Genomic DNA, 56,358 nt, shown 5'->3' on the forward strand with positions numbered 1-56,358 from the left:
CGACATGTAGGTGTTCCGCATCAGATTTTAAGCCCTTCTGCCTAGCTGACAATACGGCCATGCGGCCAATGTTGCCTGAAGTCGCAAAATCCCTAACAGCTTGACTCCACAAAGCATGAAAAACCCGGCTGCGCGGACGCAGCCGGGTTCCGTTGCCGGCAAAAAGCCGGCATCAACATTTTGTGCGAAGGATTACTTCGCCTTGGCGACGACCGATTCGAACGGCTTGTAGGCGTCCTTGGCCAGCTCGGCGTAAAGGTCGCTGATCTTGGTGACCTCTGCCACGAACGATTCGTAGGACTGCTTCGCGTAGTCGCTCTGGATTTCGATAACCTTCTCGAACGACTTTGCCGAAAGCAGCTTCTCGACTGCGGCGCTGCCTGCCTCGAAGCTCTTCTTCGTATAGTCCGTCGCCTCGACTGCGATTGCCTGCGCGCCCTTGGAGAGCGAGGCGAAGCTCTTGAGGCCGGAATCCGCGAATTCCTTGCCGTATTTGCTGAAATCTTCGTAGGTCTGTTCGGACATCGATCATGCTCCTGTCGACGATGGGAGAAATTGTGCGATGCCAAATATGTATTGTGCGACGCACAAAAAGTCAACGATCCCGACCGCCATCCGCACTGCCGCCTACCCGTAAAACTCGAATAAACATCGTTTCAATGCCGATAAAAATGGTGAACGCGCCGGTTACCATAAACGGATTGGTAACGGTGCCCCCGTAGTTTGGCAAAAAATGAGGCCGGACCTTTGCCGCCTCGACCGCAACAAAAATCCAAAGGAAAAAGCAGTGCGTCAGGCGTTGTCAGGCATCGTTTCCAAATCCGCATGGTCATTTCGAACCTTGGCGACGGTCACCATGGCCGTCTCCTTCGTGCTGGCGGCGGCCAGCGCTTCGCAGGCTGCGCGCGACGCGGCCATCGTCATCGATGCCAACACGGGCAAGACGCTCTACGCGTCGAACGCCAATGCCCGCCGCTATCCTGCCTCGCTGACGAAGATGATGACGCTTTATCTGACCTTCGAGGCGCTGGCGAAGGGCAAGATCACCAAGTCGACCCAGGTTCGGTTTTCGGCCAACGCCGCCGCCGAGCCGCCGACCAAGCTTGGCGTGCGCAAGGGCAGTTCCGTTTCCGTCGAGACCGCAATCCTGTCCATGGTGACCAAGTCCGCCAACGACTCCTCTACGGCACTGGCTGAATTGCTGGGCGGCAGCGAATCGAACTTCGCGCAGATGATGACTGCCAAGGCGCGTTCGCTCGGCATGAACGGCACCGTGTTCCGCAATGCGAACGGCCTGCCTAATCCGGGCCAGTTCACCACGGCGCGCGACATGGCCATGCTCGGCATCGCGCTCAGGGAGCATTATCCCCAGTATTACGGTTACTTCTCGCAGCGCTCGTTCATGTACGGGCGTCAGCGCATCAATGGCCACAACCGCCTGCTTGGCCGCATCAAGGGTGTTGACGGCATTAAGACCGGCTACACCCGCATGTCCGGCTTCAATCTCGTCTCGTCGGTCGCGGTCGACGGTCGCCGCATGGTTGCAGTGGTCATGGGCGGCAGCTCCGGCGCCAGCCGCGACAACCAGATGGCCAAGCTCATCACTGCCTATCTGCCCAAGGCTTCGCGGCGCGGCGGCGGTGACCTGATCGCCAAGGCGGACAACGATTCGCCGGTACAGGCTCTCGCCAAGGTCATGCTGCCGAAGCACGACGCACCGACACCGGATATCCGCCCGCAGGCGCAAGAAGTTGTCGTCGCAAGTGCCGCCCCTGCCCTGATAGAGGCGCCGACTCCCAAAAAGCCCGTCAAGGTCGTGGCAGCGGAGCCCGCCGCAATTCCATTTGAACAGGCCTATGCCGAGCCGGAACCAGCCCACGTTGACCCGGTGAACACCGCCTCTCTGCCTTCCGGCTGGGTCGTGCAGATCGCATCGTCGCCCAGCAAATCGGAAGCCGAAGCTGTCCTCGACAAGACATCCAGGCAGGCCCGTGCCGTTCTGGCCGACGCTTCGGGCTTTACCATGCCCTTCAGCAAGGGCGGCGTGACCTATTTCCGCGCGCGGTTCAGCGGCTTCGACAACCAGACAGCAGCCCAGAAGGCCTGCAAGGCCCTCAAGAAAAAGCGCATCGAGTGCTTCGCCATCGAGCAGTAGGCGACGCGTAGACCATCTCCCGGACTAGTTTCGGATCGAAGGAGAGTCAGTCGTGATTGGAGAGCAGGACGTTCTTGGCTTCGTTAAGCCTCGCCGCCAGGACAGACGTGCCGTCACCGACATCGGAGCCCAGGCCCTGCATCAAGCGGCGGTGCGCCTCAAGGATATCCGTCGCGGCGGCGCCCGCTTCAAGACCAAGGATCTTGTAGGCCTCCTGCTTAGTCATGGAGCCCGCACGTGGCGCAATACGCAACCGCTTACGACGGTTCGCTTGCGTGTCTTCGCGCCAGACGGGAAATCTGCCATCAAGATACGTCTCAAGTAGCTTCTGGCTTTCGCTGTCGGCAGCCAGTTCGTCATGGAGCCGCCTCAACTCGTCCAGATCCATCGAGCTGAGCGTTCTTCCTTCCTGACGGCCTGCAAGCACAAGCCCCTCGGCCTTGCCTGTCTTGTGCTCGGTTTCCATTTCAAGCGCCGCGGTCCGCACAAGCGCCCTGTTCGCAGGTTTTTCCCGGCGCTTTCTTGCCGCGAAGCTGTACCAGGCAATAGCCATGAAAAGGATCAGCCCACCCCAAAGCGGCTGCCTTGCGAAAAGCAGGGCCGTTCCCGCCAGGCCCGCAAACGCCGGTCCGCTCAGCTTGATGTTGCGGGCCAATGCCTGAGGATCGGCGCGAATGAACCCGCCGAGCGCGACCAGCAGAACCAAAACCACGGCAACAACTGCAGCCAGCAAAGCCATATCTTCCGACCATCCTGAATACCGCGCGCGATCACGCGCACTGGCGCGTTCGCTGCCAGAACGATGATACTATGCCTGTTTCGGGCGAAACTACAGAAGGCCGAGTTCAGCCAATTCCTGGCGCAGCTTTGGCGGCATTTCGGCAAAACCGCCCCTGCCCTTGCCAAGGTCGGCAGGTGCATCGGACTGCTTCAGATAGCGCCAGCCTTGGAAGGCCCTGCGTGGTTGCCAGTCGGTACGCACGATTTCGGGATCGAGCATCAACTGGCAGCGGCCAATGCCCTCGCCATCGGTAAATGGCCTGATCTCGGTGATCAGTTGCCGGCATTGCACATTTCCCTTGATGACCCAGTAGAGCGAACCGCCGTCGGTGATTTCCAAACCGCGCGTCGGCACCATGCGTGTGGTGTGCCAATGTTCTACCGGCTGATTGTTGCGGCGACGCTCTGCAAGGCAGGATTCGACCCATTCTTCGAGGTCTTCGACGCTATCGCAACCGACACATAATTTCAGGATGTTCAATGCCATGGCCGAAACCTAGACCCGGCGCGGTCGTCATTCAATGTTGTGGCGGTGTGCCAGGACCTCTATGCACAAGCAGAATCAGCACTCCACGACATTGACGGCAAGGCCGCCAAGGCTGGTTTCCTTGTAGCGCTCGCTCATGTCGAGACCCGTCTGGCGCATCGTTTCAATCGCCGCATCGAGGGGCACGAAATGTTTGCCATCGCCCTTGATCGCCAATGAAGCAGCCGTCACCGCCTTGACCGCACCCAGCGCGTTGCGCTCGATGCACGGCACCTGCACCAGTCCGCCAACTGGATCGCACGTCATGCCGAGATGATGCTCCAAGGCAATTTCAGCGGCATTTTCGACCTGCTCCGGCGTACCGCCCATGACGGCACAAAGCCCGGCAGCGGCCATCGCGGACGCAGAGCCCACCTCGCCCTGACAGCCGACCTCGGCACCGGAAATCGAAGCGTTGCTCTTGATGATGCCACCCACCGCTGCTGCCGTGAGCAGGAAGTCGCGGATGCTTTGCTGATCGGCCTCGGGATGAAAATGCATCCAGTAACGCAATACGGCAGGCAGCGTGCCGGCCGCGCCGTTGGTCGGCGCCGTGACAACACGGCCACCGGCGGCGTTCTCCTCGTTCACCGCCATCGCATAGATCGACAGCCAATCGTTGGCGAGCAACGGATTGGGCCGGTTCTGGCTCCATTGTTCCTGGAGCTTGTCATGCAATTGTCGAGCCCGGCGGCGCACTTTCAGGCCTCCAGGCATGATGCCGTCCTGCGACAGGCCACGGTCGATGCACCCGCTCATCGCGCCCCAGATGCCATCAAGGCCCTCATCCAGCTTTTCGCGGCCCATCTGGGTTTCTTCGTTGGCCCGCTTCATCTCGGCGATGCTCAGACCGCTCTTGGCCGCCATTGCCAGCATCTCGGCTGCATTCTTGAATGGATGCGGCACCTTCTTGGCTTCCGTGGTCGCCGAGCCGCGCGCCTTCATGAGCTGCAATTCCTCCTCCGACACGACGAAACCGCCGCCGATCGAGTAGTAGATGCGCTTGAGGAGCAGCCGTCCGCCGGCATCGTAGGCATAGAACGCCATCCCGTTGGCGTGTCCCGTCAACGGTGTCTTCTTGTCGAGGACGAGATCGGTTGCCGGGTCGAAGCGGTAGGCAGGATGTCCGGGCGGCGAAATGCGCTTCTTCGCAGTGATTTCCGCAATGATCCCTTCAACCCGGTCGGGATCGACGGTGGTCGGGACAAGGCCGGTCAATCCGAGAATCACCGCCCTGTCGCTGCCATGACCGAGGCCGGTGTAGGCCAGCGACCCATGCAGGCTTGCGCCCAGGCGGTCCACCTGCGCGCCGGTCGGGCGCGGCCAGTCGTCGGAGATGACTTCTGCCAAAAAGCGCGCAGCAGCCGTCATCGGCCCCATCGTATGGGAACTCGATGGTCCGATGCCAATCTTGAACAGATCGAAAACCGAAAGGAACAAGGTACCTATATCTCCCAAACCCAAAGCAGGCGCACGTCAGGCACGTACATATAGCCTCTCTAGCTGCTTTTTCTGCTCTTTTCGATTCGGTCACATCGTTCAAGTCGACCTTTGCTGCTCCCGACGCGACATCCAAGCGGCGGCGCTGGCAGGCAACCCCGCCAACCGCCGGATTACCGGAAAACGCAGGCCGGTTCCGAACGCAAAATCAACACCCACGCCCCTCCAGTGACAAAGCATTAACCAATCTTGTTCATGGTTCGACGGAGTTCTTCCTCAGTCTTCCGTTGCCGGGTGCCATCGATGAAAAGTGTGATCGCGTCTTTCGTTCTGCCTTTGGCAATGGCTGCAACGGCGAGCACGACCTTGACTACGCCGGCGTCCGCCGGGGGACGCGACAAGGACTTCTTCCAGTCCGTCGAAGGCAAGTGGGTCGGCCCGGGCGAAATCATCGCCGGCAAATACAAGGGCACGAAGTTCACCTGCAATTTCACCGGCTCGTCTCCCGCCGAGAAAGTCGGGATGACGCTTGACGGCGCCTGCCGCGTCGGCGTCTTCACCCAGCAGATGTCGGCCACTGTCGAGAACAAAGGCCGCAACGGCTACAAGGGCACCTTCATGGGCGGTTCCTCTGGAGCCGGCCTGGACATCATCTCCGGCAGCGTCGTCGATGCCCGCAAGGTCGTCTTCAACATCAACCGCAACCAGCTGAACGGCCTGATGCAGGCCCGCATCCCCGACGACAACTCGATGGTCGTCACCGTTTCGGTGCGCGTCGACAAGCAGATCGTTCCCGTCATCGGCATGAACCTCAAGCGCGTGGATGCCGTTTCAGTCGGCTCGATCGCCAAGAACTAGCAGGACATCGCGCGGCCTCAGGCCGCGCTCGCTCCGGATTCCTTGTCCAGAACCATATAGTCCAGCGGCAGCTCGGACGTATACTTGATCTGCTCCATCGCGAAAGTCGATGACACGTCGCGGATCTCGATCTTCGAGATCAGCCGCTTGTAGAAGGCGTCGTAGGCCGCGATGTCCGGCACGACGACCCGCAGCAGGTAGTCGACATCGCCGCTCATGCGATAGAATTCCACAACCTCGGGAAATTCCTGGATCACTTCCGAGAAGCGCCGCAGCCATTCATGGCTGTGCGAATTGGTGCGGATCGACACGAACACGTTGACGCGGACGTTGATCTTCTCGGGGTTGAGCAGCGCCACGCGCCGCTTGATGACGCCCTCTTCCTCCAGCTTCTGGATGCGCCGCCAGCAGGGCGTGGTCGAAAGACCAACCTTCTTGGCGACGTCTGCAACCGCCAGCGTCGCATCTTCTTGCAAAAGGCGGAGAATTTTTCGGTCGAGGCGGTCCATAGGATCTCCTGAGGAAAGATGATCTATAATCCTCTGGATCAGGCCGCCTCACAAGAAAAAAATTCCGCAAAAAGCGGCATATACGGGTGATAACTTGCTGCAATATCACCCGATCCGACTGCGGATTTCTGTTCTTAGAAAAGGCAGCAATTCCATTTCGAACCACGGATTGCGCTTCAGCCAGCCCGTATTGCGCCACGAGGGGTGCGGCAGCGGCAGCACCTTGGTTGCCGTCGGCGCCTGCCAGATGGCGCGCCAGTTCATAACCGTCTCGGTCAGCGATGGCTGGCGGATGGAGCCCATGTGCCATGACTGCGCATAGATGCCGATGGTCAGCACGAGGTCGATCTGCGGCATCAACGCCATCAGCTTTTCGCGCCAGGCCGGCGCGCATTCGCGGCGCGGCGGCAGGTCGCCGCCCTTGGCGTCCTGCCCCGGAAAGCAGAACCCCATCGGCACGATGGCAAATTTTTCCGCGTCGTAGAATTCGTCGCTGGTTACACCCAGCCAACTGCGCAGCCGGTCGCCCGAAGCGTCGGTGAACGGCACCCCGCTCAAATGCACCTTGGTGCCCGGCGCCTGGCTGGCGATCAGGATGCGCGCCGTGGACGACGGCACGACCACCGGGCGCGGTTCGTGCGGCAGCGGTCTTCCCACCGGCTGCTCGACACAGATGCGGCAGGCCCGGACCTCCGCCGTCAGGCGCGCAAGTTCAGGACCCATGACTGAGATGGCGCATTTCGGCTCGCGTCATGCGGCAGCGCTCGGCCGGCTGGACACAGCCTGGTACCAGCGCAGCACGTTGGCGCAGTCTTCCGGCACCTTGATGCGCGCCGGCTTCATGAAATCGACGGCGATCAAGCCGGTGATGTCCGCAATCGAATAGGCATCCCCCGCAACGAACTCGCGCTCTGCCAGTTCCGTGTCGAGAAAGCGCAGGAACTCGACAGCCTTCGGCTTGTTCGCTTCGCCCCATTGCGGGATCTGCGGCACTTCCCACTCCTTCATCGCCGGATGCACGTGGCGAAAAGCGTGCGCCACGCTTGCCATGAAATTCAGCTCCATGCGCCGCTGCCACATCTCCACCCGTGCCTTGCCGAGCGCGCCTTGCCCGAACAGGGCCGGCTCGGGATGCAGCTCCTCGAAATAGCGGCAGATGGCGACGGATTCGGTCAGGATCGTGCCGTCGTCGAGCTCAAGCACCGGCAGGCGCTGCAAGGGGTTGCGCGCTCGCACCGCTTCGCCGCGATGCTCCATGGCACCCATGTCCACCGGCACCAGCGGCACGCTGATGCCCTTTTCCGCCAGAAACACGCGCACGCGGCGCGGGTTGGGTGCCCGCCCGCCGTCGAAAAGTTTCATTCATCTCTCCCCGGGAATGCATGTCACCGCGGACTATATGCCGCTCGCACATGCTGTTAAATAAGCCTCATGGAGCACTTCCAGCAAGAGTGCGCAGCGGTTTTGCGTCCGGAAATGCGGCTGAAAAAATGAGCTGGAGCGGCTCTACTGCCAGAGCCGCTCCAGCCAATCCCAAATCGCAGCCAGTAGATCATGTTTCGGCTCGGCGCGTCCGTTGCGCGCAGCACGCCAAATCTGCGGCCAGTCAAATGTTCCGGCCCAGATACCTGTCTTGGCGGCGCGGGCGCGTGCTTCCTCGCCCTCGAAATCGCCATAGGCGACGGCCCATCCGGCAGCGACCTGTGCGCTGTTGAGATCGACCTCACCCGCCTTGCAGTCGGCCAGCAAGCGGCCGTAGCGGTCGTTGCGCCAGCCGCTGCACGTCACCGCCCGGCCGGCAATCAGTTGCACCAAGGCCTCGCGCGCGGCGCGTCCACACGGATACTCCGAGCCGTTCCTGCTGCAGGTCTGGCGATATTCCGGCGCGTCGATGCCGCGCAGGCGGATGCGCTGTTCGCCAAGTTCGATGGAATCGCCGTCTACGATCACCGCCCTGCCCCCGGCGGTGCGCGTGTCCATCTCGTTCAACCGTGCGGTGAGAACTATCAGGGCGCCAAGCAGCGCGACCGTCACAGCATAGTCGAGCAGGCGGCGCGGCAAACTGCGCTTTTGCTGCTGAAAATAGCGGCGCCGGGGCCTTTGCGACCACTGACCCCTCATATGGCAAACAAGTTCTTAAGCATTCGATCGTAGCGTTAGCAATTGGATAGGCTACCCGCATAAGCTGAAGTTTTAATGCCCTTGCAACGCTCAAATTCGGCGGACAAGTTCATTGTGGATCGGCGCAGACCACATCGCAACAGCGATGTGGCGCGTGCCGTCCGCAAGACGCGCGACCGTCTTGCGCAGCAATCCGGCAGTCCCGATTTCGACCGCGAGATGCTGAAGCTGCATGCCCACGCCATGATTGGCAGCGTAGCGGTCATTCCGCTCCTTGTCGCGGCAATCGCCGCGGCTGGGATGCTGGCCGGCATGGGCAGCCAGATGCTGGTCTGGGCCGGGCTTACCGTGCTTTTCCACGCCGGCCTCGCTCTGGTTGCCAGGCGCACGGACAAGACCGAAGCATCCGACATCAGACCCACTTTGACGCAACGCTCTTTCCTCGGCGCACACTTCATCAGCGGCCTCGGCTGGGCCTATTTCGCGTCGCTTAGTTGCGGCGCCTGCGGCATCGACCAGTTCCCGGTCATCAAGGCGGTTGTGCTGTTGTTGGCCATGGCGGCGACCGCAATCATGACCTCTTCGCTAAGCGGCGCGCTGGTCGCGACCTTCGCGGTCCCGCTGCTCGTCTACGCCTATGTCATCACCAAACCGATGATGCCGATCGAAATGGTCATGCTGGGCCTGCTTGCGGTGGCCCTGCCCTTCTTCTCCTACGTGGCACATCACCTCAACCGCTCGTCGGTCATGCTGATGTCGTTCCGCTCCGAAAAGGATTCGCTGATCGCCGAACTCGAGACGGCCAACGCGATGTCCGACGAGGCGCGCCGGCGCGCCGAGGAAGCGAACCTGGCGAAATCGCGGTTCCTTGCCTCGATGAGCCATGAGTTGCGCACGCCGCTCAACGCGATACTCGGGTTTTCCGAAGTGATGGCCAACGAAGTGCTGGGGCCGATGGGCAATCCGACCTATCGGGACTATGCAGGCGATGTCCACGAGTCGGGCCAGCACCTGCTCAACCTCATCAATGAAATCCTCGACCTGTCGCGCATCGAGGCCGGCCGCTACCAGCTCAACGAAGAGCCGGTGACACTTCTGGCACTGGCCGAAGACAGTTGCCACATGATGGAGCTGAGGGCTCGCAACAAGGACATCAAGATCATCCAGGAATTCGAGCCGACGCTGCCGCGCCTGTTTGCGGACGAGCGCGCCGTGCGGCAGATCCTGCTCAACCTTCTGTCCAACGCCATCAAGTTCACGCCATCGGAAGGCGAAGTGCGGGTGCGTGTCGGCTGGACCGCCGGCGGCGGCCAGTATGTTTCCGTCAAGGACAACGGACCGGGTATCCCAGCGGACGAGATTCCCGTCGTGCTGTCTGCCTTCGGACAGGGCTCGATCGCCATCAAGAGCGCCGAACAGGGAACGGGGCTTGGCCTGCCCATCGTTCAGGGCCTGATTGCCATGCATGGCGGCGATTTCCAGCTCCATTCCAAGCTGCGTGAAGGAACCGAGGCAATCGTCATCTTCCCGCCCACGCGCGTGATGGAAGAACTGCCCGCACTGCCAACCAAGGAAGTGGTCAACGCAAGGCGGCGGTGATCTGCCCGCCTATACACCGGAAGCTACCCCTCTCCGCTTCGTCACCTGAAGTTGGGCGCAATCTCTCCGCTTCGTCATCCCGGAATTCTCTTTCGAGCGAAGCGAGAAAGGAATATCCGGGATCCATTCCGTGACATCACGGCAGCGCGAAGGCGGCGGAAACCTGCCGTTTCTGGCGCAAACGCTGGCATCCCCCTCTCCCCGTTTCTCACGGGGAGAGGGTAAGGGTGAGGGGCAGCGCTGAGCTAGCCGAGCGTGGACCAAACCCGGGCCGTCCTTACCCCAACCCCTTGTTCTCAATAAAATTCCGAAAAATCTTTCACCTCCCTTATCCACCCCTCTCACCCTTCCCCCATAATCTCCCCATCGCCCTTGCGGGAGACCTGGTGCGCACCGGGTATCAGGGAAGGGCGTCGGTGCCGGATTGGTCGCATAACGGTGTGCGGCTGGGTGATGAGCCGCGAAAATGCTGCTCCCCCGGTGAGGCAAGACCACCGGACGGGCGGCCGCAAGGCCGCACTAACTTACTAAACGAGCGTCCGAACGGCCGCCCGTCCTCCCGACCTCTCATCAGAGGTCAGTTCTTTGAAAATGGCCAGACGCGAAAGCGGGCGTGGCGATGAATAGACATACCCATCTCTTCGTCATCCTAGGGCGGAGCAGGCCGAAGGCCGTTGCGGAGACCCTAGGATCCATGCCGTGACATCGCGGCAGCGCGTAACGGGCGCAAAAGAAGGCTCCCCATTCTGAGCTGCCCTACATCCTCAATCCTCACGGCATGGATCCCCGGGTCGCGCCTTTCGCTCCGCTCAGGCTTGCCCGAGGATGACGAAGCGGAAAACACCTCGTCATCCCGGAAGCGAGCCGAGCAAAGCGATGGCGAGGCTGTCCGGAATCCATTCCGTGACTTTGCCCAAGTATTCTGGTTGCCAGCGCGCTGGCGATGCAAACGTCCCTACAAATACCGGGCGTGGCGATGAAAAAGTGTACCTTGCTACTTCAAGGCCAACGCCATGCCGGAAGCCGTCTGTGCTGCTGCCTTCACCAATCCGGCTGCAAGGGCAGCCCCTACCCCCTCGCCGTGACTGACACCGAGATCCAGCAGAGGCTTCATGCCCAGCAGTTCGGCAGCACGCCGATGCGCCGGTTCCGCTGACAGGCTGGCAAGCAGGCAATGATCAAGTGATGCGGGATTGGCCTTGTAAAGCACGGCGGCGGCGGCGGTGGCGGCAAAACCGTCAATCAGCACTGGAATGCGCTGGGTGCGGGCAGCAAGGATCGCGCCGACAATTGCCGCAAATTCGCGCCCACCCACGCGCGCCAGCGCTTCCAGCGGGTCCTTCAGATGAGAGCCATGAAATGCCAAGGCGGCATCGACGGCTTCGGCCTTGCGCGCCATCATGGCCCCATCCGCGCCTGATCCGGGACCGACCCAATCTGCGCCCTTGCCACCGAAAAGCGCAGTGAACAAGGCAGCCGCAACAGTGGAGTTGCCGACGCCGAGATCGCCAAGGCACAACAAATCGGAGCCGCCCGCGATGGCCTCCATGCCGAATGCCATGGTGGCAACGCAGCCACGCTCGTCCAGCGCTGCTTCCGTTGTGATGTCGCCCGTCGGAATATGCAGGGCGAGGTCGAATGCCTTGAGGCCAAGATCGAAGGCGAGGCACACCTGGTTTATCGCGGCCCCACCAGCCGCGCACATTTCAACCGCCTTGGCGGTCGCACTGACCGGTCGCGGCGAGACGTTGTGGCGCGCGACGCCGTGGTTGCCGGCAAATATCGCGACCAGCGGGCGATTGACCGAAGTGCGGGCTCGGCCGGTCCAGGCTGCAAGCCAGGCCGCGATGTCCTCGATGCGGCCCAAAGAGCCTTCCGGCTTGTCCGCTTTGGCGAACACCTCCCGCACGGTCGCTTCGGCATTGCCGTCGGCGGCAGGCAGCGTGGCGAGAAGATTGCGGAAATCGTCGAAAGGCAATGCGCTGGTCATGGATCGTCCCTGGGTTTGCCAGCGGCATAAACCCCGTGAAATGCCGAGACAATGCAGAATGGCGCGAAAACGGCGACATGCGACGAAATAGGAAGGACTTGCATCGCCCGTTCCGTTGCACCATGTGGAGAATAGTTCTGGACACAATGATGACTGCAATTGAATCGCCCTGCATTCTGGTCTGCTCGATAGACATGAAGACCGGATATTGTTTCGGCTGCGGGCGCACGCGCGATGAAATATCGGGCTGGATCACCATGGCGCCGGAAACGCGGCGCGAAATCATGGGCGAATTGCCGGCGAGACTTGAAACGGTGGAACGCAAGCCGCGCCGTGAAACCCGTCGCTCGCGCATGGCGCGCGAACGCAGCGAGACATCCTGAGCGATATGAGCCGCGGCCTCTGGATCATCCTCGGCATCATTGGCGTGGCGCTCGCCATGCTCATTCTCAACCATTCTTCGGGCAGTACACTGGGCTTTGCCAATGACGACTTCGGCCAGTTGATCTGGCTCGGCGTATTGGGTGCGGTGATCGGTGCGGGATTGTTGCGCTCGGGCCGCCGTTTCGGCGAGATGTTTGGTACACTAGGCGTCTGGGCGGTGATCGTCCTCGGGCTGATCGCCGGCTATCAATACCGCTACGAACTGCAGGATTTCGCCAGCCGCGTCACCGCCGGCCTCGTTCCGGGCAGCCCGCTGATGCTCAGCGTCGAGGACGGCCGCGCCACCGTGACCTTGGACAAGGCGCGCAGCGGCCATTTCGAAACGCTGATGACAATCAACGGCAAGCAGATAAGCGCCGTGGTCGATACCGGTGCGACATCGACCGTTCTGACCACGGAAGACGCCCGCGCCGTCGGCTTCGATCCGGAAACGCTGCGCTATACCGTGCAGGTTTCTACCGCCAATGGAACGGCAAGCGCCTCGGCGGTGCGCGCCGACGAGATCGCGATCGGCAATATCGTTCGCCACGACATGCCGATGCTGGTCGCGGCACCCGGCGCGTTGCAGCAGAGCCTGCTCGGCATGAACTTCATCGGCTCGCTGTCGGGTTTCGATGTACGCGGCGACCGGATGACGCTCAGGGATTGACGGTCAGCTTGCGGGTGCCGGAAACGGCGTGTCGATCCTGCCCGACAGCCAATAGGCGACCAAGCCGATCCACTCACGGATTGCCAGGGTGGTATTCTGCAACGAATCCGCCGTGTTGTCGGTAAAGAAGCCCACGCCCTCCTTGCCCGATGTACGATAGTCGACCGGCCAGGGAATGACGGCGAAGCCGGCCTTTTCGAATAGTGCCACGGAACGCGGCATATGGAAGGCGGAGGTCACGAGCAGCCATCTCTCGCCGGGCTTCGGCGCTACCAGTTCCTTGCTGAAGAGCGCGTTCTCGTAGGTATCGCGGGACTTGCCCTCGAGGACCAGGCGCTCCAGGGCAACGCCGAGCGCCGTCAGCAAGCGCGAAGCGGTGGTGGCGTCTTCCTCACCGTCGAGCAATACGGAACCCAGCCCACCGGATATGACGATCTTCGCATCAGGATAGCGCCGCGCAAGTACCGCAGCTTCCACGAAACGGTCACCGGCCTTGTTCAGCTCATAGCCGCCGCGTGCCAGATTGATCGCGCCCTCGAACCCGCCGCCCAGCACGACGATGCCGTCGATTGCGGCAGGCGGCTGCGGACGCTGGAAGCGCTCCTCCAGCGGGTTCAGCATCAGCGCACCCGCCGACGTCCAAGCGGACATTGCGAGGATCAGGCAAGCCAAGGCGCTGCCCGCAACCGAAAGCCGCCTCCGACCGATGAAAGCAGCCACAAGTGCTGCCAGCAACAGGACGATGGCCAGGTTGAGCGGTTGCGCGATGGCCCAGAAGAATTTGGAGAGGTAGAAGAACATGCCTCGACCTCATCCAATCAAGAAACTTACCACCACTTCTGCGGCTGGAAGGTTCCCGCCGCTTGCTCGATGACATGCGCGGTCTGGAACAAGGTTTCTTCCTCGAACGGCCGGCCAATTAGCTGCAAGCCAAGCGGCAGTCCCTTGGGATCGAGACCCGCCGGTACGGAAATGCCCGGCAGGCCGGCCATGTTCACGGTGACAGTGAAGATGTCGTTCAGGTACATCTTGACCGGATCGGAAGCCATATCCTCATCCGCGATGCCAAAAGCCGCAGAAGGCGTCGCCGGTGTCAGGATGACATCGACGCCAGCGGCGAAGACATTCTCGAAATCGCGCTTGATGAGGGTGCGCACCTTCTGCGCCTGCAGGTAGTAGGCGTCGTAATAGCCGGCCGACAGCACATAGGTGCCGATCATGATGCGGCGCTTGACCTCGTTGCCGAAGCCTGCCGCGCGCGTCTTCTCGTACATGTCGACGATGTCCTTGCCCGGCACGCGCAGGCCGTAGCGGACGCCGTCATAGCGCGCGAGATTGGACGAAGCCTCGGCGGGCGCCACGATGTAGTAAGCGGGCAAGGCATACTTGGTGTGCGGCAGGGAGATATCGACGATCTCGGCACCGGCCTCCTTCAACCAGGCAATGCCCTTCTGCCACAGTGTCTCGATTTCCTCCGGCATGCCGTCGACGCGGTATTCCTTCGGAATGCCAACCTTCATGCCCTTGATCGAACGTCCGATCGCCGCTTCGTAGTCCGGCACAGGTCTATCGACCGAGGTGGTGTCCTTGGCATCGACTGATGCCATCGACTTCAGCAGGATTGCCGCGTCGCGCACGTCACGCGCAATCGGCCCGGCCTGATCGAGCGAGGAGGCGAAAGCCGCGATGCCCCAGCGCGAGCAACGGCCGTAGGTCGGCTTTATGCCGACCGTACCGGTGAACGCGGCTGGCTGGCGGATCGATCCGCCGGTGTCGGTGGCAGTAGCCCCGGCGCACAGGAAGGCGGAAACGGCGGCGGCAGAACCGCCTGAGGAGCCGCCAGGCACCAGCTGGGCATTGTCCAGCGCGCGCTCGGTCTTGATGCCGCCCGGCGCCGTGAAGCCACCATCGCCTTCATGAGTGGTCGGAACAACCGAAGTGTCGATGCGAGAGCGCCGCCAAGGATTGATGACGGGACCATAATAGGAAGTCTCGTTTGACGACCCCATGGCAAATTCGTCCATGTTGAGCTTGCCCAGCATGACAGCGCCGTCAGCCCATAAATTGGCGCTGACAGTCGATTCGTAACGCGGCTTGAAACCATCAAGAACATGGCTGCACGCCTGGGTATGGATGCCCTCGGTGGCAAAAAGATCCTTGATGCCAAGCGGTATGCCTTCCAGCGCACCACCCTCACCTTTGCCCAGACGCGCATCCGAGGCCCTGGCCATGTCACAAGCCTTGTCGTGCGTGACGGTGACATAGGCATTGAGAACCGGATTGGCCTGGTCAATTGCCGCGAGATAGGCGTCGGTGATTTCCGCCGCCTTGATTTCCTTGCCACGCAGCTTCGCTCGGGCCTCGGCTATCGTCAATCTGGTCAGATCGGTCATCAGGAAAGCTTCTTTTCGTAAAATCGGGAATGGCCGGAATCGGGGTAGTCGAGCACCGCACCGCATTTCTCGAAGCCGCCGCGCTCATAGACGCGGTAGGCGGGTTCAAAGCCTGGCGCCTCTCCGGTTTCGAGTACGAGGCGGCCAATGCCCTTCTCGCGCGCAAGCGCCTCGATGCGTTGCAGGAGAAGCGAACCAACGCGCTGGCCGCGCACTTCCGGAAGTGTGAACATGCGCTTCACTTCGCCAAGACCGGCTCCGTGGTCTTTCAGCGCACCCATACCGGTAGCGCGACGTGATTGGTCACGCGCGACGAACAGCGTCACCGATGGCTCTGCCATTTGCTCGACCGTCAACTGAAATTGATACTCGCGAGGCGTCAGTGGAATAAGATAGGCGTTCAACGCCGCGACAAGCGCGCGCACGTCGTCCTGCAAAGGCGTCTCGACGGCGATCTCGACTTCCAAGGCCTACTCCACGACCTTCGGCACAAGGAAGAAATTCTCTTCGGTTGCCGGTGCGTTGGCAACGATATCAGCGGCCTTGTTGCCATCTGTGACGGCGTCCTGACGCTTGCGCATCTCCATCGGCGTAACCGAGGTCATCGGCTCTACACCCGACACATCGACCTCGCCCAATTGCTCGACGAAGCCGAGGATAGTGTTGAGTTCGCCGGTCATGCGCGAAGCCTCTTCATCGCTCACCGCGATGCGGGCAAGGCGCGCCACGCGCTTTACTGTCTGAAGATCAACGGACATCGGAAGCCTGCTTCAAGCCTTGGAAAAACCTGCTTGGGCTATAGCCGCGCGGCGGGCACTGCGCAACCTTGCATGTCCCGCCCCCGCACCGACGATCAGCCGATCAATCAAATTTCGATCGCCTGCCCGATCTTAGGCAAGGCAATCTTGACCCCGGAGCCTTCCATGCCGGCGACAAACTTGTCCGCCGTCTGGTCGATCATGGGGAAGGTGCCGAAATGGCAAGGCACGGCTGTTTCGAACTTGAAGAAGCGGCGACAGGCCAAAGCTGCCACTGCTCCGCCCATTGTGAAGCGGTCGCCAACCGGCACGATTCCGATCTTCGGTTCGTGCAACTCGTTGATGAGCGCCATGTCGGAAAAGATGTCGGTATCGCCCATGTGATAGAGCGTCTCTTCATCGGGAAAATGCAGCACCAGTCCACCCGGATTGCCGAGATAAATGTTCGAGCCCCCCGTTCCTTGTGACGATGAGGAATGCAATGCCTGAACGAAGGTCGTGGTAAAGGCACCGCAATCAACGGTGCCACCGATGTTGCCGGGATTGATCTTGTCGCCGCTGACACCCTTGCCAACCATAAACATGCATATCTCAAAATTGGCCACCAGCATGGCACCTGACTTCTGCAAGACTTCCAATGCGCCGCTGATGTGATCGTCATGACCATGTGTGAGCAGCACATGGGTAATGCCATGAGCCGGGCCTTCCCATCCGTCCGACCATGAGGGATTGCCGACCAGATAGGGGTCAATCAGCATCCTCGCATCCTTGGTGTCAATGCGGAATGCAGAATGGCCATACCAGGTCAGTTTCATAACAAGCGTCCTCGATTTTCTTTATTCTGAAGGATAGAAGTCTGACCACCCATGTCAAAGCAAGGCTGGCACGTCTTGAACGTAATTGAAGTGGAAGACCTTCCTGCGCATCTTGCATCGGGAAAGACCGTGGCCGGTCTCGATCTTGGTGACAAGACGATTGGCGTCGCCATATCCGACCAGCGGTTTTCCTTCGCTCATCCGCGTCCGGTCATTATACGCAGGAAGTTTTCGCTCGATGCGGCAGCGCTTCTCCAGATGCTTCAAAAAGAGAGCGTTGGCGCAGTCGTGATCGGCTTGCCGATCAATATGGACGGCTCGGAAGGCCCACGCGCGCAAAAATCACGCGCCTTCGTGCGCAACATGGCGCAGCTGACCGAACTGCCGTTTGCATTCTGGGACGAACGACTATCGACCGTGGCTGCCGAGCGCACCCTGATCGAGATGGACTTTTCGCGGAACAAAAGATCCGGCAAGATCGATTCGGCTGCTGCTGCTTTTATCCTGCAAGGCGTTCTCGACAGGCTCCGTCAATTGGGCGTCGACCGCTGACGGATCAACTCCCGCCCGCTTCGCCTTAACCCATGCCCAAATTAGCTTGCGGCGACGAAATGCCCAGAAAGCCACCAGCAATAGCGTGTCGATGATGCAGGCCTTGGCGACCATTCCGGGAATGATGGCAGGGTCGATGCCCAGGATGTTGCCGTAAATCTGAAACAGCAAGTCGTGGAATTGCCTGCTCAACATGACGTAGCCGAAGTTCATGTCGTTGAACGAGACGAAAAACCATCCCCAGAACAGAACGAGCGGCGCAGCCCAAAGCGCAAATATATACCGCATCAGAACGCCCCCTCCGCCCGCATGCTTGCGCACGGAATAACAAGCAATGAATTGTGTTCGGTCCGCATGGCCTTGTCCGTTCAGGTATCGTTAACTGTGGGCCTTGCGGACGAGCACCGCAAATGAAACCATTCATTAAGGTTAACGGATATGCACAGGGCGTCGGCGAACGGTGCAGCGTTGGCTGAAGTCAGTTGGTCTGCGGATAAAGCGTATCGATGATGAGGCGCGAATCGTGGCGCGAATCGAGCATTCCATACGTCGTACGCCACTGTCCGGCGAGACGCGTCTCGACGAAGGCATCGGCGATTCGCCCTGCCCCCAACCTGCGCAACTCGGCCGCAGCGGCAGCCAAGGCCAACTGCTCGGTTAGCAACCTCGCCGATCCTTCATCGGTCGACGCCACTTGCATGGCCGCCTTCAAGACACCAATGGTGCCTCGTCCGCTGGCACCGAGATCCCGGTCAATTCCCGACAACACTTCGTCAAACAGTCCGGGCGCCCGGTCCAGTACCCGCAGCACGTCCAGCGCCATGACGTTGCCCGAGCCTTCCCAGATCGCATTGACCGGTGCCTCGCGATAATAGCGAGCCAAGGGAGCTTCTTCGACGTAGCCATTGCCGCCAAGGCATTCCATGGCCTCGTAAAGCAAGGCAGGAGCAAGCTTGCAGACCCAGTATTTGACCACTGGTGTCATCACCCGGGCAAAGGCTGCTTCGCCGCGATCTCCTGCAGCTTCGTCGAACGAGCGGGCCAATCGAAACGACAGTGCCGTGGCTGCGGCAACGTCCAGCGCCATGTCGGCAAGTACACGCTGCATCAATGACTGGTCGATCAGTTTTGCGCCGAATACCTGCCGATAGCGCGCGTGATGGATCGCTTCGGCAAGCCCGGCACGCATAAGCGCGGAAGAAGCGACCGCGCAATCGAGCCGGGTGAGCGTGACCATATCCATGATCGTCTTTACGCCGGCCCCGGGCTCTCCAACCATTTCGCCAATGGCACCGTCGAACTCCACCTCGGAAGACGCATTCGACCGGTTGCCGAGTTTGTCCTTCAAACGCTGGAAGCGGAAGCCGTTGCCGGTTCCGTCCCCCAATATGCGAGGGACCAGAAAGCAAGACAGGCCCTCAGCTGCCTGGGCCAATACCAGGAAAGCATCCGACATCGGGGCGGACATGAACCATTTGTGGCCACTCAAACGATAGAAGCCCGTTGACCCGGCGCGTTCGGCACGTGTGAGATTCGCACGTACATCGGTGCCGCCCTGCTTTTCCGTCATGCCCATGCCAAGCGTCAGCCCCGTCTTTTCCACCGGTGGCTTTTGACCCTGATCGTATTTTCGCGTCGTAACGCGCGGCGCCCATTCGCGGAACAGCTTGGTGTTGGCCATGAGCGCTGCAAGCGAGGCGCTTGTCATGGTGATCGGGCAGAGATGACCCGTTTCGAGCTGCGCGGTAAGGAAAAAACGTGCGGCGCGCACCTGATGCCGCCGCCCTATTTCGGCATCCCCATTTTCCCAGATAGAGGAGTGCAAGCCACTGGCCACCGAGCGACGCATCAACGCGTGATATGCCGGATGATATTCCACCTGGTCGATACGGCGGCCCTGCCGATCATGCGTACGCAGCTTCGGCAGGTCCGTGTTGGCAAGTCGCGCCAGTTCCTGCGCTTCATGGGTCAGGACAAAGCGGCCAAGACCATCGAGATCCTTGCGTACCGACTCGGAGAACTGCTCGGCCAATTGAATAAGTAAAGGGTCGCCCCGCCAGGCGTTGGTGCCGGTCAGCGGCGGCGGCTGGTTCGTCACGTCGTCGGTCACGCCCTGTCCTTGTAATCTGCCCGCCGCGGTCGAATCCGCAGCAACAGCGGCTTTATAGACGATTGTCGCATGGGAGCGCGACGAAAATACCGGGGAGAATTAGCTCTATCCAAAGGCAGCGCTTGCGGGGCCAGTGCGCGCCCCCTATAGCACCGGCCAGAGATGGTCCACCCGATGACAGACACCTCCCTGCCAATCTACCCGCACCGCCACTTGCTTGGCATAAGAGACCTTTCCCCAACTGACATAGAGACATTGCTTGAACGCGCCGACCGCGCGGTGGCGATTTCGCGCCAGTCGGAGAAGAAGACGTCGACGCTGCGAGGACGCACGCAGATCAACCTGTTCTATGAGGCATCGACCCGAACACAGTCCTCTTTCGAACTTGCGGGCAAACGTCTTGGCGCCGATGTCATGAATATGTCGGTGGCGAGCTCTTCGGTGAAGAAGGGTGAGACGCTGATCGACACGGCGATGACGTTGAACGCCATGCGCCCCGATATACTGATCATTCGCCATCAGTCCGCGGGAGCCGCAGCACTACTCGCCCAAAAAGTGGGCTGCTCGGTGGTGAACGCCGGCGACGGCACGCACGAACATCCGACGCAGGCCTTGCTAGACGCACTGACCATCCGCCGCGCCAAGGGTCCGCTGTCGAAACTGATAGTGGCGATCTGCGGCGACATCCTTCATTCGCGCGTGGCGCGCTCCAACATCATTTTGCTGAACGCACTCGGCGCGCAGGTGCGGGTGGTTGCTCCCTCCACGCTTTTGCCATCCGGCATCGAGCGCATGGGAGTTATCGTGGCCCGTTCGATGGCCGAAGGCCTGAAAGATGCAGACGTCGTTATGATGCTGCGCCTGCAGCGCGAGCGCATGGCGGGCAGCTTCGTACCATCGGTGCGCGAGTATTTCCGTTACTTCGGCCTCGACGCTGAAAAGCTGAAAGCGGCGAAGGAAGACGCCCTGGTGATGCACCCCGGGCCAATGAACCGGGGCGTGGAAATCGCCTCGGAAATCGCGGACGGACCGCAGAGCGTAATCCAGGAACAGGTCGAAATGGGTGTTGCCGTGCGCATGGCGGTGATGGAGGCGCTGCTCGATCCGCGCCGCAACCCCGAGGGGCGCGGTTGATGGCCACGACAGTTTTCAGCCACGCCCGTGTCATCGACCCGTCACGGGGTGTCGACGAGATTGGCTCGGTGGTCGTCGACGGCAAGAAAATCGCTGCGGCCGGCAAGGCTGCTTTGAACCAGGGCGCACCCGAAGGCGCAACGGTGATCGACTGTGCAGGCAGGGCTGTCATTCCGGGCTTGGTGGACAGCCGCGTCTTCATCGGCGAACCGGGTGGCGAACATCGCGAAACGATTGCGTCAGCCAGTGCGGCAGCGGCTGCGGGCGGAATCACCTCAATCGTGATGATGCCTGACACCGATCCAGTGATCGACAATGTCGCCTTGGTGGAATTCGTGCTGCGCACCGCCAAGGATACGGCAAGCGTCAACATTTTCCCCGCCGCCGCGATCACCAAGGGCCTCGATGGCCGGGAAATGACGGAGTTCGGCTTGCTGCGAGAGGCCGGCGCCGTCGCCTTCACCGACGGCCGGAATACCATCGCCAACTCGCTGGTAATGCGCAGAGCGCTGACTTATGCCCGCGATTTCGGGGCGGTTGTCGCGCACGAGACGCAGGATGCCGACCTTGCCTCGGCTGGCGTCATGAATGAAGGGCTGTATGCAAGCTGGCTTGGGTTGCCAGGCATCCCGCGCGAGGCGGAGACGATCCCGCTTGAACGCGATCTTGCCCTGGCTCGCCTAACACGCGGCAACTACCATGCCGCCAAGATCTCGACGGCCACGGCAGCCGATGCAGTCAAGCGGGCCAAGAGCGATGGTGCGAACGTGACGGCCGGCGTCGCCATCCACAACCTGTCGCTAAACGAGAATGATGTCGGTGAATATCGCACGTTCTTCCGGCTTGCGCCCCCACTCCGAGCCGAGGATGACCGGCTGGCAATGATCGAGGCGATCAAGGACGGCACGGTCGACCTGATCGTTTCCTCGCACGATCCACAGGACGTCGATACCAAACGCGTGCCTTTTGCTGATGCCGCTGCCGGCGCAGTGGGACTGGAGACAGTTCTGGCAGTGGCGCTCCGACTTCATCACAATGACGAAGTGCCGCTGATACGCTTGATAGAAACGCTATCCACGGCCCCTGCAAGGCTGTTTGGCCTGCCGGGTGGTTCGTTGAAATCCGGCGCGCCGGCCGACCTCGCGCTGGTTGACCTCGAAGAGCCATGGATCGTAAGCGAAAACGGTATTCGCTCGCGCTCCAAGAATACCTGTTTCGAAGGCGCGCGGCTGCAAGGCAAGGTCTTGCAAACGATGGTTGCGGGCCGCACAGTATTTTCGGCCTAGACCGGCGCTTCGAACCGGTCAGCCGAGGGGGAAACATGACCTACGCTGCAATCGCGGCCCTGATATTCGGCTATCTGCTCGGGTCGATTCCTTTCGGCCTGCTTTTGACCCGCGCCGCCGGCCTTGGCGACGTGCGCTCCATCGGCTCGGGTAACATCGGCGCAACCAACGTGCTGCGCACCGGCAACAAGAAACTCGCCGCCGCTACGCTTATTCTGGACATGCTGAAGGGAACCGCTGCCGTCCTGATTGCCAGATACTATGGAATGGAGCTTGGGCTTTTTGCCGGTTTCGGAGCGTTCCTTGGCCATCTGTTTCCGGCCTGGCTGGGTTTCAAAGGCGGCAAGGGTGTCGCAACCTATCTCGGCGTGCTGATAGGCCTGGTCTGGCAGGTGGCACTGATCTTCGCGGCGGTATGGTTGCTGGTGGCAATGCTGTTCCGCTATTCGTCGCTTGCCGCGTTGAGTGCGGCAGTCGTCGTTCCAATCGCGCTATGGTTTCTCGCGACACCAGCCATTGCCGGCTTGTTTGCGGTAATGAGTATCATCCTGATCTACAAGCATCGCACCAATATCTCGCGCCTGATGGCCGGAACGGAAGGTCGGATCGGGGCCAAGGGGTGACACAGGTGCAGTGCGGGCCAAGGTTGAGCGACCGGCAACGGATCGCCTGGCTCAGGCTGATCCGAACCTCGAATGTCGGGCCTGCGTCATTTCGGGATCTGGTCAACCGGTTCGGATCGGCGGAAACAGCCCTTGAAATGCTGCCAGAACTGATGGCGGCTACCGGCTCAAAAAGAACATTACACATTCCAGGCGTTTCGGATATCGAAGCCGAGATGGACACGGCAAACCGGCACGGCGCAAGGTTCGTGTGCATCGGTGAGCCGGACTATCCGCCGCTGCTCAAGGTGATCGATCACCCCCCCGCCGGTGTTGGCCATCATTGGCAAAGGAGAGGTTTTCCGTCTGCCGGCGATCGCCATTGTCGGCGCGCGCAATGCCTCGCTGGCCGGTATCAAGATGGCAAGAACGCTAGCCGGCGAAATTGGACGCGAGGGCTACAGCATCGTCTCGGGCCTTGCTCGCGGGATCGACACGGCTGCGCATCAGGGGAGCTTGGAGAGCGGTACAATCGGCGTTCTGGCCGGGGGATTGGATATGCCCTATCCACCGGAAAATGCTGGTCTTTGCAGCGAAATTGCCCGACGTGGTGGTGCCGTCGTGTCGGAGATGCCGTTCGGGTGGCAGCCGAGGGCCCAAGATTTCCCGCGACGCAACCGACTTGTCGCAGGAATGGCTCTCGGGCTGGTTGTCATCGAGGCCGCGAAACGTTCCGGTTCGCTGATCAGCGCAAGGCTGGCCGGCGAAATGGGGCGGCTGGTGTTTGCCGTTCCCGGATCGCCACTTGATCCGCGTGCTGGCGGCACCAACGGACTATTGAAGGACGGTGCGACCCTTGTGACAGACGCTTCGGACGTACTGAGCGCAGTAGCCCCACTTTCCGCTCGACCGGGAACGCCAAACCTTCTGCTTGAGGAACCGCCCGACCTGTCACACAGCCCGTCTCACGGCGATGATGAGCGTAGTCTCATCGTGGAAGCTCTGGGACCGACACCTATTGAAATCGATGAGATCATCGCACACACCCGCCTCCATCCCGCGCAGGTTTCGATGGTGCTTCTGGAGTTGGATCTAGCGGGGCGCCTTGAACGCCACAGCGGCGGCAGCGTTTCGCTGGTGTTTCGAGATGCATAGACCGAATGCGCCGTTCGCAAGCAAATTCCAGCAAGCCTGCGTATTGCTGAAACCTGACCTTCCAAGTTGTGGCTAGGCGGCAGGCTTACTTCGGTCAGGCGGACCGGCGTGATGCCACGATGCCGTACGCGGCGAAGGCTACGGCAGCTCCCACCAAGTAGCGAAGCCAAGCGTACCCATATTCAGCGCCGCCGCCGCTGGCCGCCACATAGGCTCCCGCAACGATGAAACTGGCAGCGAGCAAGCCGAGACCGAATCCCTCGCCCAAGGATAGATTTCCACAAAGCCACGCAATCCTGGGGTTGGTAACGCGGCGGCTGATAAATCGTAGTGCTTCGCCTACAATCGCGCCCGCTACGCCTACAACGACGGCAGCGCCGATAACCGAAGACAAAATTGCGAAAATCTGCTGGAACATTGCATCACCCGATACCGCCAGACTTTATTAGTGCCAGATATAGGCAGTCAGTCAAGCGAGGTCGTTGCGCGTCCCCGAAGCCTTAAATCTCATGCCGCCGAAAATGACGTTCCGAGAGTTTTCATCGGTAATACAAGTAATTGATCTACTTGGTTGAGATGGTGAGCCGGGAGGGGATCGAACCCTCGACCACATGATTAAAAGTCACGTGCTCTACCGCTGAGCTACCGGCCCATCCAAAGCGTCCAGACCTTGGCCGGGACGACCTGCCCTTCGGGTCATTCCAAAGGAAACTTGCTTCGCGCTGCCCAGGACAGAGCCGCAGCATTTCCAAGGCGCGATCAACCCCGGAATTGCGCGGAACATAGGGAGGGAGCTCCAACCGGTCAACCGGAAAAAATGCGGTGTTTTCGCTCTTATTCACATTTGTACCAAGCGGCATCGACGGTCTGCCATCTAAAATCAGGTCCAATTATTTCGGCGCGTTCTCAGAACAATCTCTGAGGTCAGTCATCTTTATATTATGACCATCAAATATAACTTCTAACGGGAACAATTTCCCCGATTTCACGTTGGTTTAGCGAAAGAATTTTGTTTTTCCGTTTTCAGGAGAAAATCATGAAACGCGTTGTTACAGGTTTGTTGGCGTCCGTCCTTTCGGCCTCGTTTCTTGCCGCAAGCCCGACCGCTGCCCGCGCGGCACCACTCTATGCACCGCACGCGCAATCTGCGGCGTCACCGTTGAAGGTACAGCCAGTCGACTATCGGCCATGGCAAAGACGCGGATTCTACCGGGATCGGGATAGCGCATATTACAATGGCCACCGCGGCTATCGCGAGTATCGGCGCGGTTACCGCCGTCACGGCGATTTCTGGTTCCCGCTTGCAGCCTTTGCCGCAGGTGCAATCATCGCCGGAGCCATCGCGAACGACGCGCCGCCTCCATATGCGGGCGGCAATACCCATGTGCGCTGGTGTTACGACCGCTATCGGAGTTACCGGGCCTACGACAACACGTTCCAACCTTACAACGGCCCGCGCCGGCAGTGCTATTCGCCCTATCGGTAACCTGTAGGGGCAGCACCTAAAGAAAGACCCGCAGGATCGATCCTGCGGGTCTTTTTATTGACGAGACGTCTTGGTCTAGCTGTGAGCGAGAACCGCCAGCAGCAGCAGCGCCACGATGTTGGTGATCTTGATCGCCGGGTTGACGGCGGGACCAGCGGTATCCTTGTAGGGATCGCCGACGGTGTCACCAGTGACCGAAGCCTTGTGCGCTTCAGAGCCCTTGAGGTGCTTGACGCCATCCTTGTCCGTGAAGCCGTCTTCGAACGACTTCTTGGCGTTGTCCCACGCGCCGCCGCCCGAGGTCATCGAGATGGCGACGAAGAGGCCGTTGACGATAACGCCCAGCAGCGAGGCACCAAGTGCGGCAAAGGCAGACGCCTTCGAGCCCGAAATAAGCAGCACGCCGAAATAAACCACCAGCGGAGCCAGAACCGGCAGCAGCGACGGAATGATCATTTCCTTGATCGCTGCCTTGGTCAGAAGGTCGACCGCGCGGGCGTAGTTCGGCTTGGATGTGCCCTGCATGATGCCCGGATCTTCGCGGAACTGCTTGCGCACTTCCTCGACGATGGAGCCGGCAGCGCGACCAACAGCGGTCATGGCGATGCCGCCGAACAGGTACGGGATCAGGCCGCCGAAGATCAGGCCGGCGACAACGTACGGATTCGAAAGATCGAACGATACGGTACCCATATCAGCGAAGTACGGGTACTGAGCACCATTCGCGGCAAAGAACTGCAGATCGTTGGAATATGCAGCGAACAGCACCAGCGCGCCGAGGCCGGCCGAACCGATGGCGTAGCCCTTTGTAACAGCCTTGGTCGTGTTGCCGACCGCATCGAGCGCATCCGTCGAATGACGCACTTCCTTGGGCAGGCCGGACATTTCGGCAATGCCACCGGCATTGTCAGTCACCGGACCGAAAGCATCGAGCGCCACGATCATGCCGGCCAGGCCGAGCATGGTGGTGACGGCTATCGCTGTACCGAACAGACCTGCGAGCTGGAAGGTGGCGATGATGCCGCCCACAATGACGATGGCCGGAAGCGCCGTCGATTCCAGTGAAACCGCGAGGCCCTGGATCACATTGGTGCCGTGGCCGGTCACCGAAGCCTGGGCAATCGAGTTGACCGGGCGCTTGTTGGTGCCTGTGTAGTACTCGGTAATCACCACGATCAATGCTGTCACCACAAGGCCGATCAGGCCGCAGACAAACAAGCTGGTACCCGTCAACGCGACGCCGTTGGCTGTACCAACGTCGCCCCAGCCGATGGTCAACTGGTTGGCAACGGCAAGACCGCCGACCGACAGAACGCCAGTGACGATGAGGCCCTTGTAGAGCGCGCCCATGATCGAGCCGTTGGAGCCGAGCTTTACGAAGAAGGTGCCGACGATCGAGGTAACGATGCAGACGCCGCAGATGACCAGCGGATAGAGCATCATTTCAGCAAGGTTCGGAGCCGCGCCAAAGAAGATGGCAGCCAGGACCATCGTCGCAACAACCGTCACGGCGTAGGTCTCGAATAGGTCCGCGGCCATGCCCGCGCAGTCGCCGACATTGTCGCCAACGTTGTCAGCGATGGTAGCCGGGTTGCGCGGATCATCTTCCGGGATACCTGCTTCGACCTTACCGACGAGATCGCCGCCGACGTCCGCACCCTTGGTGAAGATGCCGCCGCCGAGACGGGCAAAGATCGAGATGAGAGATGCGCCGAAGCCGAGCGCGACAAGAGCGTCGACAACCTCACGGCTGGCGGGCGCATGGCCGAGCGGGCCGGTCAGAACCCAATAATAGACCGACACGCCGAGCAGCGCGAGGCCGGCAACCAGCATGCCTGTAATGGCGCCCGACTTGAAAGCTATGTCCAGGCCTGCGGCGAGGCTGTTGGAAGCAGCCTGCGCGGTGCGCACATTGGCACGAACCGAGACATGCATACCGATGAAGCCGGCAGCGCCCGACAAGACCGCACCAACCAGGAAACCGAATGCAGCGGTTGTCGAAAGCAGCCACCAAGCCAGGATAAATACAACGACGCCAACGATGGCGATGGTGGTGTACTGGCGCGCCAGGTAGGCTTGGGCGCCTTCGCGGATGGCCGCGGAGATTTCCTGCATGCGTGCATTGCCCTGGTCGGAAGCTAGTACCGACTGTGTCGCCCAGATGGCGTATAGGACAGAGAGCAGACCGCAGGCGATGACGACGTAGAGCATAGTCATGCCGGATTTTCCTCGAGTGATGGCCCGAAAGAACCCCCCTCCGGGCCGATGGAGACGAAACCGGACCCGGTTGCGGAATCCGATCGTTCGCAGCGGCTTATGCGAAACAGGTGAACGAACGTCAAGATATTGTTCGGTTTTTGCCCCGTTTTCGCCCTAAAGGATAAGATATCGGCGGTGCATTTCGCACCGCCGACTGATTTTTATCGATTGAAAGTGGCGAGGTCTGCGGCGACGGCCGCAGACCCTTGGTCAGGCGAGTTGCCTGCGGATGCTGACCTGCAGCATGCCGAGCAAGACAAGGCAGAGAACCGCTATCGGCAAGACAATCCATGCGAGCATGTTCCAGCCCCAGGCATTGTAGACCGCGCCGGACATCAGCGAAGCAAAGGCCACGCTGGAGAACAGCACGAAATCGTGGAAGCCTTGCGCCTTGCCCTTTTCTGCGGGCCGGTAGCAATCGGCCACCATTGCCGTCGAGCCGATGAAACCGAAATTCCATCCCAACCCGAGCAGGATCAATGCGACCCAGAATTGCCAGAGCTGGATGCCGGACAACGCCACCAGACCGCAGCCGATCAGCAAAGCAAAGCCCGCCGCAACGATGGTGGGAGCCCCGAACCGATGGATCAGCCTGCCGGTAAAGAAGCTCGGCGCAAACATGGCCATGACGTGCCAGGAAATGCCAAGCGTCGCCTCGTCGGAGGTAAAGCCGCAGCCGACCATGGCGAGCGGTGCGCCGGTCATGACGAAGGTCATCAGTGCATAGGAGCCGACCGCACACAACAGGGAAACCGCAAAACGCGGCTGGGTGACGATCTCGCTCAATGAGCGGCCTGTATCCGCTGCTGCGCTTGCAGTCTTTGTGGTGGAGTCGGCGCGAAGAAAAGCAAGGATGACGCCGCCAATGCCAGCGAGAACGATGAGTGCGGCGAATGCGCCAGCAAACATGACCGGAGCCAAAAGATCCTTGGTGAAAATGACGACCTGTGGGCCGAGTACTGCTGTGAAAACGCCGCCAGCCAGAACGAAAGAAATGGCACGCGCCTTGAATTCGGGTGGCGCATTGTCGGCTGCGGCGAAGCGGAACTGCTGGACGAATGCCCCGCCTGTCCCGACCAGCAGCAAGCCGAAAGCAAACCCCCAGAAACTGGATTGGAACAAAGCAATCGTCGCTGCCAGTGCGCCCAACGCGGTGATGCCGGTGCCGGTCAAAAAGCCGTCACGCTGGCCGAGCCGGCGAATAATGGCCGCAGCCGGGAGAGCTCCCAGAGCCACACCGACATTGTATCCAGTCAGTGGGGCCGTCGCCAAAGATTTATCCGTACCAAGCATGTAGTGCCCGGCAAGCGCGCCGAGCGCGAAACAAATCGGCCCCGCCGACCCAATGATTGCCTGCGCCGCCGCAAGAATAATGGCTGTGCGCCGCGCTTCCCGCTCGGCCTCAGCGTGCCCGATTGTCATGAAATTTCCTTACCTTTGCCCCGTCCCTCGCCCCGCACCCGGCGCGACACGCGATCCAACACCGCGTTGACGAGCTTTGGCTCGTCCTCATCATAGAACGCTTTGGCAATATCAATATATTCCGAGACAATGACGGCGACAGGAACTTCTTCTCGCCGCATCAATTCGTAAGTGCCTGCGCGCAGGATCGCGCGCAGCGTAGAATCGAGGCGTGACAACGGCCAATCTTCAGTCAGTGCCTGCCGGATAATTGGGTCGAGCGTCTTCTGGTTTTCCACGACACCAGCCAATATGCCGCGAAACCACTGCGCATCCGCCTCGCGATAGAGCGCGCCGTCAACCTCCTTGCCGAGCCTGAAGGCTTCATACTCCGCAGTGATTTCCAACAATCCGCTACCAGCGACATCCATCTGGTAAAGCGCCTGCACTGCCGCAAGGCGAGCAGCGCCGCGCTTGTTGGCTTGTCGTACCGGCGGCTGGCCGCTGCCCGTTGGATCAGTCACGTCGTTCAGGCTCCAAGTTTCGTGCGAAGGGAGATCATGGTCAGAGCCGCGCGGGCTGCGAATCCACCCTTGTCGCCTTCGCTGCGTTTGGCGCGCGCCCACGCTTGCTCTTCGTTCTCCGTCGTCAGAATGCCGTTGCCGACACAAATCGCTTCCTGCACGGAAAGGTCCATCAGCGCGCGCGCCGATTCGTTGGCGACGATATCGAAATGATGCGTCTCGCCGCGGATCACGGTGCCCAGCGCCACATAGCCGTCATAGCCTTTGCCGCCCGATGCTTCCGCATCAAGCGCAAACGAGATCACGGCTGGAATTTCCAGCGCACCGGGAACGGTGACGACATCATACTTGGCACCGGCTTCCTCAAGCGCTGACTTCGCGCCATCCAGCAGTGCGTCCGCGAGCTCGTCATAGAAGCGCGCCTCGATAATCAGAAGCTTGAGTTTCTTGTCCTTGGCCATGTCTTTGCGTCTCCGGAGGAGCCGGTCAATTAGGCCGAAGCGCGATCGTCCGCAAGCCTTGGAGGCCTTCAATCAGGCAATCACGCCAAGTTGCTGTTACAGACCCTGTGCGGAGGCCTCCGCGAGCCGTGCCGCATAGCGCGCCATGGTGTCGACCTCCAGGTTCACACTGTCGCCAACCTTGCGCTCACCCCAAGTGGTGACCGTCAGCGAATGATGGATCAGAAGTACATCAAAACGTATGCCGTCCACCTTGTTGACGGTGAGCGAAGTGCCATCCAAGGCAATCGACCCTTTGGGCGCTATAAACTTGGCCAACGCGCGCGGCGCTTCCAAGGTAAATCGCACCGCATCGCCCTCGTCCTGTCGCGCCACGATCTCAGCCATGCCGTCCACGTGACCGGAAACGATGTGGCCGCCCAGTTCGTCGCCAATCTTCAGCGCACGCTCAAGATTGATGCGGCTACCGGATTCCCAAGCAGATGCAGTCGTCAGCCGCAGCGCCTCCTCCCATGCCTCGACCTCGAACCAACGCTCGTTTACCTGTTTTTCCGGCAAGGCGGTAACCGTGAGACAGACGCCGGAGCAGGCAATCGAGGCGCCGATGGCGATGGTTTCAGGATCGTAGATCGTTTCGATACGCAGACCGATGCCCTGCTTTAGAGGCTTGATCGCCGCAACCGTGCCTACATCCGTGACGATACCCGTAAACATCAGTAGCCTCTTACCCACTCGGCGTAGCTATCCTCGCCTAGACGCATCTCACGCATTTTGTGGAAACCCTGGGGTATATGGTCAGGATCGATCGGCGCCACAATCCCGTTCGGCCCGATCTCGCGAGGTCCGTAAAACAGCACGATACGGTCAGCCAGGCCGTCCGCCAGGAAAGCACTCGCAACCGCGGCGCCGCCTTCGACCAGGACACTGGCCATGCCCAGCGCAGCCAGATCCTCCATCAATTCCGGCAGCGCAATATGCCCGTCATGGAGTTCGGTGCCGATGAAACGCACACCACGGCGCTCGAGCGTCGCCTTGCGATGCGGATTAGCCGATGTGTCGGAAGCAATGTAGAGCGGCACGCGGTCCGCATCAGCCACCAGCTTCGAAGTTTCCGGCAAGCGTATTTCGCGATCAAGCACGATGCGGGCCGGTGAACGGTTCTCCAGGCCGGGCAGACGAACGGTCAGCGCCGGGTCGTCCTCCAATGCCGTGCCGATACCGATCAGGACAGCGTCGGCCTCCGCTCGCATAAGATGCACTTCACGCCGGGCCGCTTCGCCTGTGATGGTGATCTGGCCCTGCCCGGCAGCGCCGATCTTTCCATCAGACGAAATTGCAAGCTTTAGAATAACTTCCGGTCTCTTTCTCGATGATCGAATCAAATATCCGGCCATCTGATCGGAGGCCTGTGCCGAGAGCAGGCGTTCGACCACCTCTATGCCTGCTTCGCGTAGGATCGCATACCCTTTGCCAGAGACACGGCTATCCGGATCGCTGGCTGCACCTACCACGCGTACGATTCCGGCGTTTACCAAAGCATTTGCACATGGCGGCGTGCGGCCATGATGTGCGCAAGGCTCAAGCGTTACATAGGCCGTGGCTCCGCGCGACAGCTCCCCCGCCTGAGCCAGCGCTTCAGCTTCAGCATGGGGGCGTCCGCCGACTGCGGTAACGCCGGTGCCGACAATCATGGGGCCAGCACCATCGTCGCGTACGAGAATGGTGCCGACAGCCGGGTTGGTAGAGGTACGGCCGGCATTGCGCCGCGACAAGCGAAGTGCCGCCGCCATATAACGGCGATCAAGCCTCTCCTGCGCGGTCGTTGCCGACTCCTCCACCACTCAGCCGCCTTCCTCGTCACCCTTCAACTCCCCGAGCACTTCGTGAAAGTCCTTTGCCTCGCGGAAGTTGCGATAGACGGATGCGAAGCGGACATAGGCAACATCGTCGAGTGACTTGAGGGCTTCCATGACCAGTCTGCCCACCTCTGCGGAGGGGATCTCGGTTTCCCCCGAACTTTCAAGCTGGCGCACGATACCGGTAACGGCACGGTCGATACGTTCGGGATCAACGTTGCGCTTGCGAACGGCAATCTCTACCGAGCGCAACAGCTTGTCGCGATCGAAAGCCACCTTGCGGCCGGACTTCTTGACCACGACAAGGTCGCGCAACTGAACCCTTTCGAATGTCGTGAAGCGGCCGCCGCAGTCAGGACATACCCGCCGCCGGCGGATAGCCGAACCGTCTTCCGCGGGTCGGGAATCCTTCACTTGCGTATCTTCGGACTGGCAATAGGGACAGCGCATATGAGGCCTTTGCTACGCGATTCTGATTGCGCGAAAGGCTAGAGTGTTTTGCCACTTTGGCAAAGACGGCGCAGCCCTGCTCCCCACAGATAGCGAGGCTGCGCCCGATTTTCTATTCCCGCCAATTACCCGAGGTAGGGATATAGCGGGAAACGCTCGGTCATGGCGACGACCTTCTTCTGAACTGCAGCCTCGACTGCCGCATTGCCTTCGTCAGAGTTTGCGGCTTTCAGTCCGTCGAGTACCTCGGCAATGAGTTTGCCGATTTCACGGAATTCAGCCTGACCGAAGCCACGTGTCGTCCCGGCCGGCGTGCCGAGGCGAACGCCCGAAGTGACAAACGGCTTTTCGGGGTCGAAGGGGATGCCGTTCTTGTTGCACGTGATATTGGCGCGACCAAGAGCCGCTTCGGCGCGTTTGCCAGTGGCGTTCTTCGGACGCAGGTCCACCAGCATCAAATGGTTGTCCGTACCGCCCGAAACGATGTCGAGCCCAGTTTCCTTTAAGCTGGTTGCCAAAGCCTTGGCATTGTCGGCAACGTTCTGAGCATAAACCTTGAAGCTGGGCTTCAATGCTTCGCCAAGCGCCACTGCCTTGGCCGCAATGACATGCATCAGCGGACCACCCTGCAAGCCTGGAAACACAGCCGAATTCATCTTCTTGGCGATGTCCTCGTCATTGGTGAGGATCATTCCGCCGCGGGGGCCGCGCAGCGATTTATGGGTGGTAGTCGTCACCACATGCGCGTGCGGCAATGGCGAAGGATGCACGCCGCCCGCGACGAGGCCAGCGATATGCGCCATATCGACCATCAGATAAGCACCAATGGAATCAGCTATTTCGCGGAATCTCTTCCAGTCCCAGATACGCGAATAGGCGGTGCCGCCAGCCAAGATCAGTTTCGGTTTGTGCTCGTGAGCTTTCTTTTCGATTTCGTCCATGTCGAGCAGGTGGTCGTCGCTACGCACACCGTAGGAGACGACCTTGAACCATTTGCCACTCATGTTGACCGGCGAGCCGTGGGTAAGGTGCCCGCCCGAATTCAGGTCGAGGCCCATGAAGGTATCGCCGGGTTGTAGCAAGGCGAGAAAGACCGCCTGGTTCATCTGGCTGCCCGAGTTCGGCTGCACATTGGCAAAGTTGCAATTGAACAGCTTCTTGGCGCGCTCAATGGCGAGTTCCTCGGCAACGTCGACAAACTGGCATCCACCATAGTAGCGCTTGCCCGGATAACCCTCAGCGTATTTGTTGGTCATGATCGAGCCTTGCGCTTCCAGAACGGCGCGCGAGACGATGTTTTCCGAAGCGATCAGTTCGATTTCGTGGCGCTGGCGACCAAGTTCGTCGCGGATCGAGCCGAAGATCTCCGGATCGATTTCCGAGAGCGGCGTTTCGAAGAAGGAATTGAGTTGGCTGGAGGCGGCCGACTGTGTTGCCATGGCGTGAAACTTCCTTGCTGCAAAGGTCTGCGCGCCATTAACATACTTGCTTTGCGGTCGCCACGTGCGCGAGGCGAAATTCGCTGGTCCGATTGCGGCAATGCGTCGCCGCCAATGAAAAAGGCCGCCCTGAGGACGGCCTTTCCAAATCCATAGAAGCCAGGGCTAGAGCGAAGACGTGATCTGCAACTCGTCCACGCCATCCCAGCCGTAGACGTCGTCACGGAACTGAGCCACGCCATCCCCGGTCGACCATGCCGACACATAGAGGAAGTGAACGGGAACGGGATTGGTCACTGCAACCGGTTGGGACTCCCCTGTCTTGATGGCCGCCTCGAAATGCTGGCGATCCCAGCCGGGAGTGTCACGCAAAATCCAGGTCACCAGATCGCGCACGTTCTGGACGCGCACGCAGCCTGAAGAGTCGAAACGCAACAGCTTGCCGAACAGGCTCTGCTGCGGCGTATCGTGCATGTAAACGCCGTCCGGGCTCGGGAAATTGATCTTCACCGAAGCCATGGCATTGCCGGTGCCCGGGTCCTGACGGAAGCGATACTTTGCAGCTTCCTCCGTCGACCAATCGATAGTCATCGGGTCGACCTCGCTGCCATCCGGAGCGAAAAGCCGGATATTGCTGTTCTTGAGGTAGTCGGGATCCTTGCGCATCAACGGAATGATGTCCTTGCGCACGATGGAGACGGGCGCATTCCAATATGGGTTGACGATGATCTCGTTGATCTTGGAATTGACGATCGGGGTCTGGCGATCGATTTTACCGACGATTGCGGTGTGGCGCAGCACGACGCGGCCGTTTTCCACCGCCTCGATCTGAGCTGCCGGAATATTGACCAGAACGTAGCGGTCGCCAAGCGTCCCGACCTTTTCACGCAAACGACCAAGATTGGTTTCCAACTGCCCAAGACGAGTCTGGGCGGCAACATTCATCGCCAGATAGGAATATTTGCCGAGTACGCCATCTTCCGGCAAGCCGTGGCGCGCCTGGAAACGCTTGACGGCAGCATCCACGTAAGAATCGAAAGATTCCGAAAAACCCGCACTCTGAGGCAGGTCGCCCGATACCATCAGCCGCTTGCGCAGAGGAACCACGTCGGGATCAATGACACCAAGCTTCAGCTTCTTGGTTGCTGGCACCTGCTCCCAACCACCGCGTGAAACGATGTCTTGATATTGAGCGATTGCCTGTTCCGTGTAGGAAATCGTCTGCGGGCTGAAAATGGGCAGCGTCGAAGCAACCTTGCCGCGACCTGTGGCGCGCGCATCGAAGGTATCGTCCCAGTTGCCGCGACCGGCGGCCTTCAGGATATCGTCAACGACGTTTTGAGCGCTGGCCCCTCCCGCGATCACAGACGCTGCAAGCGCGGAAGCTCCGGACAAAAACAAACGGCGGCTGGTTTTCATGGGCTTTCCAGACATTCTTCCAGTCAAATTTCGGGCGATGCGAGGTTCAGGCGATACGGGCCGGCACTCTATGCTGGCCGAACTTAACAATTCGCCAACCATGCCGGCATCACATCGGCGTGAAAAACGCACCGCGCCGAAACAGGTTCCAGACGAGCAGAAGCATCTCTGCCCCTACCTTACGTGTCTTTCGCTTTCATTTGAATATGGCGGTAACGTGGCGCGGCGCCCAATCAACCCAGCCGCAATGGCACAAATAACAAGGCCAGTGCTTTTTGAGCACCGGCCCTGTTTGACTCGCAAACTCGCGCCTGCCGGCGCAGCGATCGCTCACATGCGATAGGCGATGGTGTCGTTCCAGAACCTGTCCAGGCGTTGCAGCGCGCGGTTCATCTGCTTGAATTCGTCGGTGTTTATGCCGCCCACCTGTTCGATGGAACCGACATGACGCTCGTAAAGGCCAGCCACGACTTCCGCGACTTCGGAACCCTTGTCCGTCAGACTGACGCGGACCGAGCGGCGATCGATGCGAGAGCGCTGGTGGTTGATGAAGCCGAGATCGACCAGCTTCTTCAGATTGTAGGAAACGTTGGAGCCGAGGTAGTAACCACGCGAGCGCAATTCGCCGGCCGTCAATTCCGCGTTGCCGATATTGAAAAGCAGCAGCGCCTGAATAGCGTTGATGTCGGAACGGCCGTTGCGGTCGAACTCATCCTTGATGACGTCAAGAAGACGGCGGTGCAACCGCTCAACGAGCTGGAGCGATTCCATGTAAAGCGAGCGGATCGCCTCGCGGCGGTCGTCGGATACGTTTGCGGACTTCGCCGCAGGACGCGGGTTGTTCATTGTCTTTGCCTCTCGTTTGTCGCCCGGTGATTTTTTGTTTTTCTCACCTTGGGACCGACACTATCGAATACTCATAAAATTCGACTTAAACGCCAAGGCTAACAAGAGCTTACCGGTAACAGGTCGCTAAGAGGCTTAATGAATGGTCACGTCCATTCCGAAAGTTAACCTAAACATTTACTAAACGGGCAACCGCCCAACCTACCGTGTTTGCTGCCGTCTTTGCATGTGCATCAGCAGCCTCAGCGCAATGTAGACAAGCGCAACGGCACAATGCGTGAATACAATCGGCCAGCGTTCGCCGAAGTATTGCGGGAAGCCAACGTACATCGCGGTTTCTGCGGCAGCACATAGAAACCAGATAACAGGCGCCCAGGGCGCAAGCATCCAAAGGCCGGCAGCGGCGAATGGAAAAAGCACAGCAAGCGCTGAGGCGGCAATCTGCCAATGGACGGGCATCAGGTCGAAACGGAACAATGTGCCAGGGTAAAACCCGATCAACCTTATCCAGTAGAGTACGCCAAACAGAAGACAGTAGGCCGCAACGACGCGCATGAACCATGTGAATATGGTTTCGGTGGCGGTCGGCTGAAGTGCTGGCCGTCTCGAAACACTGTCGCTCACAGGATCAATTCCCGCGTGCCCAGCGGGACGAAATAGGCTTCAACCGCTTCTTCGCTGACTGCCTCGAGGCTGGCCGGCTGCCATACCGGCGTCGAACCCTTGTCGACAATAGCCGCACGGATGCCTTCGTAGAAATCCCGGCCAGCCAGCATGCGGTTGAGGATGCGGAACTCCATGCGCATGCAATCGTCCATCGACAGTTGAGCCCCTGCCCTGATCTGCCGCCAGGCGACTTTCAGGCTTGTCGGCGAGCGCGACAGGATCGTTTTCAATGTCTTGGCTGCGAATTCATCGGATGCGGCTGCCTGTTTGAGGCTTGCCAGAATGTCATCCAGCGAGCCGGCGGAGAAATGCCGGTGGATGGACGCAAGCGTTGCTGCATCGGTTTCAGCGGCAGCGCGTATATGGAAACGGGCCAAGACCTGATCGGGTTCGCCGGTTTTGATCAGTGCGTTGAAGAACTCCGCCTGTTCCGCAGCCTTGATCGTGTGCGTAGCCAGTCCGCATGCCAGCGCGTCGCCGTATCTGATGCGGTTTCCCGTAAGGCCGAGATACATGCCGAAACTGTCCGCAAGACGTGGCAGGATATGGCTGCCCCCGACGTCAGGGAAGAAGCCGATCCCGACTTCCGGCATCGCGAAGACCGCGTTTTCAGTCAGGACACGATGCGAGCCGTGGAAGGACACGCCGAAGCCGCCGCCCATGACAATACCGTCAACAAGCGCGACATAAGGCTTGCTGAAACGGGCAATCAGGGCGTTCAGCCTGTATTCGTCGGCGAAAAATTCGACCGGAAGCTTTCCGGCCTTGCCGGCTTCGTAGACCTGAAGAATGTCCCCGCCTGCCGAGAAAGCCCTGCCCTCGCCCCGGATCACGACAAGCCGAACGCGATCATCGTCGTGCCATGCTTTCAGGGCTTCGGCGAGCGCACGGACCATCGTGTGCGTGACCGCGTTGAGCGCCTTGGGCCGGTTCAGCGTAACGACCCCCGCGCATCCTTCGATCTCAAAACGGATTTCATCGCCGCCGCCAAAATCCATACGCCGAGAATCCCCTGCCAACAAAACTTGGCTAAAAGTGCTAAGGGCGGTGCATGGATGCGTCAATGCCGACACAACGATGTCGCATTGGTCGAAGGCCTCGCCTCATGCTAAAAGCCGTTGCGGGCGCAATTCGGGAATAGATACGATCCCGTTCTCGTTTTGCGACATGTGAAGCAGACCCAAGCGTAGCAAATGTCGCTTGAGGGGAGTTTGGAAATGAACAGGTTCGCACCCACCAGAGCGGCAGGCGCGCTAAGCGTAGACGAGCTCACCAATTCCCGTCGGCTGAGGCGCATGCGCAAGGCGGCATGGTCGCGTCGCCTGGTGCAGGAAAACCACCTTACCGTGGACGACCTCATCTGGCCGATGTTCGTCGTGGAAGGTAAAAATGTGCGCCAACCCGTCGAGGCGATGCCCGGCGTCTTCCGCTATTCGGTCGATATCGCCGTCAAGGAAGCCGAACGCGCCGCGAAGCTCGGCATCCCGGCCATCGCCACTTTCCCCAAGGTGGACCTCAGCCTGCGTGACGATACGGGCTCGCACATCCTCGACCCCGACAATCTCATCAACTGCACCACTCGCGCCATCAAGGCAGCGGTACCGGAGATCGGCATCATCACCGATGCAGCGCTTGATCCGTTCACCAGCCACGGCCATGACGGCATCCTGCGCGACGGCATCATTGCCAATGACGAAAGCGTGGAGCAGATCACGGCGGCAGCAGTGCTGCAGGCAGCCGCCGGCTCGGACATCATTGCGCCGTCAGACATGATGGACGGCCGCATCGGCATGATCCGCGCGGCGCTGGATGCCAACGGGTTCCAGGACGTGGCGATCATGTCCTATGCGACGAAATTCGATTCCGCATTTTATGGCCCCTACCGCGACGCGATCGGCACCGCCGGCCTGCTCAAGGGCGACAAGAAGACCTACTATATCAACAATGCCAATTCCGCCGAGGCGCTGCGCGAGGCCGAGCAGGACATTCTAGAGGGCGCCGACATGATCATGGTGAAGCCCGGCCTGCCCTATCTCGACATCGTGCGCCTGCTCAAAGACCAGTTTTCGATGCCTACCTTCGCCTATCAAGTGTCGGGCGAGTATTCGATGATAAAGGCGGCCGCGGCTAATGGCTGGATCGACGGCGAGCGCGCAATGCTGGAAAGCCTGCTTGCGCTCAAGCGGGCGGGCTGCGACGGTATCCTCACCTATTTCGCGCCGACGGTCGCGGAGATGCTGAAGCGATAGCCGTGCTCCTGACAGGGTTGTGTTCGAACGAGCAGACCGGCATGTGATATGCCGGCACAATCGGCGTGCTTTTGAAAATCCGACGCATGGCCGATTTTACGAACCAGTCAGGAATATCCAATGGAATACCGCTACCTCGGCCGTTCAGGCCTGAAAATCTCGACGCTGACCATGGGCACGATGACCTTCGGTGGCGCCGGCAAGTTCGCCGCCGTGGGCAAAACCGATGTCGCGGATGCCCGCCGGCTGTTCGACCTGTGCCTCGATGCGGGCATCAACCTGATCGACACGGCCAATGTCTATTCCAACGGACTGTCCGAGGAAATCATTGGCGAGGTGCTGGGCGGCAAGCGCAAGAACGAGGTTCTGGTAGCTTCCAAGGCGCGCCTGAAGATCGGCTCCGGCCCGAATGACGAGGGCTTGTCGCGTCATCACCTGATCCGCGAATGCGAGCGCAGCCTGAAGCGGCTCAAGACCGACGTGATCGACATCTATCTGCTGCATGAATGGGATGGCCGCACGCCGCTTGAAGAAACCATGGCCGCGCTCGAAACGCTGGTGGAGCAAGGCAAGGTTCGCTACGTCGGCTGCTCCAATTTTTCCGGCTGGCACATCATGAAGGCGCTCGGCGTGGCCGAGCGGCACAACCACCCACGCTTCGTGACGCAGCAAATCCACTACACGCTGGAAGCCCGTGAAGCGGAATACGAGTTGCTGCCGATCTCTGTCGACCGGGGACTTGGCGTGATGGTATGGAGTCCACTTGCCGGCGGCCTTTTGTCGGGAAAGTACAGTCGTGAACAGGAAACTGCGCGGCAATTGTCGGGGTGGCACGAACCGCCGATCCGCGACGAGGGCCGGCTTTGGCGCATCGTCGATGCACTCAACGGCATTGCCAGGGAGCGCAACGTTTCTTCAGCGCAGATTGCGCTGGCTTGGCTGCTTCAGCGCCCGGCCATATCGACGCTGGTGATCGGCGGGAGAAACGAAGCGCAGTTCAAGGACAATATAGCTGCGGCCAGCCTTGTCCTGAGCGAGGAAGAGAAGAAGAAGCTGGATGCAGTCAGCCTTCCCCCGGTGATCTATCCGTACTGGCACCAGCAGGCCACCGCCCACAGAAGCTTTGGCGAGGCGGATCTGGTTCTGGACCGCACGAGCCCACGAAGCTGAGAACGGCTCCCCGTGACGACCGCTACCGGCGCCCCCGACGACGCGCACAGCATCCACTGGCGGCGAAATCTCGCCGTCTGCTTCCTTGGCTCATTCACCACCATCGTGGCGATGACGCTTTTGCTGCCGTTTCTTCCGCTCTACGTTCAAGAACTCGGCGCCGAGGGCCATGCAGCGATCGTCCAGTGGTCCGGCATCGCCTACGGCGCGACCTTTCTAGCCGCCGCACTGGTTGCGCCGCTTTGGGGCCGGCTCGGCGACCGCTACGGGCGCAAGCTGATGCTGGTGCGCGCCAGCCTCGGCATGGCCGTCTGCATGTCGTTGATGGGCATGGTACAAAGCGTCGAGCAACTGGTGCTGTTGCGGTTGCTGGTCGGCTTTGCCGGCGGTTACTCGTCTGGCTCGACGATCCTCGTCGCCATGCAGACCCCGAAGGAGCGCTCCGGCTGGGCGCTGGGCGTTCTCTCGGTGGGCATCATGGCGGGAAATCTGGTCGGCCCCTTGATCGGCGGCGGGCTTCCGCCCCTGATCGGCATCCGCGCCACGTTCCTGCTTTGCGGCGGCGTCATCTTCCTCGCCTTCCTCGCCACGAGCCTCTTGATCAAGGAGGAGCGGTACACGGCAAGCCGGTCAAAGGCGAAGGCGGAAGGCGCGTGGCAGGCCATTCCCGACAAGCGGCCGGTCATCGCGATGCTGTTCACCGGCATGCTGTTGATGTTCGCCAATATGTCGATCGAGCCGATCATCACGGTCTACGTTGCGCAACTGGTCGAAGACCAGACCCGGGTCACGCTTGTTGCGGGCGTGGTGATGTCGGCCGCGGCGCTGGGCAGCATCGTATCGGCTTCGCGACTTGGCCGGCTTGCAGACCGCGTCGGCCATTGGAACGTCGTCACCGTGGCGCTCGCGGTTGCCGCGCTTTTGCTTGTCCCGCAGGCTTTTGTCACCGAAAGCTGGCAACTTGTGGCGCTGCGCTTTCTCATGGGCCTTGCCCTTGGCGGCCTTTTGCCGTCGATCACCAGCGTCATTCGCCACAACGTGCCGGACCGCGTCGGTGGGAATGTGCTTGGCTATTCGATCTCCGCCCAATATGTCGGCCAGGTAGCGGGCCCGGTGCTTGGCGGGTTTGTGGGCGGCCATTTCGGCATGCCGGCGGTCTTCCTTGGAACGAGTGTGCTGATGGCGCTTGGCGCAGCATACAACTGGCTGGCTCAAGCCCGTCGCAATCAGTGACTTCGCGGAGATACCGAAATGAACCGCATACTTGTATTTGCAGCCGGGCTTTGTGGGGCAGCAGGGGTCGTGCTGTCAGCCATGGCATCGCATCGGGGCGGCGCATTCATCGGCACGGCCGCATCTTTCCTGCTCATGCATGCGCCGGTTTTCCTCGCGGTCGGCCTGTTTGAAACGAACCGCATTCTGCGCGCGGGAAGCTACGTGCTGCTGATCGGGTTGGTCTTTTTCAGTGGCGACCTGCTGGCGCGCGACTTCGTGGGCTCGCGGCTGTTTCCGTTCGCAGCGCCCGTTGGCGGCACGCTTCTCATTGCCGGGTGGCTTGCAATCGCCTTGTCAGCCCTGAAACGCCCAACGAAAGAAACACCAACCGACGAATCTTGAAATAGCGGCTGCCTTCCCCATCTGACGATGATCGGCTCAGTCGAACAAGCCGAGAAGAGAGGAAAGCCATGAACGCTCGCGTTCTCGACGGTGAGATCATTACAAATCAACTCGATGATGTGCGCGCCTATGATGGCGTGCGTACGCGGCGCATTCTGGCTTTTGCGATCGACTATCTCATCGTCGGACTGCTGACGATCCCGTTCGCCATACTGGTGCTTGTGCTTGGCCTGTTGACCTTCGGTATCGGCTGGGCACTGTTCGGCATTCTGGTGCCGGCAGTCGCTATCCTCTACATCTGGAATACGCTGGGCAGCGCCGATCAGGCGACCACCGGCATGAAGCTGATGAACATACGACTCGACCGGCTCGATGGCCGACGTATCGACGGGTTGACCGCCGTGGTTCATTCGGTGCTGTTTTGGGCAGGCAATGTCATCCTGACACCGCTGATCCTGCTGGTTACGCTGTTTTCCGACCGCAAGCGCACGCTGCACGACCTGCTGCTTGGAACAGTGGTTTCACGCACCGACCGCTGAGCGGGCTTGTGTAAAGCTTCACTGCCGCATAATTTGTTCTTGATGGGGATGGAGTTCCCCGAAACCGCCCGCAAAGGCTGATGACTCCTGCCGCAACGAAACCGCGGTAGGGGTGCGTTTTCAGGATCCCGCCGCAAGCGGGTTTTTTTATGCCCGCGCACATGGAGGGTATGATCAAATGTCTTTTTCCACCTGCCTTGCCGTCATGATCGGCGGTGCAATCGGCAGTCTCGCTCGTCACCTGATCTCGATTCTGGCTTTGCCAATTTCGGGAACGCTGCCGTGGGGAACCATTCTTATCAATGTAGGCGGGTCTTTTCTCATAGGCCTGTTTGGCACGCTGACCCTGGCCGATGGGCGCTACCCAGCTTCGGAAAACGTGCGCCTGTTTGTGATGATCGGTCTTTGCGGTGGCTTCACCACTTTTTCCTCGTTCAGCCTGCAGACGTTGGATCTCCTGCGCAGCGGCGCGATGGTGCGTGCATCGGCAAATGTTGTTGCGTCTGTGGTCCTTTGCGTCTGCGCCGTAGCCGTTGGGCACCTCATTGCAACGCATTTCAATCGCGATGTCCGCATTGCACAGATTGCCATCGAAGAAGAAGGTAGGCCTGTACCACCGCAAAACTCTTGAATTTTTTGTAGACCACGCCAAGGTAGAGTGAGTCGTGGAGTTACTTTTTGGCTAAATGACGCACCACCCGACCCAGTCGCCACAGTTCTTTCTGACAGCGCCATCGCCCTGCCCGTATCTCGATGGTCAGTTTGAGCGCAAGGTTTTCACCCACCTCGTCGGCGACAAGGCTCCGGAGATGAACGACCTGCTGACGCAAGGCGGCTTTCGACGCTCGCAAAACATTGCCTATCGTCCCGCATGCGAAACCTGTCGTGCCTGTGTCTCAGTACGCATTGTTACCCAGGAATTCGTACCGAGCCGCAACATGCGCCGCGTTATGCAAGAAAATGACGACCTCGTCGGCGTCATGCAGGCTGCGGAACCATCGACCGAGCAATATTCTTTGTTTCGCGCCTATCTGGATGCCCGCCACCGCCGTGGCGGCATGTCGGACATGACCGTGCTGGACTACGCCATGATGGTGGAAGATACCCACGTCGATACGAAGATCATCGAGTATCGCCGTCGCGGGCCGGATACGTTCATCACCGGCAAGGGTCAGGGCGAACTGATCGCGGTGGCATTGACAGACAAGATGGCTGATGGACTGTCGATGGTCTATTCCTACTTCAATCCCGAGTTGGACAGCCGTTCCCTCGGCACGTTCATGATCCTTGATCACATCACCCGCGCCAAGGCGATGGGGTTGCCCCATGTCTATCTCGGCTACTGGGTCAATGGCTCGCGCAAGATGAACTATAAGATGCGCTTCCAGCCACAGGAACACCTAGGCCCAAAAGGCTGGGAGCGTTACTCGGGTTCATGACGACGAGCATCAGGCTTGAGCAGAGCGGCCAGCCGATAGTCCTGCGGGACTGAGTTTCTTCCTTTAAATCTGGATGTCCCTTCATCCGCCAGACGGGGTCTTTGCCTTGCCAGAAACAAACCACCACACCAAGGGCCTTATTTTGACCGCCATAGGCGGCATGGCCTTGACGATAGATATTCCGCTGATCCGCCTCGCCGATGGTGAAGCATGGTCAATTCTGCTCATTCGCAGCGGCACGACCTTCCTGGCCGCCCTCGTGATATGGGCATTTTGGCGCTGGCTGACACCAAAGGCGCCGCAACTCATACCCGGACGGGACGGGCTGGTAGTCGCAACGCTTTACGGCATTGGATCCATCACCTTCATTACCGCGGTGTTTCACACTTCAACCGCAGATCTCGTCTTCATTCTCGCTTTCAACACGATGTTTGCGGCACTGTTGTCCTGGCTTTTCCTGCGCGAACGGCCTCGCCCCGTAACACTTGTTGCGATGGCCTTGATGGTATTCGGCGTGATGATCATCGTCAGCAGTTCGCTTGGAACCGGCAACCTGTTCGGCAACCTGATGGCACTGGCCTCGGCGTTCTGCATCGCTTGCGCCATCACGATTTCGCGCGCCAGCGGCAAGGACCTGGGCTTCACCGCACTGGTCGGCGTGATTTTTCCTTTCGCAGTGGCAGCCTACATGGTGTCCGGCATCGGCTTTCACATCACCGAACCCTGGTGGATCATCTTCAACGGCGCCGTTGTCATGCCGATCTCGTTCTTTTGCCTCGCCAACGGGCCAAAATACATTTCAGGTCCGGAAGTGGCGATGTTCTACCTGCTCGAGACCGTGCTTGCGCCTGTGTGGGTCTGGATGATCTTTATGGAAGTGCCGACACGCAACAGCCTGATCGGCGGAACGATCCTGATCGTCACGCTTGTTGCGCATTCAACGTGGCAGTTGATCGAGGGGCGCAAGCGGCGAACTGCTTCCGTGGTTCGTCACCCGGCTTGAGTCGTTCGCGACGAGCGGAATTCCGACGTCTGTTCTTCCTCGATTGTCAGCGTCGTTTCGCGCTGTTCGACAAGCACGGACGACACCGGCACAACGTCAGTTGCTTCCGTCTCGTGCAGCCATTCGCGCCAGATCGCCACCAGCAGCGCCATCAAAACCGGCCCAACGAAGAGACCGACAAAACCCATCGTCTTGACCCCGCCAACCAAACCAAAAAATGTCGGCAGGAACGGGAGCTTGATGGGTCCACCGACCAGTTTCGGCCGCAATGTCTTATCGACGATGAAAAGCTCCACGGTTCCCCATATGAACAATGCGACACCGGCAACGGGAGAGCCACTGGCAACCAGATACATCGACACAAGCGTGAACGAGAGCGGCGCACCACCCGGGATCAAGGCCATCAACCCAGTCAGGGCGCCAAGCGTAACCGGCGAAGGAACGCCAGCCAACCAATAGGCAATGCCGAGCACCACGCCCTCGCCTATTGCGATCAGCGTCATGCCCGTTACCGTCGAGCTGATCGTTGCCGGCACCACACGAGATATCCGTTCCCAACGGGTCGGTAGGATGCGCTCGCCGATCCGATCGATCTGGGCGGCAAAGGCCTCGCCATCCCGATAGGTGAAAAAGAGTGCAATCAGCATGAAAAGCAGCGCTAGCAGCAGGCTGAAGGCACTACCGCCAGCGGCGACCACACCGCGATAGATGCTGCCAATATTGGCGCCGCTGACCAACTGGATCAATTCGCCGATACCGCCGGGATGGTTGAGGGTGAGCGTCCACTGCTCATCGAGCCACACGCCGACTACCGGTAGCGCCATGATCCAGTGCGGCGTCGGCGCGCCGACCCTGTTGGCCTCGACAGCCCACACCACCCATTCATGGATTTCGTTGAAGGCATATGTGCTGGCGAAGGCGATGGGCACGATCAGGAACGTCAGGATCAGCAGGATCGCACAGGTGGCGGCTATCGTACGGTTCCCACCGACTGTCGTCAGCAGCCGCCTATAGAGCGGCCAACTGGCAAATGCGATGATGAGCGCCGCCAACACGGGCACCAGAAAGCCGTGGAAGAAATAGACACCCGCCGCAACGATCAGGATAAGAAGCCAGCGCGCCGCCGACAGAGGCTGAACCACCGCGGCCCGAACGGGTGCGGCACGGCCCATCAGACGCAATTCGCGCCTGTTCTTGTGACTTTCCTGTTCGTTCAAACGCTGTATCTCCAACCCCGCGCTGTCGACCGTCTGATGCACTATGCGCCGGCATTGTGCAGCAATCGTTACAGCAAGCCAACCTGACGAAAGTTTGCCCGATTGCGCAATTGGACTTCAGATGGCCTCAACCAAATTTGCCAGTGCGCGGGAACCCCTTTGGAACCATACGACCGGCAGACGCACGCGCGCCAATCCATTCCGTCAATTCGGCCGGTGACTTGGTGAAGGTTCGATCGGCTGAATCCTGCCAGGAGAGTCCCGTCTCAATGGCGAATGTCTTCAGGTCGAGCACGCCGCCATCCTTGTATTTCTGCAAGCGAACGCCCTTGCCGCGCGCCATTTCCGGGATCTCTGCAAGCGGGAAAACAAGCATCTTGCGGTTCTCGCCAACGATAGCGAGGTGATCGCCGACCAGCGGGATACAGCACTTGGCTTCGTCCGGGCTCTTCACGTTCATGACCTGCTTGCCTTTGCGGGTGTTGGCGACGACCTCGTCTTCCATAACCACAAAGCCATTGCCCTGATGCGAAGCCAGCAGGAGCTTGCGCTTTGATTCATGCACGAAGGCGGTGACGATGTCCTGATCGTTCTCCATATCGACGATGATGCGGATCGGCTCACCGTGCCCGCGCCCGCCTGGCAAGCGATCAGCGCCGATAGTGTAGAATTTTCCGCCCGTGGTGAAGACCAGTATCTTGTCCGTGGTTTGTGCATGGAAAGCCAGTTTGAGGCTGTCGCCTTCCTTGAATCCCAATTGGGAATGATCGGTCAGATGACCTTTCATTGCCCGCAACCAGCCCTTTTCGGAGACGACCACCGTGACCGGTTCCTTCTCGATCATCGCCTGTGCGATATCGGTAAGATCGTGGTCGGGCGCCTCGGCGAACTTCGTGCGGCGCGGCCCGAGTTCCTTGTTCTCTTCCGGACCGAAATCGCGGCGTATCTTCTGGATTTCCCAGGAAATCGTCTTCCACTGCTTGGCTTCAGATTCGAGCAGGGCCTCGATCTGCTTTTTCTCCGCGGACAGACCATCGAATTCCTTGCGGATCTCGAACTCCTCCAGCTTGCGAAGCGCCCTCAGCCGCATGTTGAGGATGGCTTCTGCCTGCGTGTCGGTCAGCGACCAGCGCGCCATCATCACCGGCTTGGGCTCATCCTCCTCGCGGATGATCCTGATCACCTCGTCGATGTTGAGATAAGCAACGAGATAGCCGGCGAGGATTTCCAGTCGCCGTTCGATTTCACCGAGGCGGTGGCGCGAGCGGCGGATGAGCACGTCGCGGCGATGGTCCAGCCATTCCTTGAGCACGTCTTTCAACGACAGGACGTTTGGCACCCTGCCGCGCGAAAGAACATTCATGTTGAGCGAGAAACGGCTTTCAAGCTCAGTGAGCTTGAACAGCGATTCCATCAGGATGCCCGGATCGACCGTGCGGCTCTTCGGAACAAGAACGATACGGATGTCTTCGGCGCTTTCGTCGCGGACATCATCGAGCAAGGGCAGCTTTCGCGCCATCAACAGCTCGGCGATCTTCTCGATCAGGCGCGACTTCTGGACACCATAGGGAATTTCGGTGACGGCGATCGCCCAGGTTCCCCTGCCCTGGTCCTCTTGTTGCCATTTCGCCCTGACGCGAAAGCTGCCGCGGCCTGTCTTGTAGGCTTCAAGGATGGCGGCGCGGCTGTCGATGACGATGCCACCGGTCGGGAAATCCGGTCCCTGGACAAAGTCCATCAGCTTTTCGTCGGTTGCGTCCGGATTGTCGATCAGGTGCAGTGCAGCGTCGCATAGTTCCGCAGCATTGTGCGGCGGGATCGACGTCGCCATGCCGACGGCGATGCCGGATGAACCGTTGGCGAGCAGGTTCGGAAAGGCGCCGGGCAGAACAACGGGCTCCTCGTCCTCCTCATTGTAGGTCGGACGGTAGTCAACCGCGTCTTCGGTGATGCCTGCGAGCAATTCGCTGGCCACGTCGGTCATGCGCGCTTCGGTGTAGCGCATGGCAGCGGCGTTATCGCCATCGATATTGCCGAAGTTGCCCTGCCCGTCGACCAGCGGGTAGCGCATGGAAAAATCCTGCGCCAGCCTGACCAGCGCGTCGTAGATCGACTGGTCGCCATGCGGATGGAACTTGCCCATGACCTCGCCGACGATGCGGGCGCATTTGGCAAAACCCTGATCCGGATTAAGGCGCAGGAGCCGCATGGCGTGCATGATGCGCCGATGGACCGGCTTCAGCCCGTCGCGCACGTCCGGCAAGGCGCGATGCATGATGGTCGACAGCGCATAGGCGAGATAGCGCTCTTCCAGCGCCTTCTTCAGATCAACCGGTTCGATATTGTCACCGCCGCCACTATCGGGCGGCAAAAGGCTCTTTCCCATGAGTTTGGACTAGCCGAGGCACTGATTCGCGGCAAGGGCAAGACGCAATCGGTGAAATCCACGCTCCGGTTTCCACAGACAGGCTCGGAGGGAAGTCAGGACCTGTTAAACAACAGGCAAGGTGTCGCGTGGCGGCAATTGCCTTTTCTCTTGAATTTCGACCAATGTGACGCGACTGCCTTGCTCCGGTCCAGTTCTTTCCGGACTGAAATGAGAGATGAAGAAATCCCACCAGCCTCAGGCATTTTTGGAGCCCGCGATGATCATCCACCGCACGATTTTTCAGAAACTGGCTTTCTCTACCTTCCTGTTCAGCATGACGCTGAGCCCCGCTCTAGCCCAGGATACGGCGGCGGTTGCCGAACGGCTTAAGGCTTTGTTTTCAAATCAAGGCATGGAGATGAGCTGGACCGGGATTTCGGGCGATGCGTCCAGCATGGTTCTTGAAGGCGTGACAGTGAAGCCGGCTGCCGAAAAGGAAGGGCTGGCCATTGGCAATATCACACTGGAAGGAATCAGCGAGGCCGATGGCGGCTATCTGGTCGAAACGGTTTCGACGGAAGCGTTCTCCAAAAGCGAGGATGGCGCTACCGTAGATGTAAGCCCATTCATCATTCACGACATGACGATTGCCGCCGAGGGCAGCACGGACCCGCTTGCTTCGATGATGATCTACAAGTCGGCCGAACTTGCCAGCCTTTCCGTCAAAGTGGCCGACAAGACCGCGTTTTCAATGGAAAACTTTTCGGTGAAAGTAACACCGCCTGCCGATGGCGAGGCGATGGCGTTCACCGGGTCGGCTGAAAAGTTTACCGGAGATCTCTCAGTGGTCGAGGACCCGAAATCCCGCGAAGTTATTGACGCTCTCGGCTACCAGACAATCTCAGGCAGCTTGGGACTTGCAGGCTCATGGCAGCCAACCGACGGCAAGATGAAGCTTTCGCAATATGACATCACAGTCGATGACGCCGGGACGTTCGGCATGACCTTCGACCTCAGCGGCTATACCGTCGATTTCATCAAGTCCCTGCAGGATATGCAGAAACAGATGGCTGCGCAGCCCGAGGGCGCTGACAAGTCCGCGCAAGGTATGGCGATGCTCGGCCTGATGCAGCAGTTGACCTTCAATGGAGCGTCGATCCGCTTCGAGGACGATTCGCTGACCAATCGGCTTCTGGAATATTTCGGCAAGCAGCAAGGCATGTCAGCCAAGGATGTCGCTAACCAGGCAAAGGTGATCGTGCCTTTCGGCCTTGCTCAACTCAACAACCCCGAATTGACTGCACAGGCTGCCACCGCTGTGAGCGAATATCTCGACGATCCCAAAAGCATTGCGATCTCGGCGCAGCCAGCCTCCCCGGTTCCTTTTGCGATGATCATGGCGGATGCGATGTCCAATCCGCTCAATCTCACCAAGACACTTGGCGTGGCCGTCAAGGCAAACGAGAACTAACTTCGAGCGCTTGAAATGTGCAGAGGCCGCGCGAGCAATTGCGCGGCCTCTTCTTTTTTGAGGCAAATGGCAAGCCGTTCAACCAAATCGAAGCGGCCGCTTGGGTACCGCACCCGAAGCGATCAGACCGAGCGGCATCAGCGGGTCAAGATGGATCGTACCGACTGTCTCGCCGTCCTCGAACACAAGTGTAGCGTTGTAGCGCCGGGCCAAGGCCCGCATTGCCGCGTTCTGGGGGTGGGTGGTAACCCGCAACTGGGTATAGCCTAGCCCCCTCGCCTGCATGATCAAACGCTCAAACAAGCGCGCTCCAATGCCTCGGCCCTGCAAGTGCCGCTCTACGCTAAAGGCGATTTCTGCGGTCGGCTCAGTCTCTTCTGCACGCTCATGTAGTTCAGCCGCGCCCAAAACCTCGTTCTGCTCGACGTAGCCGATGACAGTCGTGCCGGAGGCAAAGGAACGGTTGGCGTAGTTTTCGACAAACGTATTGTCGGTTACGCCGTTGAATCGGTCGCGCCGGCTTTCTGGATCGAGCCTCAGAAGATGAGCCCGAAAACGCGGGAGATCAGAGGGTCTAAGTTGACGGATCGTCCCCATCAAGGGAACGGCTCTTTGAAGATCCTGTTCCATGTCGCACTCCTCGTGGGTTCCTCCCCGAGTCGCTTTTCGACGAAACAAATATTGTGCATTGCAACATAAATATCAAGTGAGACGGGCTCGATATATGCCTCGCCAGAAATGAATGACTGACATGACGTTGCGGAACGCGCAAAGCTGGGATTCCGGGCTTGATGGCCAGAACTTCCGGGATAAGGTGACAAATTAATTCATCTATCCCGTTTTGGCTTGTCTAGAACTATTCCAAGGTATACCCCATATACCGGCAAGCAGTTTTGCGAGGAATGACCATGCGGCTCACGCGCCAGACCAACTACGCTATGCGCATCCTGATGTATTGCGGAACCAACAAGGACAAGTTGAGCCGTATCCCGGAAATCGCCGCAGCCTATTCGGTGTCGGAATTGTTCCTGTTCAAGATCCTTCAGCCCCTGGTCGAAAATGGGCTGGTGGAAACGGTGCGCGGCCGCAATGGCGGCGTGCGCCTTGGCCGCTCTGCTGAAAAGATCACTTTGTTTGATGTGGTTCGTGTCACCGAAGACAGTTTTTCGATGGCCGAATGCTTCGACAATGACGCCGCAGAGTGCCCGCTTATCGACAGTTGCGGCCTCAATTCGGCGCTGCGCGAGGCTCTTGGCGCGTTCTTCGCCGTGCTCGAGCGTCACACCATCGCGGACCTGATCGCGGCGCGCCCGAATATGCGTATGGCACTCGGCATCGATCACCTCGACCAGCGCGCGCCGGCGGCATAATTCTGCCGGTTGCTTCGCGTTCGAACCATGTCACGTGAAGCGCTTAGGCCCGCCTGGTCAGTTTGCTAGAGAGCGGACTGTGGCAACACGAAGGGAGCATTGCCGGCTGGCAAAGCTCCTACCCGCAACCGGCAACCAAATACCTGCTCGATCAACGTATCCTTGAGAACCTCACGCGGCGTTCCGGCCGCAGCTAGGTTGCCCCGGTGCATCACGTAGATGCGATCAGCAAACATCGCAGTCAGGTTGAGGTCATGAAGGATGGCCACGACACCACCGCCGCGCTGGGCGAAATCGCGAGCGATGTTCATGATGATCAACTGGTGTTTTATGTCGAGGCTGGATACCGGCTCGTCCAGAAACAGATACCGCGGTTGGCCGTCTATAACCGGCGCCCAAACCTGACAAAGCACGCGCGCAAGCTGCACGCGCTGCTGTTCGCCACCTGACAGTTCCTGATAGAAGCGGCCGGCAAAACCCTCCAGATCGACCTTCGCCAGAGCCCGTTCCGGCAGGCGCTCCGCCTCGCCGGGTGAGACACCGGAACGTCCGCCAACCAGGCCGAGCTTGACGATCTCGCGAACTGTGAACGGAAAGGACAAGCTTGTTGCCTGAGGCAAGACCGCTCTCAGACTAGCCGCTTCGGCCGGCGCCAAAGTGGACAGATCGCTGCCATTAACGGCAATACGGCCACTATAAGCATATTCTCCCGACAACGCCTTCAGGAAGGTCGTCTTGCCCGACCCGTTCGGACCGACCATCGTGGCGATTTCACCCGGCCGCGCCTCGAAGTCGATATCCGAGACAATGCACTTCCTGCCGATCGACACAGACACGCCACGAGCTTCAATCATTTCCTGCTCGCTCACAAATCAATGATGCCGCGCTTGCGCAGCAAGATCCAGAGGAAGAACGGCGCACCTGCCAATGCCGTCACAATGCCGATTGGCAGTTCGGCAGGCGCGACAATGGTGCGCGCCACGGAATCGGCCAACAGCAACAAAGCGGCCCCCAGCAGCGCGGATGCAGGCAAGAGATAGCGATTATCCGGTCCGATCAGCAGACGCAAAAGATGGGGCACGACGATACCGACGAAACCGATGCCGCCACTGACTGCAACCGCAGAGCCAACCGCTGCCGAGACGCTCAGAATGGCAATGTACTTCAACCGCTGAACAGATATGCCCAAATGGCTGGCCGTCGCTTCGCCAAGCGCCAACGCATTCAGGCCCCGTGCCAAAAATGGCACTGCAATCATTGCCGCGGTGATTACCGGCCCGACAGCACCTATCTTTTGCCACGTAGCGCCGGCCAGCGAACCGAGTTGCCAGAACGTCAGGTCGCGCAACTGGCGGTCGTCCGCCATGAAGATGAGAACGCCGGTCAAGGCCATCGCAAGAGCCGCAAGTGCGATGCCAGCAAGAAGCATCGTTGCTACCGAAGTTCGGCCCTGTCTTGTCGCAACCTGATAAAGCACCAGGGTCGTTACAAGCCCGCCGAAGAATGCCGCCAGGGGCAACGTAAATGTACCGAACACCGCCGTAAGGGGGGCAAGCATCGTGCCACCGAGCACGATAACTGCGACAGCGCCAAGGCTGGCACCCGCGGAAACGCCTATCAGGCCGGGATCGGCCAAGGGGTTGCGGAACAACCCCTGCATGACGGCGCCTGATACGGCCAGGGCCGCACCGACAAGCGCGCCAAGGACAACACGCGGCAAACGGATATCGTAGACAATGATGTTGTCACGAATGCTTAGTACATCAGTGCCTTCCGCTGCGCCAAACAACCAGTTGCGCACAACGCTGACCGCAGATGCATCAGAAGCGCCGGATGCGAGGCTGAGCAGCATGGTCAACACAAGCCCCAAGCCAAGCAGAACGATAACAAGGCGTGCGCGTGACGAACGGTCACCCGCAACCACGTACCTCAACGTGCCCGGCATACCGGTGGCAGTCTGATCGGCCATCTCTGGAGCCCGTTCAATCGGTGATCTTGTTGCCGTAGAGCGATACGGCGAGATCATGGATGGCATCCGCGGTGCGAGGACCAAAGCCAAGCAGATAGCCGCCCTCCATCCGCAGGATTGCGTGCGCCTCGCCTGCTGGGGTCGGTGCTATGGCGGGGTGCTTGAACAAGTCGTCATTTGCAACCGAGTGATCTCCACCCCTGTCCATCATCAAGATGATATCGGGACGTGACGTGACAACCGCTTCATCGGCCAATTGCTTGTAGCCGGAGAAGCCTTCGATCGCGTTCACGCCACCGGCCAGCCGGATGATACCGTCCGCAGCCGTCTCGGAACCCGACGCAAGTATCTTTCCACCCTGCATCGACAGGATAAACAGGATGCGTTTGCGCTCCTTGATCGAGGCGGTCTGCGCTTCGGCCCTCTTGAGCTTGGCGTCAACTTCGGAGGAGAGCGCCGCAGCTTTCTCCGACGCTCCCAGAGCGGCGCCCACGACGCGAATTTTCTCGAGGATGCCCTCGTGATCGAACGTTTCCGGCACTTCGATGTAGGGTACACTGGCCTTCTTCAGGACATCGATCGCTTCTTTTGGACCGCTTCCCTCCAGGGCCAGGATGCCGCTGGGGTTTACCGACAAGACACCTTCCGGCGAAAGCTGGCGCATGTAACCGACATCGGGAAGCTTCAATGCAGCTTCCGGAAACAGGCTGGTCGAATCGCGGGCGACAAGACGCCCTTCTTCACCCAACGCATAGACGATCTCGGTAATGGAGCCTCCAATCGAAGCGATCTTCGAAGGATCCTTGAACGCGCCTACGGATTCATCGGAGAAAGAAGGTGCGCTGAGGGCCAGCAATATCGCAAGGCCTGCAGTCGTCCTTGCGGCAAACCGCGAAAAAACTGACATACCGATACCCTCAAGCAGCCTTGGACGTGGAAACTTTCGGCAGATTTTCCGCCAGGAAACGCCAATCCATGCGCTCGGTTTCGCCTTCGTGGCGCTCCCCGAAGAACTGAAGGATGATACGACCTTGTGCGTCGTACGCCTCTACCGAGGTGACAAAGCCATCCTTGGTCGGCTTGCGTACGCCCCATACCTCATCGATGTGATCCAGGCGCAAATGCAGGTGAAACGTCTCGTCGAGGACGTTCAACCACGGCCCCATCGGCTTTATCGACTTGATCGGGCCAGAGTGAATCTGGATGCAGCCTCTATTGCCGACAAAGCACATGATCGGCGTAGCTTCGGCAGCGGCATGATGCATAAGGGCCGCCACGGCCTCATTGTCGATCTTCCATGCATAGTCCTGCCCCACCATACGCACTGCCTGGCGGCGGTTCAGCTTCAGTGCCTTTAGCATGCCGAAGAACTGGTGGACGTCGGTCAGCTTGCTCCAGCGATCGCGCAAATCCTCCGTGCCGGCTGCGTCAGGCGACTCCTCAATATCTGTCGCAGCCTGCGGAACCACATCGATGGATGGGCCCTGATCCGCCGAATGAAGGTCCGCAACCAGCTTCTGGAATGCATAGAGGTTCGACGCTGGACGCAGGTGAACCTTGTGGATCGCATCTCCTGCGCCGTCGAAGAACTGCAAGCTGTGGCGAACTTCGCCCTCGCTTCGCTTCTCCACGGCAAACCCGTGTACCCAGCTCTTGGGGAAAATCCGTAGATCGATGTCACGATTGAGAACGATGGCGTTGTGTTCGCCTACCGATATCTTGTCGTAGACGCCAATCTTTTCATGGACCGCACTTTCATTGCGCGTCAGCGCCATGACCTCGCCGACTGCGGTCAAGCCATTGAGGACGGCGCTGACGCGCGGTTCGATCCGCACCACGCCCTCACCGCAATGAGCAGCTACGAACTCGGCTTCAGAAATACCGAGCTGACTGGAGAGGTCGCGCTCACGCATTTTGGGGTTGTCGGATCGAGCCCTACGAATTTCGCTCGGGCTTGGTTTTACGCGCTGGTCCATTATTCACCTGTGCTCGCGACGCATTGCATCGTCTGGGTTTGCGACGCCTGTACTACTTGTTGAGGATGAGTTTGCCCTGCCGGGTGATCTTCAACCGGTAGAGCGCACCGTGATGCTCGATGCCGATTTCGTGTTCACCCTGGAACAGGCTGTTGCTTGAAAGCGTCCTGACGGAGAACGGAGCACGTTCGACCCGGACCGTCGTCGCCTGTTCGGGGCGGCGGAAGCGATGGCGGAAATCGTTGGGAGTATGAGCATTCATCGGTCTCGGTCCCTTTCGTTAGGTGGCCACGGGTATTTCAGAAATGACCAATTCATTTCTTGACTCGAATAATCATGTTTATTAGTCAGTGCAATACCGGACCAAATGAGTCAACATTTAACGTGCGGTAAGTGATTAAAAATGCCAGCAAGCGCACGCGAGCCAGCAACAGATGGTTTCAAACACCAGGAGTTGGGACATGGGGCTGGTGGCTCGGAATACGGCTGCTCTGATGTGCGGAGCGGCAATAGCGGTTCTTGTGGGGGTACAGGTCTCCCATGCGCAGCAAACAAACGAAGCTGAAAAGAAGGGGCGTGTTACCCTACTTCAGCGTTTGATCCTGGGCGCGGGCGCCGAGAAGATCGCCATCGACACGCCGCAATCGGTCAGCGTCGTCGATCAGGAAGACATAGACCAGAATATTCCGACAACTGTAAGCGATGTCATCAAGACAATTCCTGGCATAAATCTCTCCGGCAGCCAGCGTGTGCTTGGCCAAACCTTCAACATGCGCGGCGTCGGCGGCCCGGAATCGGGCGGTGAAGAGGGCCGCATCATCGTCAACATCGACGGCGTGAACAAATTCTACGAACAGTATCGCATGGGCGGGCTGTTCACCGACATGGAACTCTACAAGCGCGTCGAAGTCCTCCGCGGCCCGGCTTCCTCCACGCTCTACGGAGCGGGCGCGCTGGGAGGTGTGGTGAATTTCACCACCAAAGACGCGTCCGATTTCATCGCCGAAGGACAGACCAGGGCTGTGAGGCTCAAAGGCACCTATGACTCGAACCCTGACGGCCTGATGGGGTCCGCCATTCTTGCCCACCGCTTCAGTGACAATTTTGAAGTACTGGCGATGGGCAACTACCGCCATGCCGACAATTTCACCAGCGGCAACGGCACCGAAATTCTAGGTTCCGAAACGGGTTATCCAACCGGGCTGATCAAGGGAACGCTTCGTTTTGGCGACAACAACGAGCAAGTGGTTCGGCTCTCGCACCAGCATTTCGTATCCGATCAGAATC

At 59.7% G+C, this 56,358-nt stretch carries 57 protein-coding genes, 1 tRNA gene, 2 pseudogenes and 1 riboswitch (1 of these 61 only partly in view); of the genes and pseudogenes, 22 read left to right on the forward strand and 38 right to left on the reverse strand.

Going from position 1 to position 56,358, the window contains the following annotated elements; genetic code table 11:
- Positions 1-192: 192 nt before the first annotated feature.
- On the reverse strand, positions 193-525 hold the full coding sequence (locus ASD50_RS18390; protein WP_056244316.1) for a phasin family protein: 333 nt from the start codon (positions 523-525) through the stop codon (positions 193-195).
- A 262-nt stretch (positions 526-787) separates the two neighbouring features.
- Here ASD50_RS18390 and ASD50_RS18395 point away from each other — a divergent pair, with 262 nt between their 5' ends.
- Positions 788-2,155, forward strand: coding sequence for a D-alanyl-D-alanine carboxypeptidase family protein (locus ASD50_RS18395; protein WP_056244799.1), 1,368 nt, complete (start codon positions 788-790; stop codon positions 2,153-2,155).
- A gap of 46 nt (positions 2,156-2,201) precedes the next feature.
- On the opposite strand, the gene ASD50_RS18400 is transcribed toward ASD50_RS18395, so the two are convergent.
- The 3 genes from ASD50_RS18400 to ASD50_RS18410 all read right to left on the reverse strand — a co-directional run bounded on the left by ASD50_RS18400 (position 2,202) and on the right by ASD50_RS18410 (position 4,901).
- Entirely contained in the window at positions 2,202-2,894 is a 693-nt protein-coding gene (locus ASD50_RS18400; RefSeq protein ID WP_056244319.1) for a hypothetical protein, read from the reverse strand.
- Positions 2,895-2,984: 90 nt separating this feature from the next.
- Positions 2,985-3,422, reverse strand: coding sequence for a DUF1489 family protein (locus ASD50_RS18405; protein ID WP_056244323.1), 438 nt, complete (start codon positions 3,420-3,422; stop codon positions 2,985-2,987).
- Between the two features lie 75 nt (positions 3,423-3,497).
- On the reverse strand, positions 3,498-4,901 hold the full coding sequence (locus ASD50_RS18410) for an L-serine ammonia-lyase (RefSeq protein ID WP_056244328.1): 1,404 nt from the start codon (positions 4,899-4,901) through the stop codon (positions 3,498-3,500).
- 303 nt (positions 4,902-5,204) lie between these two features.
- Between ASD50_RS18410 and ASD50_RS18415 the strand changes: the two genes are divergently transcribed.
- Positions 5,205-5,759, forward strand: coding sequence for a hypothetical protein (locus ASD50_RS18415; protein ID WP_056244331.1), 555 nt, complete (start codon positions 5,205-5,207; stop codon positions 5,757-5,759).
- A gap of 17 nt (positions 5,760-5,776) precedes the next feature.
- On the opposite strand, the gene ASD50_RS18420 is transcribed toward ASD50_RS18415, so the two are convergent.
- From ASD50_RS18420 to ASD50_RS18435, 4 genes are all read right to left on the reverse strand, one after another.
- Positions 5,777-6,268: an Lrp/AsnC family transcriptional regulator gene (locus ASD50_RS18420; protein ID WP_056244335.1), complete on the reverse strand. Its 492-nt coding sequence runs from the start codon at positions 6,266-6,268 to the stop codon at positions 5,777-5,779.
- 105 nt (positions 6,269-6,373) lie between these two features.
- Positions 6,374-6,991 (reverse strand): uracil-DNA glycosylase family protein, encoded by a 618-nt coding sequence (locus ASD50_RS18425; RefSeq protein ID WP_056244338.1) that lies wholly within the window; start codon positions 6,989-6,991, stop codon positions 6,374-6,376.
- A 27-nt stretch (positions 6,992-7,018) separates the two neighbouring features.
- Positions 7,019-7,630: a glutathione S-transferase gene (locus tag ASD50_RS18430; protein ID WP_056244341.1), complete on the reverse strand. Its 612-nt coding sequence runs from the start codon at positions 7,628-7,630 to the stop codon at positions 7,019-7,021.
- 144 nt (positions 7,631-7,774) lie between these two features.
- Positions 7,775-8,329: a thermonuclease family protein gene (locus ASD50_RS18435; RefSeq protein WP_244484576.1), complete on the reverse strand. Its 555-nt coding sequence runs from the start codon at positions 8,327-8,329 to the stop codon at positions 7,775-7,777.
- A 135-nt stretch (positions 8,330-8,464) separates the two neighbouring features.
- Here ASD50_RS18435 and ASD50_RS18440 point away from each other — a divergent pair, with 135 nt between their 5' ends.
- Positions 8,465-9,988, forward strand: a complete 1,524-nt coding sequence (locus ASD50_RS18440) for a sensor histidine kinase (protein WP_056244346.1) — start codon at positions 8,465-8,467, stop codon at positions 9,986-9,988.
- A 994-nt stretch (positions 9,989-10,982) separates the two neighbouring features.
- Here ASD50_RS18440 and ASD50_RS18445 read toward each other — a convergent pair.
- Positions 10,983-11,978, reverse strand: a complete 996-nt coding sequence (locus tag ASD50_RS18445) for a nicotinate-nucleotide--dimethylbenzimidazole phosphoribosyltransferase (protein ID WP_056244351.1) — start codon at positions 11,976-11,978, stop codon at positions 10,983-10,985.
- 149 nt (positions 11,979-12,127) lie between these two features.
- On the opposite strand from ASD50_RS18445, the gene ASD50_RS18450 reads away from it, so the two are divergent.
- Entirely contained in the window at positions 12,128-12,361 is a 234-nt protein-coding gene (locus tag ASD50_RS18450) for a DUF1289 domain-containing protein (protein WP_056244803.1), read from the forward strand.
- Positions 12,362-12,366: 5 nt separating this feature from the next.
- Entirely contained in the window at positions 12,367-13,071 is a 705-nt protein-coding gene (locus ASD50_RS18455) for a TIGR02281 family clan AA aspartic protease (RefSeq protein WP_056244353.1), read from the forward strand.
- Between the two features lie 3 nt (positions 13,072-13,074).
- Here the strand turns inward: ASD50_RS18455 and ASD50_RS18460 are convergent, their stop codons facing one another.
- The 5 genes from ASD50_RS18460 to ASD50_RS18480 form a co-directional block, all read right to left on the reverse strand.
- Complete coding sequence (locus tag ASD50_RS18460) at positions 13,075-13,872, reverse strand: YdcF family protein (RefSeq protein WP_056244358.1); 798 nt, start codon at positions 13,870-13,872, stop codon at positions 13,075-13,077.
- 26 nt (positions 13,873-13,898) lie between these two features.
- A complete protein-coding gene (locus ASD50_RS18465) occupies positions 13,899-15,464 on the reverse strand; it encodes an amidase family protein (protein ID WP_056244362.1) in 1,566 nt (521 codons plus the stop codon).
- A complete protein-coding gene (locus ASD50_RS18470; RefSeq protein WP_056244365.1) occupies positions 15,464-15,931 on the reverse strand; it encodes a GNAT family N-acetyltransferase in 468 nt (155 codons plus the stop codon). The genes ASD50_RS18465 and ASD50_RS18470 overlap by 1 nt, the downstream gene beginning before the upstream one ends.
- A 3-nt stretch (positions 15,932-15,934) precedes the next feature.
- The gene (gatC, locus tag ASD50_RS18475; RefSeq protein ID WP_056244369.1) at positions 15,935-16,222 is read right to left on the reverse strand and encodes an Asp-tRNA(Asn)/Glu-tRNA(Gln) amidotransferase subunit GatC; all 288 of its coding nucleotides are present in this window, start codon (positions 16,220-16,222) and stop codon (positions 15,935-15,937) included.
- A gap of 107 nt (positions 16,223-16,329) precedes the next feature.
- Positions 16,330-17,037, reverse strand: coding sequence for a metal-dependent hydrolase (locus ASD50_RS18480; protein WP_056244373.1), 708 nt, complete (start codon positions 17,035-17,037; stop codon positions 16,330-16,332).
- A gap of 75 nt (positions 17,038-17,112) precedes the next feature.
- Between ASD50_RS18480 and ruvX the strand changes: the two genes are divergently transcribed.
- On the forward strand, positions 17,113-17,589 hold the full coding sequence (gene ruvX / locus ASD50_RS18485; RefSeq protein ID WP_056244805.1) for a Holliday junction resolvase RuvX: 477 nt from the start codon (positions 17,113-17,115) through the stop codon (positions 17,587-17,589).
- A 12-nt stretch (positions 17,590-17,601) separates the two neighbouring features.
- On the opposite strand, the pseudogene ASD50_RS24000 reads toward ruvX, so the two are convergent.
- Positions 17,602-17,877, reverse strand: a pseudogene (locus ASD50_RS24000) (DUF6105 family protein); the annotation flags it as partial.
- A gap of 190 nt (positions 17,878-18,067) precedes the next feature.
- Complete coding sequence (locus ASD50_RS18490; protein WP_056244376.1) at positions 18,068-19,699, reverse strand: acyl-CoA dehydrogenase family protein; 1,632 nt, start codon at positions 19,697-19,699, stop codon at positions 18,068-18,070.
- A 174-nt stretch (positions 19,700-19,873) separates the two neighbouring features.
- On the opposite strand from ASD50_RS18490, the gene ASD50_RS18495 reads away from it, so the two are divergent.
- The 4 genes and pseudogenes from ASD50_RS18495 to dprA all read left to right on the forward strand — a co-directional run bounded on the left by ASD50_RS18495 (position 19,874) and on the right by dprA (position 23,876).
- Positions 19,874-20,833, forward strand: a complete 960-nt coding sequence (locus ASD50_RS18495) for an aspartate carbamoyltransferase catalytic subunit (protein ID WP_056244379.1) — start codon at positions 19,874-19,876, stop codon at positions 20,831-20,833.
- Positions 20,833-22,119, forward strand: coding sequence for a dihydroorotase (locus ASD50_RS18500; protein WP_056244381.1), 1,287 nt, complete (start codon positions 20,833-20,835; stop codon positions 22,117-22,119). The genes ASD50_RS18495 and ASD50_RS18500 overlap by 1 nt, the downstream gene beginning before the upstream one ends.
- 35 nt (positions 22,120-22,154) lie before the next feature.
- Positions 22,155-22,742, forward strand: a complete 588-nt coding sequence (gene plsY, locus ASD50_RS18505) for a glycerol-3-phosphate 1-O-acyltransferase PlsY (protein WP_056244385.1) — start codon at positions 22,155-22,157, stop codon at positions 22,740-22,742.
- Positions 22,739-23,876, forward strand: a pseudogene (gene dprA / locus ASD50_RS18510) (DNA-processing protein DprA). The gene plsY and the pseudogene dprA overlap by 4 nt, the downstream one beginning before the upstream one ends.
- Positions 23,877-23,970: 94 nt before the next feature.
- Here dprA and ASD50_RS23285 read toward each other — a convergent pair.
- On the reverse strand, positions 23,971-24,144 hold the full coding sequence (locus ASD50_RS23285; RefSeq protein WP_156465169.1) for a hypothetical protein: 174 nt from the start codon (positions 24,142-24,144) through the stop codon (positions 23,971-23,973).
- 309 nt (positions 24,145-24,453) lie between these two features.
- Positions 24,454-24,528: transfer RNA gene (locus ASD50_RS18520), tRNA-Lys, on the reverse strand.
- 384 nt (positions 24,529-24,912) lie between these two features.
- Between ASD50_RS18520 and ASD50_RS18525 the strand changes: the two genes are divergently transcribed.
- Positions 24,913-25,362 carry a BA14K family protein gene (locus ASD50_RS18525; RefSeq protein WP_056244809.1) on the forward strand — a complete coding sequence of 150 codons (450 nt, stop codon included), beginning with the start codon at positions 24,913-24,915 and terminating at the stop codon, positions 25,360-25,362.
- Positions 25,363-25,437: 75 nt separating this feature from the next.
- Here the strand turns inward: ASD50_RS18525 and ASD50_RS18530 are convergent, their stop codons facing one another.
- The 12 genes from ASD50_RS18530 to ASD50_RS18585 form a co-directional block, all read right to left on the reverse strand.
- On the reverse strand, positions 25,438-27,579 hold the full coding sequence (locus ASD50_RS18530) for a sodium-translocating pyrophosphatase (RefSeq protein ID WP_056244390.1): 2,142 nt from the start codon (positions 27,577-27,579) through the stop codon (positions 25,438-25,440).
- A 252-nt stretch (positions 27,580-27,831) separates the two neighbouring features.
- The gene (locus ASD50_RS18535; protein ID WP_056244393.1) at positions 27,832-29,043 is read right to left on the reverse strand and encodes an MFS transporter; all 1,212 of its coding nucleotides are present in this window, start codon (positions 29,041-29,043) and stop codon (positions 27,832-27,834) included.
- Positions 29,040-29,546, reverse strand: a complete 507-nt coding sequence (nusB, locus tag ASD50_RS18540) for a transcription antitermination factor NusB (protein ID WP_056244396.1) — start codon at positions 29,544-29,546, stop codon at positions 29,040-29,042. Before nusB ends, ASD50_RS18535 begins: the two co-directional genes overlap by 4 nt.
- 5 nt (positions 29,547-29,551) lie before the next feature.
- Positions 29,552-30,007 carry a 6,7-dimethyl-8-ribityllumazine synthase gene (locus ASD50_RS18545; protein ID WP_056244399.1) on the reverse strand — a complete coding sequence of 152 codons (456 nt, stop codon included), beginning with the start codon at positions 30,005-30,007 and terminating at the stop codon, positions 29,552-29,554.
- Between the two features lie 96 nt (positions 30,008-30,103).
- Complete coding sequence (locus ASD50_RS18550) at positions 30,104-30,721, reverse strand: riboflavin synthase (RefSeq protein ID WP_056244402.1); 618 nt, start codon at positions 30,719-30,721, stop codon at positions 30,104-30,106.
- On the reverse strand, positions 30,721-31,797 hold the full coding sequence (gene ribD / locus ASD50_RS18555) for a bifunctional diaminohydroxyphosphoribosylaminopyrimidine deaminase/5-amino-6-(5-phosphoribosylamino)uracil reductase RibD (RefSeq protein WP_056244812.1): 1,077 nt from the start codon (positions 31,795-31,797) through the stop codon (positions 30,721-30,723). Before ribD ends, ASD50_RS18550 begins: the two co-directional genes overlap by 1 nt.
- Before the next feature lie 51 nt (positions 31,798-31,848).
- Positions 31,849-32,313: a transcriptional regulator NrdR gene (gene nrdR, locus ASD50_RS18560; RefSeq protein ID WP_056244405.1), complete on the reverse strand. Its 465-nt coding sequence runs from the start codon at positions 32,311-32,313 to the stop codon at positions 31,849-31,851.
- 125 nt (positions 32,314-32,438) lie between these two features.
- The gene (gene glyA / locus ASD50_RS18565; RefSeq protein WP_056244409.1) at positions 32,439-33,752 is read right to left on the reverse strand and encodes a serine hydroxymethyltransferase; all 1,314 of its coding nucleotides are present in this window, start codon (positions 33,750-33,752) and stop codon (positions 32,439-32,441) included.
- Positions 33,753-33,917: 165 nt separating this feature from the next.
- The gene (locus ASD50_RS18570) at positions 33,918-35,171 is read right to left on the reverse strand and encodes a L,D-transpeptidase family protein (RefSeq protein WP_056244412.1); all 1,254 of its coding nucleotides are present in this window, start codon (positions 35,169-35,171) and stop codon (positions 33,918-33,920) included.
- Between the two features lie 330 nt (positions 35,172-35,501).
- Positions 35,502-36,017, reverse strand: coding sequence for a transcriptional regulator LdtR (gene ldtR / locus ASD50_RS18575; protein WP_056244416.1), 516 nt, complete (start codon positions 36,015-36,017; stop codon positions 35,502-35,504).
- Between the two features lie 201 nt (positions 36,018-36,218).
- Positions 36,219-36,641: a DUF6163 family protein gene (locus tag ASD50_RS18580; RefSeq protein WP_056244418.1), complete on the reverse strand. Its 423-nt coding sequence runs from the start codon at positions 36,639-36,641 to the stop codon at positions 36,219-36,221.
- Complete coding sequence (locus ASD50_RS18585) at positions 36,638-37,681, reverse strand: enoyl-CoA hydratase/isomerase family protein (RefSeq protein ID WP_056244421.1); 1,044 nt, start codon at positions 37,679-37,681, stop codon at positions 36,638-36,640. The genes ASD50_RS18580 and ASD50_RS18585 overlap by 4 nt, the downstream gene beginning before the upstream one ends.
- A gap of 219 nt (positions 37,682-37,900) precedes the next feature.
- On the opposite strand from ASD50_RS18585, the gene hemB reads away from it, so the two are divergent.
- The 8 genes from hemB (at position 37,901) to ASD50_RS18625 (ending at position 44,700) form a co-directional block, all read left to right on the forward strand.
- Entirely contained in the window at positions 37,901-38,932 is a 1,032-nt protein-coding gene (gene hemB, locus ASD50_RS18590; protein ID WP_056244424.1) for a porphobilinogen synthase, read from the forward strand.
- Between the two features lie 120 nt (positions 38,933-39,052).
- Positions 39,053-40,102, forward strand: a complete 1,050-nt coding sequence (locus ASD50_RS18595) for an aldo/keto reductase (RefSeq protein ID WP_056244428.1) — start codon at positions 39,053-39,055, stop codon at positions 40,100-40,102.
- A 12-nt stretch (positions 40,103-40,114) separates the two neighbouring features.
- A complete protein-coding gene (locus ASD50_RS18600; protein WP_056244430.1) occupies positions 40,115-41,335 on the forward strand; it encodes an MFS transporter in 1,221 nt (406 codons plus the stop codon).
- Between the two features lie 18 nt (positions 41,336-41,353).
- Positions 41,354-41,719 (forward strand): DUF423 domain-containing protein, encoded by a 366-nt coding sequence (locus ASD50_RS18605; protein WP_056244433.1) that lies wholly within the window; start codon positions 41,354-41,356, stop codon positions 41,717-41,719.
- 68 nt (positions 41,720-41,787) lie between these two features.
- On the forward strand, positions 41,788-42,258 hold the full coding sequence (locus tag ASD50_RS18610; RefSeq protein WP_056244437.1) for an RDD family protein: 471 nt from the start codon (positions 41,788-41,790) through the stop codon (positions 42,256-42,258).
- Positions 42,259-42,293: 35 nt separating this feature from the next.
- Positions 42,294-42,355: riboswitch (Fluoride riboswitch) on the forward strand.
- Positions 42,356-42,436: 81 nt separating this feature from the next.
- Positions 42,437-42,889, forward strand: a complete 453-nt coding sequence (crcB, locus tag ASD50_RS18615; protein ID WP_056244441.1) for a fluoride efflux transporter CrcB — start codon at positions 42,437-42,439, stop codon at positions 42,887-42,889.
- A 55-nt stretch (positions 42,890-42,944) separates the two neighbouring features.
- A complete protein-coding gene (locus ASD50_RS18620; RefSeq protein ID WP_056244444.1) occupies positions 42,945-43,697 on the forward strand; it encodes an arginyltransferase in 753 nt (250 codons plus the stop codon).
- Between the two features lie 106 nt (positions 43,698-43,803).
- Positions 43,804-44,700, forward strand: a complete 897-nt coding sequence (locus ASD50_RS18625) for a DMT family transporter (RefSeq protein ID WP_274533338.1) — start codon at positions 43,804-43,806, stop codon at positions 44,698-44,700.
- Here the strand turns inward: ASD50_RS18625 and ASD50_RS18630 are convergent.
- Positions 44,688-45,872 carry an AI-2E family transporter gene (locus tag ASD50_RS18630; protein WP_056244814.1) on the reverse strand — a complete coding sequence of 395 codons (1,185 nt, stop codon included), beginning with the start codon at positions 45,870-45,872 and terminating at the stop codon, positions 44,688-44,690. The two genes, ASD50_RS18625 and ASD50_RS18630, sit on opposite strands and share 13 nt — an antisense overlap.
- 172 nt (positions 45,873-46,044) lie before the next feature.
- Complete coding sequence (gene parC, locus ASD50_RS18635; protein WP_056244452.1) at positions 46,045-48,303, reverse strand: DNA topoisomerase IV subunit A; 2,259 nt, start codon at positions 48,301-48,303, stop codon at positions 46,045-46,047.
- A gap of 259 nt (positions 48,304-48,562) precedes the next feature.
- Between parC and ASD50_RS18640 the strand changes: the two genes are divergently transcribed.
- Positions 48,563-49,756, forward strand: a complete 1,194-nt coding sequence (locus ASD50_RS18640) for a hypothetical protein (RefSeq protein ID WP_056244817.1) — start codon at positions 48,563-48,565, stop codon at positions 49,754-49,756.
- 78 nt (positions 49,757-49,834) lie between these two features.
- Here the strand turns inward: ASD50_RS18640 and ASD50_RS18645 are convergent, their stop codons facing one another.
- Complete coding sequence (locus tag ASD50_RS18645) at positions 49,835-50,386, reverse strand: GNAT family N-acetyltransferase (protein WP_056244455.1); 552 nt, start codon at positions 50,384-50,386, stop codon at positions 49,835-49,837.
- 278 nt (positions 50,387-50,664) lie between these two features.
- Here ASD50_RS18645 and rirA point away from each other — a divergent pair, with 278 nt between their 5' ends.
- The gene (gene rirA / locus ASD50_RS18650) at positions 50,665-51,126 is read left to right on the forward strand and encodes an iron-responsive transcriptional regulator RirA (RefSeq protein WP_056244819.1); all 462 of its coding nucleotides are present in this window, start codon (positions 50,665-50,667) and stop codon (positions 51,124-51,126) included.
- Positions 51,127-51,191: 65 nt separating this feature from the next.
- On the opposite strand, the gene ASD50_RS18655 is transcribed toward rirA, so the two are convergent.
- From ASD50_RS18655 to hemP, 5 genes are read right to left on the reverse strand one after another with little or no spacing between them, the layout of a single operon-like run.
- Positions 51,192-51,980, reverse strand: a complete 789-nt coding sequence (locus ASD50_RS18655; RefSeq protein WP_056244458.1) for a heme ABC transporter ATP-binding protein — start codon at positions 51,978-51,980, stop codon at positions 51,192-51,194.
- 11 nt (positions 51,981-51,991) lie between these two features.
- The gene (locus ASD50_RS18660; RefSeq protein WP_056244463.1) at positions 51,992-53,095 is read right to left on the reverse strand and encodes a FecCD family ABC transporter permease; all 1,104 of its coding nucleotides are present in this window, start codon (positions 53,093-53,095) and stop codon (positions 51,992-51,994) included.
- Positions 53,096-53,108: 13 nt separating this feature from the next.
- Positions 53,109-54,002: a heme/hemin ABC transporter substrate-binding protein gene (locus tag ASD50_RS18665; RefSeq protein ID WP_056244466.1), complete on the reverse strand. Its 894-nt coding sequence runs from the start codon at positions 54,000-54,002 to the stop codon at positions 53,109-53,111.
- A gap of 10 nt (positions 54,003-54,012) precedes the next feature.
- Positions 54,013-55,071: a hemin-degrading factor gene (locus tag ASD50_RS18670; RefSeq protein WP_056244470.1), complete on the reverse strand. Its 1,059-nt coding sequence runs from the start codon at positions 55,069-55,071 to the stop codon at positions 54,013-54,015.
- Between the two features lie 52 nt (positions 55,072-55,123).
- Complete coding sequence (hemP, locus tag ASD50_RS18675; RefSeq protein ID WP_056244473.1) at positions 55,124-55,333, reverse strand: hemin uptake protein HemP; 210 nt, start codon at positions 55,331-55,333, stop codon at positions 55,124-55,126.
- A gap of 199 nt (positions 55,334-55,532) precedes the next feature.
- On the opposite strand from hemP, the gene ASD50_RS18680 reads away from it, so the two are divergent.
- Positions 55,533-56,358: the beginning of a TonB-dependent receptor domain-containing protein gene (locus ASD50_RS18680; RefSeq protein WP_082549737.1), read on the forward strand. It continues 1,214 nt past the right edge of the window; 826 of the gene's 2,040 nt are visible here — the first part of the coding sequence; the start codon lies at positions 55,533-55,535; its stop codon lies beyond the right edge, outside the window.

This window comes from Mesorhizobium sp. Root552 (assembly GCF_001427285.1).
In the GTDB taxonomy this organism is placed as follows: Bacteria; Pseudomonadota; Alphaproteobacteria; order Rhizobiales; family Rhizobiaceae; genus Mesorhizobium.

Bases quoted from the DNA above. Each gene is read 5' to 3' on its own strand.
- ASD50_RS18390 (WP_056244316.1), bottom strand. From the start codon at position 525: ATGTCCGAACAGACCTACGAAGATTTCAGCAAATACGGCAAGGAATTC.
- ASD50_RS18400 (WP_056244319.1), bottom strand. From the start codon at position 2,894: ATGGCTTTGCTGGCTGCAGTTGTTGCCGTGGTTTTGGTTCTGCTGGTC.
- ASD50_RS18405 (WP_056244323.1), bottom strand. From the start codon at position 3,422: ATGGCATTGAACATCCTGAAATTATGTGTCGGTTGCGATAGCGTCGAA.
- ASD50_RS18415 (WP_056244331.1), top strand. From the start codon at position 5,205: ATGAAAAGTGTGATCGCGTCTTTCGTTCTGCCTTTGGCAATGGCTGCA.
- ASD50_RS18420 (WP_056244335.1), bottom strand. From the start codon at position 6,268: ATGGACCGCCTCGACCGAAAAATTCTCCGCCTTTTGCAAGAAGATGCG.
- ASD50_RS18425 (WP_056244338.1), bottom strand. From the start codon at position 6,991: ATGGGTCCTGAACTTGCGCGCCTGACGGCGGAGGTCCGGGCCTGCCGC.
- ASD50_RS18430 (WP_056244341.1), bottom strand. From the start codon at position 7,630: ATGAAACTTTTCGACGGCGGGCGGGCACCCAACCCGCGCCGCGTGCGC.
- ASD50_RS18440 (WP_056244346.1), top strand. From the start codon at position 8,465: ATGCCCTTGCAACGCTCAAATTCGGCGGACAAGTTCATTGTGGATCGG.
- ASD50_RS18445 (WP_056244351.1), bottom strand. From the start codon at position 11,978: ATGACCAGCGCATTGCCTTTCGACGATTTCCGCAATCTTCTCGCCACG.
- ASD50_RS18450 (WP_056244803.1), top strand. From the start codon at position 12,128: ATGACTGCAATTGAATCGCCCTGCATTCTGGTCTGCTCGATAGACATG.
- ASD50_RS18455 (WP_056244353.1), top strand. From the start codon at position 12,367: ATGAGCCGCGGCCTCTGGATCATCCTCGGCATCATTGGCGTGGCGCTC.
- ASD50_RS18460 (WP_056244358.1), bottom strand. From the start codon at position 13,872: ATGTTCTTCTACCTCTCCAAATTCTTCTGGGCCATCGCGCAACCGCTC.
- ASD50_RS18465 (WP_056244362.1), bottom strand. From the start codon at position 15,464: ATGACCGATCTGACCAGATTGACGATAGCCGAGGCCCGAGCGAAGCTG.
- gatC (WP_056244369.1), bottom strand. From the start codon at position 16,222: ATGTCCGTTGATCTTCAGACAGTAAAGCGCGTGGCGCGCCTTGCCCGC.
- ASD50_RS18480 (WP_056244373.1), bottom strand. From the start codon at position 17,037: ATGAAACTGACCTGGTATGGCCATTCTGCATTCCGCATTGACACCAAG.
- ASD50_RS18495 (WP_056244379.1), top strand. From the start codon at position 19,874: ATGACAGACACCTCCCTGCCAATCTACCCGCACCGCCACTTGCTTGGC.
- ASD50_RS18500 (WP_056244381.1), top strand. From the start codon at position 20,833: ATGGCCACGACAGTTTTCAGCCACGCCCGTGTCATCGACCCGTCACGG.
- plsY (WP_056244385.1), top strand. From the start codon at position 22,155: ATGACCTACGCTGCAATCGCGGCCCTGATATTCGGCTATCTGCTCGGG.
- ASD50_RS18525 (WP_056244809.1), top strand. From the start codon at position 24,913: ATGAAACGCGTTGTTACAGGTTTGTTGGCGTCCGTCCTTTCGGCCTCG.
- ASD50_RS18530 (WP_056244390.1), bottom strand. From the start codon at position 27,579: ATGACTATGCTCTACGTCGTCATCGCCTGCGGTCTGCTCTCTGTCCTA.
- ASD50_RS18535 (WP_056244393.1), bottom strand. From the start codon at position 29,043: ATGACAATCGGGCACGCTGAGGCCGAGCGGGAAGCGCGGCGCACAGCC.
- ASD50_RS18545 (WP_056244399.1), bottom strand. From the start codon at position 30,007: ATGGCCAAGGACAAGAAACTCAAGCTTCTGATTATCGAGGCGCGCTTC.
- ASD50_RS18550 (WP_056244402.1), bottom strand. From the start codon at position 30,721: ATGTTTACGGGTATCGTCACGGATGTAGGCACGGTTGCGGCGATCAAG.
- ribD (WP_056244812.1), bottom strand. From the start codon at position 31,797: ATGGCGGCGGCACTTCGCTTGTCGCGGCGCAATGCCGGCCGTACCTCT.
- nrdR (WP_056244405.1), bottom strand. From the start codon at position 32,313: ATGCGCTGTCCCTATTGCCAGTCCGAAGATACGCAAGTGAAGGATTCC.
- glyA (WP_056244409.1), bottom strand. From the start codon at position 33,752: ATGGCAACACAGTCGGCCGCCTCCAGCCAACTCAATTCCTTCTTCGAA.
- ASD50_RS18570 (WP_056244412.1), bottom strand. From the start codon at position 35,171: ATGAAAACCAGCCGCCGTTTGTTTTTGTCCGGAGCTTCCGCGCTTGCA.
- ldtR (WP_056244416.1), bottom strand. From the start codon at position 36,017: ATGAACAACCCGCGTCCTGCGGCGAAGTCCGCAAACGTATCCGACGAC.
- ASD50_RS18585 (WP_056244421.1), bottom strand. From the start codon at position 37,681: ATGGATTTTGGCGGCGGCGATGAAATCCGTTTTGAGATCGAAGGATGC.
- hemB (WP_056244424.1), top strand. From the start codon at position 37,901: ATGAACAGGTTCGCACCCACCAGAGCGGCAGGCGCGCTAAGCGTAGAC.
- ASD50_RS18595 (WP_056244428.1), top strand. From the start codon at position 39,053: ATGGAATACCGCTACCTCGGCCGTTCAGGCCTGAAAATCTCGACGCTG.
- ASD50_RS18605 (WP_056244433.1), top strand. From the start codon at position 41,354: ATGAACCGCATACTTGTATTTGCAGCCGGGCTTTGTGGGGCAGCAGGG.
- ASD50_RS18610 (WP_056244437.1), top strand. From the start codon at position 41,788: ATGAACGCTCGCGTTCTCGACGGTGAGATCATTACAAATCAACTCGAT.
- crcB (WP_056244441.1), top strand. From the start codon at position 42,437: ATGTCTTTTTCCACCTGCCTTGCCGTCATGATCGGCGGTGCAATCGGC.
- ASD50_RS18620 (WP_056244444.1), top strand. From the start codon at position 42,945: ATGACGCACCACCCGACCCAGTCGCCACAGTTCTTTCTGACAGCGCCA.
- ASD50_RS18630 (WP_056244814.1), bottom strand. From the start codon at position 45,872: ATGGGCCGTGCCGCACCCGTTCGGGCCGCGGTGGTTCAGCCTCTGTCG.
- parC (WP_056244452.1), bottom strand. From the start codon at position 48,303: ATGGGAAAGAGCCTTTTGCCGCCCGATAGTGGCGGCGGTGACAATATC.
- ASD50_RS18640 (WP_056244817.1), top strand. From the start codon at position 48,563: ATGATCATCCACCGCACGATTTTTCAGAAACTGGCTTTCTCTACCTTC.
- ASD50_RS18645 (WP_056244455.1), bottom strand. From the start codon at position 50,386: ATGGAACAGGATCTTCAAAGAGCCGTTCCCTTGATGGGGACGATCCGT.
- rirA (WP_056244819.1), top strand. From the start codon at position 50,665: ATGCGGCTCACGCGCCAGACCAACTACGCTATGCGCATCCTGATGTAT.
- ASD50_RS18655 (WP_056244458.1), bottom strand. From the start codon at position 51,980: ATGATTGAAGCTCGTGGCGTGTCTGTGTCGATCGGCAGGAAGTGCATT.
- ASD50_RS18660 (WP_056244463.1), bottom strand. From the start codon at position 53,095: ATGGCCGATCAGACTGCCACCGGTATGCCGGGCACGTTGAGGTACGTG.
- ASD50_RS18665 (WP_056244466.1), bottom strand. From the start codon at position 54,002: ATGTCAGTTTTTTCGCGGTTTGCCGCAAGGACGACTGCAGGCCTTGCG.
- ASD50_RS18670 (WP_056244470.1), bottom strand. From the start codon at position 55,071: ATGGACCAGCGCGTAAAACCAAGCCCGAGCGAAATTCGTAGGGCTCGA.
- hemP (WP_056244473.1), bottom strand. From the start codon at position 55,333: ATGAATGCTCATACTCCCAACGATTTCCGCCATCGCTTCCGCCGCCCC.